Origin of the sequence: Mameliella sp. MMSF_3455 (assembly GCF_030733205.1) — a bacterium.
Taxonomy (GTDB): Bacteria; Pseudomonadota; Alphaproteobacteria; order Rhodobacterales; family Rhodobacteraceae; genus Antarctobacter.
In genome coordinates, this window is sequence record NZ_JASHJL010000033.1 from 1 (window position 1) to 56,684 (window position 56,684).

Genomic DNA, 56,684 nt, shown 5'->3' on the forward strand with positions numbered 1-56,684 from the left:
GCCCTAGTGGCGGGTCGCGCCACCGGTCGAAGGGGCGGGGGCGGGTTGTGACAGACTTTGTATCTGGTTGACGACGATCGCGCTCAGGGGGGCGGCGAGATCGGCCTGCGGGTCGTTCTCGGGCGGCTCTGTCGCGGCGCGTGTCAATGCCTCGACGAGGTTCGGCTTGATCAATTGGGCATAGGCGCAGAGTTCATGAATCCTGAAGGTCGCGAAATGCAGGCTGTTGTCATTGCCGAGATGGGTGCCGGCTTGGCGGTCGGTGCCGGGAATGGCCAAGGCATTGCTGTGAACAGCGGCGCCGAGATTGGCCAGAACGTCCTTGCGCCAGCGCCCGTACTCGGTGTCTGGCGAGTAGTCCAAACCGATCTCGTAGAGTTTCTCGGTCAGCGCGCGAAAGGCCCGACCGCCTGCGATATGGCGGCGCCAGAAACTGCTGGCCTCTTCGACGGTGCGGCAGGCGATGAAACGCGCGGCCAGCTTGCGCCGCACCAGCAGAACCAGCAGCATGTCCACGTCTTCCGAGACGGAGCGCGCGATCTGCATTGCGGGCAGTGGCAGATCGGTCAGGGCCAGCATCCTGAGCGCGGTCATCTGTTCGGTCAGGCGCGCGGTCAGGGCCGCAAGCCCGTGCCATTGCGCGGGGTCGAGGCCGGGCACCCCGTGCGCATGTCCGCGGCGGGCGGCTGCATGGGTTGCCTTTACCCAGATCAGGGCCTGATCGTACAGAAACACCAGATCGACCTGTGCGCTGGTCGCAGTGTCGTCGAGACGGGGCAGGGCGCGGAACCCAGGCATTTGCCGGATCGCGTGGCGCCAGGCGCTGTCGAAGTCCAGACCCCGCACCGACCACAGCTGGCGCGTGCGCGCCAGCAATTGCGGAGAGAGGCCGGGATAGGACATCTCGGGCGGGGCGCTGCCCAGTGCGGCGATATCGCCAAAGGGGAATTTCTGGGTCATGTCCGGGATTTCACCGTTGTGTTTGCGGCCAGTCTAGGCGCGGGCGGTGCTTTGCGGCCAGAAAAATCCACGGGCGCCCTGCAAAAGGCGCGGATGGCATGACGCCGGCGCTGGGACATGTCACGCGGCAGACGCAGACGTTTGTCCTGCATCAATCCATGGCACTGTTGCGGTTGACGGCGGCGGAAGTGACCGAACTGCTGACACAAGTGGCCGAGGTCAATCCGCATCTTCTGGTGCGCCGGCCAAGGCGGCGGTTCCTGGTCGGCCTCGGCGCCAGCGACGCGCTGGAGGCAACCCTTGCCGAAGGCGCGGGCAGCCTGATTGCCCATGTGCAAGCGGAATTGTCCGATCTCCTGTCGCGCGGCGGCCTGATGGCCCGGATCATCACCCTGTTGATGGAAGACCTTGAGCCCAGCGGATGGATCAAGGCCGATCTTGGCCGGATCGCGCGAGATCTTGGTATCCGAGAGGCCTTGGTCGAAGCGACCTTGAAGCTGGTGCAGGAGCGGGTTTCGCCCACCGGGTTGTTCGCGCGGGATCTGCGCGAGTGCCTGTACCTGCAATTGACGGAACGGGGCGAGGTTTCGCCCGAGCTAGAAGCGGTGCTTTCGCATCTGGACATGTTGCAGACCGGAGGAGCGGATGCGCTGGCCGACAAGGCGGGGCTTTCCCCCGAGACCGTAAGCGCCTGCCTGGCGCAGATCCGCACGCTGGATCCGAAACCCGGTGCGCGGTTCGATGTGGACCCGGCCCTGACCCGCGAACCCGACGCGCGCGTGACGCGCGAGGACGAGGCCTGGAAGGTCCGGTTCAACCGTGACACGGAGCCCACCGTCGAAATCGCGGCCATCCCGCGGTCCGGGGACAACCCGGACCTGGCCGAGGCGTTAAAGCAGGCGCGCGGTCTGAAATTCGCTCTGCACCTGCGCCAGTCCGCGACCCGGCAGGTGATCGAGGCCCTGATCGCCCGTCAGACCGGTTTTCTGGACCGCGGAGACGCTGCGCTTCGCCCCCTGACACAGGCCGACCTGGCGGAGGCGACGGGGTTTCACACCAGCACGGTCAGCCGTGTCATGAACGGCTACCTCATCGAGACCCCGCAGGGGGTGATCCCCGCGCGCACCCTTTGCCCCGGATCGGTTTCTCGGCTTGGCGGGGGCCATTGCAAGGCGCAGGTCCAGGCCCGCATCCGGGCGCTTGTCCAGGCAGAGAACCCGACCTCACCAATGTCGGACGCTGATCTTGCCCGGCAACTGCGCGATGAGGGCATCGCCGTCTCGCGCCGTGTCGCCGCGAAGTACCGGCAGGACTGCGGCATTGCCCGTGCTGCACTGCGGCGTGAATCGGCCTGAAAACACCCATCTTTCCATGAGCTTGCGCGTCATTGCCCAGTGGCAAGTGTAACGCCGTAGTACGGCCGTCCGTAATGTCCAGCGTTCACTGTAACGTCCTGGTGTAACGCTGCGTAACACTGTGACGTCCTGACGCAGTTTCCCAGGAAACAGACCTGGGGTGCCGAAGAAAAAATCAAAAAATAAAAACTAACAAAACCAGACGGATAATGGGGAAGTTTCTCTTTTTTCGCCCTTTCTGGCCCGGTCTGGAACGCCGCTTGCCTATTGGATTGGCACAACATGACGCCTCGCCCCGATGGCAGGCGCGCAAGAACGAAGGAGTGGAAGCCGCACCGCAGCAATTCCTCGCAGCCGGATACAGGCCGGAGGCGCTGGCGGTGGGCCGGACTTTCCAACCTTTGCCGTGATCCGTGCCGGACGCTGTGTCGTCCGGCCAATGAACCGGCGACGCCTGTCGCCTGAAACAGCGGTCGGTCTACCGGCCGCAGAGCTTGAAAGGAGGCTCATGGCATGACTTTGACGTTGAACAAAATCACGTCTCAGCGTGGCATTTCGGTCGGGGAGGCCACCAAGAAGATCTCGGATCTCGGGTGGAACCCCACGTATGTCCAGGAAGCAAGCACCTTCCCCACGGACTACAAGATCACCAAGGCCCCGCGTGACCCGATGAAACAGGTCCTGCGTTCCTACTTCCCGATGGAAGAGGAAAAGGACAACCGCGTCTATGGCGCACTTGATGCCGCCCTGCGCGGTGACATGTTCCGCAACGTGGAGCCGCGCTGGATCGAGTGGATGAAGCTCTTCCTGGCCATCATCCCCTTCCCGGAAATCTCGGCCGCGCGTTCGATGGCGATGGTCGCACGCCTGTCGCCGGGCGAGGATCTGCGCACCGGCTTTACCATGCAGATGGTCGATGAATTCCGTCACTCCACGATTCAGATGAACCTGAAGAAGTGGTACATGGAGAACTACATCGACCCGGCGGGCTTCGACATCACCGAAGAGGCCTTTGGCAAGTGCTACGCCACCACCATCGGCCGCCAGTTCGGCGAAGGGTTCATCACGGGCGACACCATGACCGCCGCCTGCATGTACCTGACGGTGGTTGCCGAGACCGCCTTCACCAACACGCTCTTCGTGGCCATGCCTTCGGAAGCGGCGCGGAATGGCGACTATGCGCTGCCGACCGTGTTCCTGTCGGTACAGTCGGACGAAAGCCGCCACATCGGCAACGGTCACTCGCTGCTGATGGCCGCGCTGAAAGAGCCGGAGAACCACCTGCTTCTGGAACGCGACCTGCGTTACGCCTTCTGGCAGAACCATGCCATCGTGGACGCCGCCATCGGGACCTTTATCGAGTACGGCACCACCAACCGCGACAAGGAAAAGGAATCCTACGCGGAGATGTGGCACCGGTGGATCTTTGAAGACTACTACCGGACCTACATGCTGCCGCTTGAAAAGTACGGCGTGAAAATCCACCACGACGACGTTCAGGAAGCCTGGAAGCGGATCACCGAAAAGAACTACGTCCACAAGGTCGCCCAGTTCTTCACCGTCGGCTGGCCCGTCAACTTCTGGCGGATCGAGGCCCAGACCGAGAAGGACTTCGAGTGGTTCGAGCACAAGTACCCGGGCTGGTACGCCGAATTCGGTGAATTCTGGAAGTGGCACGCGAAACTGAGCACGCCGGGCGAGAAGGTCATCACCTTCAACGAGGACGTGGGCTACGTCTATCCGCACCGCTGCTGGTCCTGCCTGGTGCCCTGCCTGATCCGTGAGGACATGGTCGTCGACGAGATCGACGGGCAGCTGCACACCTTCGCCCACGAACTGGACCGCTGGACCGCCGTCGAGGCCTTCGCGGACGAGTACCAGGGCCGGCCGACCCCGGCGATGGGCAAGTTCTCGGGCAAGCGCGAGTGGGAGTCGATGTACGACGGCTGGGACTTGGCCGACGCCATCAAGGACCTCAACTTCGTCCGCGAAGACGGCGAGACGCTGGTGCCGCAGCCGCACCTGCGGTTCGACGACAAGGACATGTGGAAGCTGGAGCACGTCCGCGGCAACACCCTTGCCTCGCCGCTCAACGCTCTGCGCGCCATGTCGCCGGCCGAGCGTGAGGCCCACATCGCGGAATACCGCGCGGGCTTCACCATCAATCCCTGCAACTGACGCAGAAAACCGGGAAGGCCGTGCGCGGCCTTCCCCACCAGACCCGACGCCCGGACGGGGCGTGAGAAGGATCAGGGAGAAGAAAAGATGACGGACGTCCACACAGTCCGACTGGAACCGGTTGGCGTGGAATTCGAGGTCGAGGAGAACGAGACCATCCTCGACGCCGCATTCCGCCAGGGCATTGCCCTGCCGCACGGTTGCAAGGAAGGGCAGTGCTCGGCCTGCAAATGCGTCCAGCTGGACGGCGAAACCGAGATGCTGAAATATTCGACCTTCGCGCTCAACGACATGGAAAAGGACAGCGGCCACGTCCTCATGTGCCGCACCCTGGCCTGGAGCGACGTCGAGATCGAACTGCTCAACTACGACGAGGAGGTGCTGTCGAAGTCCATCCCGGTCAAGCAGTTCAGCGGCAAGATCACCGGCTTTGAAAAGCTGACCCACGACATTCGTGGCGTCCAGATCGAACTGGATGCGCCTTTGAAATTCTGGGCGGGCCAATATGTCGACATCACGGTCAGGACGGAAGCGGGGGAGGAGATTACACGTTCGTTCTCCATGGCAAATCCGCCGAGCGAAACCCAAAAACTCTCCTTCATCATCAAGAAATACCCCGACGGACGGTTCTCGAACGAACTCGACGACGGAGGAATCAAGGCCGGAGCCGAAGTCTCCGTCGAAGGACCCTACGGGATGTGCTTCCGACGCGAAGAACGGGAAGGACCCGTAGTGCTGGTTGGTGCCGGATCCGGCATGTCGCCGGTCTGGTCGATCCTGAATGACCACCTGACCAGCGGCGAGGACCGCCCGGTCTACTTCTTCTACGGTGCCCGGTCGCAGTCCGACCTGTTCAAGCTGGACGAGATCGGTGCCCTGACGGACGCGCATCCTGGTGTCGAATTCATCCCCGTGCTCAGCCACGAGGAAGAGGGCAACGGCTGGGCCGGCGAGCGCGGCTTTGTCCACGAATGCGTCGACCGGCGGTTGAAGGAACTGGGGATCGACGGCGAAGGCGACGTCTACGCCTGTGGTCCGCCACCGATGATCGACGCGCTGACACCGGTCCTGTTCATGCACGACTTCGATACGGACCGCATCTTCTACGACAAGTTCACGCCCACTTCCGGTTCTTCGGGCCACTGATACCGGCCCGAACGCAAGTGACGCGAACGTAAAACCAGACAAGGGAGGCTACTATGGTAGCAACATCAAGCTCGGTGGGATCCGGGGCAGCAGGCGCGGCCGTCTTCGTCGGCTCGAAGAGCCGCAAGTACAACTACTTCGAGCCGCGCGGCAAGCGGGCGACCCACTACGAGGACGTCACCGTCGACGTCCAGCCCGATCCCGAACGCTACCTGATCCAGAACTGGATCATCGAGTTCGAGGGCGGCAAGGGCGGCGGCGCCTACCAGAAGGACAACACCGCCGCGCTGTCGTCGAACTGGCACGCCTTCCGCGCACCGGACCAGGAGTGGGAACGCACCCACTACCAGCGCCAGGCCAAGATCGAGACGATGGTGCAGAGCGTCATCTCGAACGCCCGCAAGGCCGGCGCGCCTGCGGCCTTCGACAAGGTCTGGACCAAGATCCTGCAAAAGCATCTGGGCGCGTGGAAACATGCGGAATTCGGCCTTGGCACCTCGCTCATGCAGGCGCAGCGCTACGGCTACACCCAGATGATCAACAACGCCACGTTGACCAACTCGTCCTACAAGATGCGCCTGTCCCAGGACATCACCCTGTACCTGGCCGAGATCGGCATGGACATCGAGGGCTGGGACGACACGCTCGGCAAGCAGGCCTGGCTGGAGGACCCGATCTGGCAGCCCTGCCGCGAGGCGATCGAGACGATCATGGGCTGCGAGGACTACCTCGAACAGTATTTCGCCATCAACATCGTCTTTGAACCGTTGGTGGGCGAACTGTTCCGCTCGGGCTTCCTGATGCAGGCAGCGGCGGCGAACAACGACTTCATCACGCCCCCGGTGATCTCGGCGGCCGAGGCCGACTACGAGCGCAACCTCGCGAACACGGTCGACCTGATCTACCTGCTGGCCAACGACGAACAGCACGGTGCCCACAACAAGGCGCTGTTCCAGTCCTGGCTGAACAAGCACGGCGATCTGGCCGACAAGGCCGCCTCCGCGCTGCAGCCGATCTGGTCGCAACCGCATTCCAAGCCCGTCTCGTTCGAGGATGTGAAGGCCGTGTCGCATGAGCGCATCAGCCAGATCCTCGGGGAACTCGGCCTCAGCCGCTAATCGCAACACAAGAAGGAAAAGACTGATGTCAAACGTAGCGCGTGACGCGACCAAGCAGAACATCTTCAAGTCGATGAAGGACATCGACCTGACCTCGCGCGAGGTCTCGCACCAGTGTGGCGTCACCATGAACGACAGTGTCGAGGCCAGGGCCATCGCCGAGTTCATGGAAGAGAACGACCCCAAGGTCACGATCACCTACAACCCGGCGACCATCCGGATCGACGGCGAAGGCAAGCTGATCTTCAAGATGAGCGAGATCACCGAGTTCCTGGGCCGCGAGATGACCGCCGAGACCTTCGAGGTCAACACCTCCACCCACTATGGCCGGATGGTCCGGGTCGATGACGACACCGTCATCCTCTTCGGCGACATGAACGAGGTCATGGAATACATCTGAGGGCTTGCCAGCCCCACGGGGGGCCGGGCGCACCGGCCCCCTCATCCCCAGCCAAACCGACAGAATTCCAGGGAGGATCTCATGTACAAGACACCGAACGGCAAGGAAATCTTCGTTCTCGACGGCCACACCCATTTCTGGGACGGCAGCCCCGAGAACCAGGCCAACGTGCATGGCAAGCAATTCATCGAGTGTTTCTACGCCTACCACACCAACCTCAGCCCGCAGGAAGAACTGTGGGAAAAGGCGCGGTTCGAGAAATACTCCGAGGACGACATCTATCGCGATCTCTTTGTCGACGGGCCGGATGACATGGCGATCATCCAGACGACCGTTCTGAGGGATTTCTACAAGAACGGGTTCGGCTGCCTCGAACGGTCGACCGAGATGGCCAAGCGGCATCCCGAACGCTTTATCGTCAATGGCAGCTTCGACCCGCGCGATGGCGAAAAGGCGCTGGAATACATCCACTGGATGAAAGAGAACTTCGATATCCAGGGCGTCAAGATGTACACGGCGGAATGGAACGGCGACAGCAAGGGCTGGGCGCTGAACGATCCGGCCGCCTACAAGTGCTTTGAGCTGTGCGAGAAGCTGGGCATCAAGAACATCCACGTCCACAAGGGCCCGACCATCATCCCGCTGTCCAAGGACGCGTTCAACGTCGATGACGTGGATTATGCGGCGACCGACTTCCAGAACCTGAACTGGATCGTGGAACATTGCGGCCTGCCGCGCCTGGACGATTTCTGCTGGATCGCCGTGCAGGAAACCAACGTCTATGCCGGTCTCGCCGTGGCGCTGCCCTTCATCCATGCCCGCCCGCGCTATTTCGCCGAGGTCATGGCAGAGCTGCTGTTCTGGGTCGGCGAGGACAAGATCCTGTTCGGCTCGGACTATGCGATCTGGACGCCGAACTGGTTGGTCGAGAAGTTCTGGAACTTCCAGATCCCCGACGACATCGCCGAGGAACGCGGCGTGCAGCTGACCGACGAGATCAAGGAAAAGATCCTGGGTCTGAACGCGGCGCGGCTTTATGGCATCGACGTCGAGGCCAAGAAGCGGCAGCTCGCCGGCGCCCCGGTCCAGATCGCTGCGGAGTAAGGCCATGTTGACGGACATCATCAAGGCGGACCTCGAGTGCGAGCTCTGGGAAAGCCTTGAGGCCGTGACCGATCCGGAGCTCGACGAACCCATCACCGACATGGGCTTCGTCGAGCGTGCCGAGGTCATCGGCTCCAAGCGCGTCGAGGTCGAGTTTCGCCTGCCCACCTACTGGTGCTCGCCCAACTTTGCCTTCCTCATGGCCTTCGGGATCCGCGCAGAGGTCTGCGCGCTGCCCTGGGTGCAGGAGGTGCAGGTCACGCTGAACGACCATTGCTTTGGCGACGAGGTCAACGAGGGCGTGAACAGCGGCAAGCCGTTCGAAGAGGTCTTTGCGCAATACTGCGACGGGGCCAATCTGGCCGAGGTGGTCGACACCTTCCGTGCCAAGGCTTTTGACCGGCGGCAGGAGGTCATGCTGCTGGCGTTGCAGGCGCAGGGGTTGACCGAGGCGGAGATCGTCTCGCTGACTCTGGCTGGCTTCGATCGCATCACCATGCATGGCGAAGAGGAAGAGCGGCAGAAGCCGCGCTATCGCGACCTGCTGCTTGACCAGGGATTGGCGGAAAACCCGGAGGATCTGGCTTTTCCGACCTGGGAAGGGCAGGCCATCGAGGCGCAGGAACTGGCGACGCATCTGGTGCGGCTGAAAGGCACGCGGATCAACATGGAATTCAACGGCGCGCTGTGCCGTGGACTGGCATCGACCCGCTACAAGGAGGTCGAGATCGGCCCCGAGGGACCGACGCTGGTGGATTTCATCGCGGGCCGCGTGCCGCCGCGAGAGGAACACGCCACCCGGCGCTGACCGACTGACAACCAAGAGAAATCAGGGAGACGCCCACGGAGCCCCGTGTGGCGAAGGAGGAAGACATGGCCAAATTGCTTGTACACGGAAACTTTGCCCGCAAGGCGCTGGCACGCGGTGTTGCGCGGCTGGCGGCGGCGGTGGAGCCGACACTGGGACCGAAGGGTCTGAACGCGATGGTGGATCGCCCCGTGGGCACCCCGCTGATCACCCGCGACGGGGTGTCGATCGCATCCGAGATCGAGCTGACCGACCGTTTCGAGAACATGGGCGCTCAGGTCGTGCGCGAGGTATCGATGCAGACCAACGAGGTCGCCGGTGACGGCACCACCACCGCCATCGTGCTGGCCAATGCGCTGATCCAGAAGGGCGTGGCGTCGACGGACAGTGGCGTCAAGCCGGTCGATCTGTGCAAGGGCATCGACATGGCGGTCAGCCGCATCGTGGCCGAGATCGACGAGACCTCGCGCGATTGCGAGGATCACCCCGAGTACCTGGAGGCTGTGGCGCGCGTCTCCGCCACCGATCCCGAACTTGGGAACCTGGTGGCCGAGGCCTGGCGCCGGGTGGGCCGCGAGGGCGTCATCTCGGCCGATTTCGGCGTCACCATCGACACCACGATGGAAGTCATGGAAGGCATGTCCTTCGAGCGCGGCTACATCTCGCACCACATGGTCACCGACCGCGAGCACATGGAGGCCGTGCTGCGCAACCCGCTGATCCTGATGACGGATCAGAAGATCCTTCAGCCGTCGATCCTGGACAAGGCGATCGAGATTGCCGAGGGCGAGGGGCGCCCGCTGGCCATCATCGCCGAGGAGATCGCGCCCGAGGTGGTCATCCGCCTGCTGGAAAATGGCGGCGCGGGCAAGTTCCTGATCGTGCACCCGCCGGAATACGGCCACTGGCGCACCGCGATGATGGATGATCTTGCCATCATCACCGGCGGCGAGGTGCTGTCGCGCGACCTGGGCAAGAAGCTGGAGAACGTGACCCTGGCGCAGTTGGGCGGGGCGGAAATGGTGCGCTCGAGCTCCTCGTCGACCAGCGTCCTGCGGGGCGAAGGCGATCACGACGCCGTCGTCGCCCGCCGCAACCAGGTGCAGCGCATGTACGAGGTGGCGCCGCCGAACATCGAGCAGGACAAGCTTCGCGAGCGGCTGGCCAAGCTCTCGGGTGGCAGCGCGATCATCTATGCGGGCGGCTTCACCCCGGTCGAGCAGAAACGCAAGATCCAGCTGATCGAGGATGCGCTCTGTGCCGTGCGCGCAGCGGCCGAGGACGGTGTTGTCGCCGGGGGTGGGACCGCGCTGGCGCAGGCGGCGCCGGTGCTCGAGAACCTCTCGGCGATCGGGGACATCGGCAAGGGGATCGAGCTGGTCCGTTGCGTCCTGACGCAGCCCGTTCGGCGCATCGCGACAAACGCCGGGGCCGATCCTGACGCCGTGGCCGAGACGGTGGCCGGGGCCGAAAAGGGACATGGCTACGACGCGGCGACCGGCGCCTTCGGTGACATGTACGAGGCGGGGATCATCGATCCGGCGCGCGTTCCGGCCTCTGCGCTGGTCAACGCCGCCTCTGTCGCGACCCTGATCCTGACCACAGAGACCCTGGTGGGCGATCTGGACGAAGGCGAGGCCGACCCGACCGAGGGCCCGGCCCTTGGCGGCGGCGCCGAGCTGCTGGGTCGTCCCTAACCCCGTCACGCGGCGCGACGGGTACGGACCCGCCGCGCCGCCACATCCCTCAGATCAGGAGACAAGACCATGAAGGCTGCAAGACTGTACGAATACGACCCCGCGATGAACGTGGAGCTGAAGATTGAAGACGTTCCTCCCCCCACAATCACAGCTCCCAACGAGGTGGTCGTCAAGGTCGGTGCGGCGGGACTCTGCCGGACCGACCTCCATATCATCGAAGGTGTCTGGAAGGACATCATGGACACCCAGGGCAGCCTGTTGCCCTATGTCATGGGCCACGAGAACGCCGGCTGGGTCGAGGATGTCGGCAGCGCCGTGACCTCGGTCAAGCCGGGCGACGCGGTGATCTGCCACCCGTTCCAGAGCTGCGGCATCTGCCTGAACTGCCGTTATGGTCATGACATGTACTGCGATCACGGCACCTTTCCGGGGCTGGGGATCGACGGTGGGTTCGCCGAGTATTTCAAGACCTCGGAAAAATCGCTCATCAAGCTGAACACCGGCATCACGCCCTTGTCCGTCGCACCGATGGCGGATGCGGGCATCACCGCCTACCGCGCGGCGAAAAAGGCGGCGCGGCTGTCCTATCCCGGGTCCTGGACCGTGCTTCTGGGCATCGGCGGGCTGGGCCATATCGCGCTGCAATGCCTCAAGCACATCAGCGGCGGGCGGGTGATCGCGGTGGACCGGGAACCGGCGGCACAGCAACTGGCCAAGGATCTTGGCGCGGACGTGGTGCTGGACGGCGGCCCGGACCTGATCGAGCAGGTCAAGGACATCACCGGCGGCGGCGCCCATGTGGTGATCGACTTCGTCGGTGAACTGGGCGTGGAAAACATCTGCTGGAAGCTGCTCCGTCAGGGCGGCGAGCTGATCATGGTCGGCTATGGCGGCCAGATCGAGATCCCGACGCTGGACCTGGTGGCCAACGAGATCAAGATCGGTGGCAGCCTCGTGGGCGACTACATCGAACTGGTCGAGCTGATGGAGCTGAACGCCGACGGCAAGGTGAAGATGCACCAGACCGAATACAAGCTGGCGAACATCAACCAGGCCATCGACGACTTCAAGAACCGGCGCTTTACCGGGCGCGGCGTGATCGTTCCCTGAAGTTACTCCCCGACCGCCTTTCCCGGCGCCGCAAGGCGCGGGGCGGGGCGGTCCCGCCCTGCGGTGTCCTCCCCACGGCACGCCGCAGGGCCCCTGATACCCAAGTACCGAGGACAGACATGGCCAAGGCAATTCATTCCATGATCCGCGTGCTGGACGCGGACCGTTCGATCGCCTTCTACCGCGAGGCATTCGGGCTGGAGGTGGCGCAGCGCGTCGATTTCGACGGGTTTTCGCTGATCTACCTGTCCAACGACGAGACCGGTTTCGAACTGGAACTGACCGTCAATTCCGGCGCGACCGCCCCCTACGACCTGGGCAATGGCTATGGCCACCTCGCCTTCAGCGTCGAGGACGTTGATGCCGAACACGCGCGCTTTACCGCTGCCGGTCTCTCGCCGCGCAAGCTGGTCAGCTTCGATCACGACGGCAAGCCCTTCGCCCGCTTCTTCTTCGTGGCCGATCCCGACGGCTACCAGATCGAGGTGCTGCAGCGCGGTGGCCGTTTCCAGTGACCCGGATCCAAGGAGGAGGAGAGACGATGTCCAAGACAATGAAAACCCTGACGCGTCGCCAGTTGCTGTCGCAAAGCGCGGCGTTGGGCGCCAGCTTTGCCATCGGCGCGGGCTTTGTCGCCGGTCGGGCCGAGGCCGAGAATTGGGCGATGGAGGTGGATCACCTGGCGCCCGGTACGATGGCGGTGCTGATTCAGATGGCGCGGGACATCTACCCGCATGACCAGGTCGCGGATCGGTTCTATGCGCTGGCCGTCAAGGGCTACGACACCGCCGAGGCCGCCCCGGCCATCGAGGCCGGTGTCGCCATGCTGAACGAGGCGGCGCGTGCCACCGGGCATTCCGGCTACCTCGACATCGGCTGGGAACGCGACCGCGTCGCGGTGCTGCGCGGCATCGAGGACAGCGCCTTCTTTCAGCAGATCCGGGGCGGTCTCGTGACCGGTCTTTATAACCAGAAGGCCGTCTGGCCGATCTTCGGCTACGAGGGCGAGAGCTACTCCGAAGGCGGTTACCTGTATCGCGGTTTCGACGACATCAACTGGCTTTGAGGGGGCAAGAGCAATGACTGCACCATTTGACCTGACCGACGACGGGGTCGTCGTCATCATCGGGACCGGCGCGGGCGGCGGCGTTCTGGCCAACGAACTGGCTCAGAAAGGCGTGTCCGTCGTGGCACTGGAGGCGGGCGGGCGTTACCTGCCGGACGACTACATCAACGACGAGTGGGACAGCTTTGGCCAGCTGGCCTGGACCGATCCGCGCACGACCTCGGGTGACTGGCGGGTGGCCAGGGATTTCGGCGGGTTGCCCGCCTGGATCGTCAAGGCTGTCGGCGGCACCACGACGCATTGGGCGGGCGCCAGCCTTCGGTTCCAGGATCACGAGTGGAAGGCCAAGACGACCTATGGTGACGTGCCGGGTGCCAACCTGCTGGACTGGCCGATCGACCCGCGCGAAATGGACGACTATTATACCCGGGCCGAAGACAAACTGGGCGTGACCCGTACCAATGGCCGTGCGGGCCTGCCGGGCAACAACAACTTCAAGGTCTTCGAGAAGGGCGCGCGCGCCCTGGGCTACGAAGAGGTCCACACCGGCCGCATGGCGATCAACTCGGCCGACAATGACGGCCGCATGGCCTGCCAGCAGACGGGCTTTTGTTTCCAGGGCTGCAAGTGGGGCGCCAAGTGGTCGGCGGCCTATACGGACATTCCGCGCGGCGAGGCGACCGGCAACCTTGAAGTGCGCGAGAACTGCCACGCGGCGCGCATCCTGCACGATGCGGACGGCAAGGTGACGGGGGTCGAGTATTTCGACGCGGATGGCAACCTGCAGCTGCAGAAGGCGCGGGTGGTCTGTGTCGCCGGGAACTCCTTCGAAAGTCCGCGACTGCTGCTGAACTCGGCCTCGTCGATGTTCCCGGACGGGCTGGCCAACAGCTCGGGGCAGGTGGGGCGCAACTACATGCGGCACACCACCGGGTCGGTCTACGCGGTCTTCGATCAGCCGGTGCGCATGTGGCGTGGCACCACGATGGCCGGCATCATCCAGGACGAGGCGCGGCACGATCCCTCGCGCGGGTTCGTCGGCGGGTACGAGCTCGAGACGCTGGCGCTGGGCCTGCCTTTCATGGCGGCCTTCCTCGATCCGGGCGCCTGGGGGCGCGAGTTCACCACCGCGCTGGATCACTACGAGAACATGGCCGGCATGTGGATCGTGGGCGAGGACATGCCGCAGGAAACCAACCGCGTGACCTTGAACGCCGATGTGACGGACGCGCACGGCCTGCCGGTGGTCAACGTGCATTTCGACGATCACCCCAACGACATCGCGATGCGCGACCACGCCTACAAGCAGGGCATGGCGATCTACGATGCGGTAGGGGCCACGCGGGTCTTTCCGACGCCGCCCTATCCGTCGACGCACAACCTGGGCACCAACCGCATGTCGGCCAATGCGCAGGACGGGGTGGTCAACGCGCATGGCCAGTCGCACGACATTGCCAACCTCTTTGTCTCGGACGGCAGTCAGTTCACCACCGGCGCGGCGGAAAACCCGACGCTGACCATCGTGGCGCTGGCCATTCGGCAGGCGGATTTCATCGCCGCAGAGATGAACCGGCAGAACATCTGATCACGCTTTCGACGGCCCGCGAGGCGCGGGCCCTCGCCACGTCCCCCGGGCATACGGGGGCAAAAATCGACAAGAGACCGTACGAGGAAGACAATGATGGACGGAAACGACATGCGTCAGGCGGGGCAATGTCCCGTGATGCACGGGGCAACCAACGTGGCGGGGACCGGCAACCGGGAATGGTGGCCCAATCAGCTCAACCTGACGATCCTGCACCAGCATCAGCCCGTGGCCGATCCCGCGCCCGAGGGCTTTGACTATGCCGAGGCGTTCAAGGCCCTGGACCTGGACGCGGTCAAGGCGGACCTGACCGCGCTGATGACCGACAGCAAGGACTGGTGGCCCGCCGACTATGGTCATTACGGTCCTTTCTTCATCCGCATGGCCTGGCACAGCGCGGGCACCTATCGCACCGCGGACGGGCGCGGCGGGGCCTCGACCGGGACCCAGCGCTTTGCGCCGCTGAATTCATGGCCCGACAACGGCAACCTGGACAAGGCGCGCCGCCTGCTCTGGCCGATCAAGGAGAAATACGGCAACGCGATTTCCTGGGCCGACCTGATGATCCTGGCCGGAAATGTTGCCATCGAGAGCATGGGGGGCCGCACCTTCGGTTTCGCCGGCGGGCGAGAGGACGTCTGGGCGCCCGAAGAGGACATCTTCTGGGGGACGGAAACCGAATGGCTGGGCGACAGCCGTTATTCCGGGGACCGCGATCTGGCCAACCCGCTGGCCGCCGTGCAGATGGGCCTGATCTACGTCAATCCCGAGGGGCCCAACGGCAACCCCGATCCGCTCGCCTCGGGGCGTGACATCCGTGAGACATTCGGCCGGATGGCGATGAACGACGAGGAAACCGTGGCGCTGGTCGCTGGCGGGCACACCTTCGGCAAGGCGCATGGGGCGGGTGACCCGGCATTGGTCGGCGCCGAACCAGAGGCCGCCGCATTGCAGGAAATGGGCTTTGGCTGGAGAAACGCGCACAAGAGCGGCAAGGGGGTGGACACCACGACCTCGGGCATCGAGGGGCCCTGGACCGCGAACCCGACGCAATGGGACATGGGTTATTTCGACGTGCTCTTCGGCTATGACTGGGAGCTGACGAAAAGCCCCGCGGGCGCGCATATCTGGCACGCCAAGGGATTGGCGGAGGAGGATCACGCGCCGCAGGTCGATGCCTCGACCGCCAAGGTGCCGGTCATGATGACCACCGCCGACATGGCCATGCGCATGGACCCGATCTATGGCCCGATCTCCAAGCGGTTCCACGAGAACCCCGAGGAATTCGCCGAGGCCTTTGCCCGGGCCTGGTTCAAGCTGACCCACCGCGACATGGGCCCCCGCGCCTGTTACCTGGGCAAGGAGGTGCCGGACGAGGATCTGATCTGGCAGGACCCGGTGCCGCCGGTCGATCATGCCCTGATCGACGAGGAGGACGCCGCACGCCTCAAGCGGGACATCCTTGGGTCTGGCCTGTCGGTGGCGGATCTGGTCTGGACGGCCTGGGCCTCGGCCTCGACCTTTCGCAAGTCGGACAAGCGCGGCGGCGCCAATGGCGCGCGCATCCGCCTCTCCCCGCAAAAGGACTGGGAGGCGAATGAACCGGCCCGCCTGTCGCCTGTGCTGGAGGTGCTCGAGGGTATTCGCAACGCCTTCAACCGGGACGCCTCCGGAGGCAAGCTGGTCTCGCTTGCCGACATGATCGTGCTGGGCGGCGCCGCCGCCATCGAAAAGGCGGCCCGCGAAGGTGGGCGCGAGGTTCGGGTGCCCTTTACCCCGGGGCGGACGGATGCCAGCGCAGACCAGACCGACGCCGCGTCCTTTGAGCCGATGGAACCGGCCACGGACGGGTTCCGCAACTACGAGAAGACCGCCTTTACCTACCCGGCAGAGGCGCTTCTGGTGGACAAGGCGCAACTGTTGGGACTGAGCGCGCCGGAAATGACGGTGCTTGTCGGCGGCTTGCGTGTCCTGGGCGCGACCTACCAATCCTCGGCCACCGGCGTCTTGACCGATCGTCCGGGCGTTCTGGGCAATGATTTCTTCCGCAACATCCTGGACATGGACATCGAGTGGCTGCCGGTGGACGCGTCCGAACGGCTGTTCGAGGGCTGCGACCGGGCAAGCGGGGCGAAGAAATGGAGCGGCTCGCGGGTGGACTTGGTCTTCGGCTCGAACTCGCAGCTGCGTGCCCTCAGCGAATACTATGCCAGCGGCAGCAACGAGGATCATTTCGTCAGTGACTTCATCGCCGCCTGGGTCAAGGTCATGAACGCGGACCGCTTCGATCTGGCCTGAGGCAATGCAACCGGGGGATCCGCCGGGCGCGGGTCCCCCATTATCCAGGGAGGAACAGGGATGGATATTTTTTCCAAGCGGGACGGGCCAAGACCCGAGGACGTGAAGGCGCGGAAGCTGATACAGGAGAATTCGGGCACGATCCGGCGGTTGGCCGATACGATCAGCAACGGCGGCTTTACCAAGATGAAGCAGGACCAGGCGCGCCGCCGAGAAGAGCCCAAGCCCGAGGGCCTGATGATCCACGATCTCAAGGCGCCTTCGAAAAGCGAGGTGCCAGAGCCCTACGTCAAGGTCAGTCTCAACAACCGTGTGGTCCTGGCGGACAAGTCCAACGGGCGTCAATTGCAGATGCTGGGTGAGATCCGGGGCAATTCATTTGCGCGCCGCTTCGTCCTGGCGACCTCGGAGAACGGATTTTTCTCACCCATCGACGATGAGACGCGCGCCGCCATCGGGGCCTTGGACAACCAGGAAATCGGCGGCGCCATGACCGAAAAGGAGCTTGCCCGACGCTTGACGGAACTTCTTGGGCTGGAAGAGAGCTAGGCCGCGTCATAGGGTGATGGACACCCGGAACCCGTGATCCACGCTGGTCTGTCGGGGCAAGAAAGGGGGCGAGCCGGTTAGCCGTCCTACACCCAAACACGCCCGAAAATGTCGTAGAGGCCGTCGCCGTTCGGCCCTTTGGCCGGAGCCGAGGCAAGATGCGATAAATCCGTCCTCGGCGTGATTTTCGTCCGGGAACAGCCGCTGCTACTGACCGCCCAGACCGGTGAAGGTGCGCATCCACGACGATCTGAGCCCCTGGGGATGCGGGGGACGGCGGCCACGGCGGGCTGTGCGCTCAAAGAAGTCGCTGTCTGTATGGGCAGGGGCCTGCGCCATAGGGCCAACTTCATCGAACGCGACGCCGCTCAGGTGCCGCAGATCGCCGACGAGGTGCATAACAAGCTGAAGAAAACCGAGGAGGCTGGGCTCACGGCGGCCCAGAGGGTCAAGAGGGCCGGAAAGGGGGGGGCAGTGATGATTGCGTCGAACGCGGCGCGGACCGATTCCACACTGGCGGCAACCTGGTGCGAGATCTTTCACCCCTAAACGCGGGCCGGCCCGCATACTGCCATGTCTTCGCGCTGCGTACCGGACGGACGCAGCTTACGGACACGGGCACGGCCGGGTTGGCCGAGGCCGAGTGAGTCAACGCTCTGGTCAAGGTCTGCCTCGAGTCCTGGGATACCCGCCGCTCGACTCCGGAGTTCGGTCACCATTCGGAGCGGGGCCTGACAGCCTGAACAGGTGCCATCGCTGAGAATAACCAAGGGCCGCGAGGAGAGATGCCGACGGCCTTTTTGCATGTCACTGATGGAATTACCCGGGTGCTGAAAAGCGCCCTGTAAGCCGTGCGATACTTGGGTCCCCTGGCGGGGCCGCAAATACCGAAAGGCTCGATAAAATAAGGTGGAGGCGAGTACCGGAATCGAACCGGTGTACACGGATTTGCAATCCGCTGCGTCACCACTCCGCCAACTCGCCAGAGTGGCCGCCTGATTAGGCGCAACCTCGATCCCCGTCAAGCAGATTTCTCAATTCACCCTTGGCGGGTTCTGCGGTCACACTCGCAAAGTTTGCTGGCTTGGGTCATTGCCGCGTCAAACCAGTTGTGGCACAACCTCTACCAAGCTTCTGAACGAAAGAGTTTAGTGCATGACAGACTTCGCCACCCGCCGCCGGATGATGGTCGACACACAGGTTCGCCCGTCGGACGTCACGGAGTTTCCGATCATAGACGCGATGCTGAGCGTTCCGCGTGAGGCCTTTGTGCCCAGTGACCGCATCGAGGCCGCCTATGCCAGCGAGCATGTTGACCTTGCAGAGGGACGCGTTCTGCTGGATCCGCGGGTCTTTGCCAAGATCCTGGATGCGCTGAACCTGACCAACGCGGACCTCGTTCTGGATATCGGCGCCGGTTATGGGTACTCCTCTGCCGTCATCGCCCGCATCGCCGAAGCCGTGGTCGCGGTCGAGGAGGATGAAAGCCTCGTCGACGAAGCCCAGGCGCTGCTGACGGAGCATCACGCCGACAACGTCGTGCTGCAGGCCGGCGCCCTGACCGAAGGCGCCGCGGAACACGGGCCCTACGATGCCATCGTGATCGAAGGCGGTGTCGAGGTTCTGCCGGAAGGGCTGGAGGCGCAACTCAAGGACGGCGGTCGTATCGCGGTCATCTTCATGGAGAACGCGCTTGGCACCGTGAAAATCGGTCACAAGCTGGACGGTCACATCAACTGGCGCTTTGCCTTCAATGGTACGGCGCCGGTCATTCAGGGTTTTGAGAAAAAGGCCGCGTTCGCTCTCTAGTCGGGGCGGATGAAAAAAGGCCGGGGCAAACGGGGCAATGGGGATAGCGGTGCTGGGCAGGATTCGCAGAACATGCATTCGGGGGGCTGCCGGCATCGCGCTTGTCGCGGCGATGGCGACGCCCTCCTGGTCTGAAACACTCGCCGAGGCTCTGACCGCGGCTTACATGAACAGCGGTTTGCTGGAACAGAACCGGGCCACGCTGCGCGCCGCGGATGAGGATGTGGCCCAGGCCCTGGCCGAGCTGCGTCCGGTGTTGCGCTGGACCGGGAGTATCCGCCGCGAATACGGCTACAGCGGCAGCACGAACAGCTTCGGTTTCTTCGTGGAAAGCGGGCGGATCAACCAGACCGCCAGCATCAACCTGATTGCCGAAATCGTGCTGTATGCCGGTGGCCGCAACAAGCTGGGCCTGGATGCAGCCAAGGAACAGGTTCTGGCCACGCGTGCGCAACTGGTCGCGATCGAGCAACAGGTGCTCTTGCGCGCGGTCTCCGCCTTCATGAACATCCGCCGCTTTGCCGAGACGACGGCGCTGCGAGAAAACAACGTGCGCGTCATCCAGCAGGAACTGCGCGCTGCCCGTGACCGGTTCGAAGTGGGAGAGGTGACGCGGACCGACGTTGCCTTGGCCGAGGCACGACTGGCCCAGGCGCGGGCCGCGCTGGCCGCCGCGCAGGGGGACCTTATCGTCGCGGGCGAGGAATATCTTGCCGCCGTAGGGGTAAAGCCGCGCAACCTGGAAAACCCGCGCTCGCTGCCCAAGCTGCCCGCCAGCGTGGCGGAGGCGAAGAAACAGGCGCTTTACCAGCATCCGGAACTGATTTCCCAGCAGCACTCGGTCACTGCGGCGGAATTGGCCATCCTGATCGCCAAGGGGGCAAAGAAACCCACGGTCAGCCTCGAAGGCAGCTACGGGTTTACCGAGAATTTCGACAATTCCTCATATTCTCGCGGTGGCTCGATCACGCTTGGCGCCAGCGGTCCGATCTATTCCGGTGGCGGGCTTGATTCTGCCGAACGGCAGGCCGTGGCGAACCGAGACGCGCAGCGCGGGCGCCTGCATGTGGTGCTTGCGGAAATCGAACAGAACGTGGGCCAGGCCTATGCCAACCTGCGCGTTGCACGCGCCAATCGGACCTCGTTCGAGGAACAGGTGCGTGCGGCCACCGTCGCCTTCCGCGGCGTGCGGGAAGAGGCCAAGCTGGGCGCGCGGACCACGCTGGACGTGTTGGACGCCGAGCAGGAACTGCTCGATGCCCGCGCCAGCCTTGTCGGGGCGCAGGTGGATGAGGCCATCGCCTCGTACCAGGTGCTGTCGTCGCTGGGCCTTCTGACTGCCGAAGCCTTGCACCTGGATGTGCCATCTTTCGATCCCTCGGCCTATTACAACCTGGTCAAGAAAGCGCCGCGCAACCGGTCGAAACAGGGGGCCGAACTGGACCGTGTCCTGAAGGCGCTGGGAAAAGAGTAGTTTTTTTCGCATCTGTTGTGCGCGATCCCGCTTTGCAGGTACACTCTGCCCCGAGGCTAGAGTGGCAGGGACAATGTCGAATTCCGTAACGAACGTCGAAATAGAGGACGTGCTGTCCTCCATCCGCCGCCTGGTGTCCGAAGAAGGTCGCCCGAGCCGGAGCGCTCCGCCGGAGATGGCAGAGCGCTTGGTTCTGTCGCCCGCGCTGCGCGTGCCGGAGGATGAAGTCGATCAACTGCCGGATGCGCCGCTGACGCTGGCGGAGGCCTCTGATCTGCCTGAATTGGCGGATGCGGCGCCGGCACCCGTGGCGACATTGGTCCTTGGACAGGACGATGCGGCCGGGGAACTGCCCGAAGTTGTCGACTGGACAGAGACCCGTATCGCGGAGCCCGGTGATCGCGAACCCGGATCAGATCCGTCGGATATGGCTGACGATGTGCTCGACGGTGCGCCGACCGATCTGCCAGAGGATCCGGTGCCAGAGGACCTGGCGGAGGCGGAGCAGATCGCCGCGCTGCGGGCCAGCCTGACCGATCTTCTGGAACGCGACGAGGCCGACGAGGCAGGGGAGACGCCGGATCTTGTCGCCGACTACGCCGACTGGACGGAAGATGGCGAGCCGCTGGATCTCGACGAAGTTCTTGCCGCCGAAGAGGCGGAGGCTGACGAGGATACGATCGAACGCAAGATCGCCACGCTGGAAGCGATGCTTCAGCGCCAGTCGCAGGACTGGACTCCGGCGTCCGGCAACGATCCGTCGGACGAGGAGGCTTCGCTCGAGGATAGCATTGCCGTCTCAAGCGGCGAAGAGGGTGAGGCGCCGGACCCCGACGGGGTGATCGAAGAACTGGTTGCCGCCGCCGCGCAGGAAACCGTTTTTGAACAGCTTGGCGAAGGTGTTGGGACCGAGACAGGACCCGCCGCCGAGGATGACCTTGCACCGGGAGAGCCTTCAGGGGCGGCAATCGACGCCCCGGATGCCCCAGGCGCCGAAGACTTGCAGGCCAAACCCGCTTTTGTCCGCCATGCCGGGACGGCAGATTCGCTGGACTGGGAAGATCACGGTTCGGATGCGCCGTCCGCGCCCCCGGCCACCCAGGCCGACGTGTCGTCCGCCGACAGGTCGCTGGCCGAGACGACGGCCAAATCCGCCGTGGCCGAGCTGAGCGAAGAAGTGCTGCAAGGCATGGTCGCCGATATCGTGCGGCGCGAATTGCAGGGCGCACTTGGAGAGCGGATTACCCGCAACGTGCGCAAACTGGTAAGGCGCGAGATCCATCGCGTCATGATGAACCAGGACTTTGACTGAACCCGGCCGGCGGGCTGCGGGACCCTCCGGAAATTGACGCAACGTCATGCGTTCGGCCATGAAAAAACGCGCCCGGTGAAGGGCGCGTCAGTTCATAGGTCTTCGAATGGTTTGCGGTCAGGCGGCTTCAGCCTGCTGCGCCGCATGGCGGCGCTCGCTTTCTTCACGCGACAGGGCAACAGAGGTGCGCACACCCTTGCCCACAAATTCCATCAGTCCCGAAACTACGCGCTCATTGGGGTCGATCCCGGCGCAGGACAGCACTTCGCGTCCATCGCGCGAGCGCGCCCAGCGGGCGATCTGTTCGGGGCCATTGCCGTACTTCTTGTCGTCGGCGATTGCATCGTCCAGTGCAGCCAGCACCACGGCGGCGAACAGCTTGCGGGCGCGGTTGCCTTGCTCAGCGTTGAACGCGGTACTGTCAACGAAATCCTTCATGTTTCGACCTTTGATTATTGCTCTTGTGTTTTCTGGCGTAACGCGGGTTATGGACCATTCGTTCCGATTCGGATACCCCGATTTGGCATAGCTGCCATGCATGTTTTGCATGGATTTCTGCAGGTGCAGCACGACATACGTTGCCTTGCCAGACGCTAACAGGCCAGATATAGGATCCGTCAACTTATCATCAACCTTTTGCCACGGTTCTGACCATGCCCAAGATCAACGGTAACGAAATCCGCCCCGGCAACGTGCTGGAACACAACGACGGTCTCTGGGTCGCGGTCAAGGTCGACCACGTCAAGCCCGGGAAGGGCGGCGCCTTTGCCCAGGTCGAGATGAAGAACCTGCGCAACGGATCCAAGCTGAACGAACGCTTCCGCAGCGCCGACAAGGTGGAACGCGTGCGCCTGGAACAGAAGGACATGCAGTTCCTGTTCGAGAACGACGGCATGCTGACCTTCATGGACACCGAGACATTCGACCAGGTCGAACTGCCCGCGGATATCCTCGGTGAGCGCCGCCCCTTCCTGCAGGACGGCATGACGATCGTCGTGGAGTTCTACGACACCGAGGCGCTGAACGCGACGCTGCCGCAAAAGGTCGTTTGCAAGATCGCCGAGACGGAGCCCGTGGTCAAAGGCCAGACCGCGGCCAACAGCTTCAAGCCCGCCGTTCTGGACAACGGTGTGCGCATCACGGTGCCGCCCTTTGTCGGACAGGACGAGGACATCGTCGTGAACACCGAAACGATGGAATATGCCGAGCGCGCCTGACCTCGGGGCTCGCGCGCGCATACCCCCGAACTTGCCGGGGGTGACATATCATTGACGAAAGGGCCTCCGGCGCAATGCCAGGAGGCCTTTTTCATGATCGACACCGCAACTGACAGCGACATTCCCGCATTGGCCGAAATGCTGTCCGCGCTCAACGCGCACCACGTCAACGATGTGCCTTGGCGTTTCCACGCCGAGGGAGCACAGAAAGATCTGCAAAGCTTTCTCGCGGACAGGATGGCCGAAGGTGCGCGCGCCTTGATCTACCGGACAGAGGGCGTGGCGCGGGCCTACCTGCTGTGGCAGGTCATCGACCAGCCGGCAACCGCCTTGGAACACGCCCGCAAGATGGCGCTCCTGGACCATGTCTACGTTGCGCCGATCTGGCGGCGCCGCGGCTTGGCCCGTCGCCTGGTCGGTCGGTTCGAGGCCGAGAGCGCGGCATTGGGCTGTGGCTCATGGGTGGCCCGCGTACATGCTTTCAACGAGGCCAGTGCGGCCATGATGCAGGGAGCCGGGGCGAGGTTGGCGGTGCAGGTTTTCGAAAAGCCGCTTCAGGCGCCAAGCTGATCCAGCAACCTGTCGACCAGGCCGCGATAGCCCGCGCCGAACAGGGACAGGTGCACCAGCGCGGGCCACAGTTGGTAGATCGGGCGGCGAGTCCCGCGGTCCGGTTCGCAGGCGCCGTACCCGGTCCAGAAAGCCGCGTCGGGCTGCCCGAATAGCTCCAGCATGGCGAGGTCGACCTCGCCATGGCCGTAGTAGCAGGCGGGGTCGATCAGGTAGGCACTGTCGCCCGAAAAGAGCGCATTTCCGGTCCACAGGTCACCGTGCAGGAGCGCCGGGGCAGGGGCCTGCGGCAGATGCTCTGGCAGGCGGGCTGCCAGTGCCTCGATACGCCGTGCCAGAGGGGCGGGCAGATCGGGAATGAAGGGGCGCAGCCGGCGGTCGGCCCAGAAGTCCGGCCAGTTGTCGCAGGGCGCGTTCGCGATCCGGACCCGGCCAAAGGCATAGTCCGTGTCCCAGCCGTAGTGGCATCCCGGCACAGCGTGCAGGCGCGCCAGCGTTTCGCCCAGGGCCTGCCACGCGTCGGGGGAGGGGCGCGTTTCGTCCAGCCATTCGAGGCACAGCAGATCGTCCCCGGCCCAGATCACCCGCGGCACCGTTGCCCCGGTGGCCCGCATGGCGGTCAGCATCCGCGCCTCGGTTCCAACCAGCGCGCCCAGCTTGACCGCCACCCGGCGCCCATCTGCCAGGTCGGCCCGGAACACCTGCGAGAGATCGCCGCCCTGCAGGGGGTGGGCATCGGAAACAGTGGCCCCCAGCGCCTTGGCGATGCGGGCCTGCCAGGTCATGGCAGCATGCGCACGACGGCATCCCCGGCGCGCATGTCTTCCTTGGCGCGATCAAACCGCAGGTAGGCGATGCCGCGGCCCTCGGCCTGGGTATATAGCGTGCCCGCCGGTTTCTCGCCGGCCATGATCTCGGTGCCGACGGGCGCGCTGCCCTCGACTTCGACCGTGACCAAACCCTTGCGCAGTTCGGTCTTGTGCTTCATCCGCGCGGTTACTTCCTGACCGACGAAACAGCCCTTGCGGAAATCGACCCCGTGCAGCCGTTCGAACCCGGCCTCGAGGATGAAGGTGTCGGGCGTCAGCTCGACACCGGTTTCCGGGACGCAGGCTGCCACGCGCAGGGCCTCCCAGTCCGCCGCGTCGCCTGCCTGCCCGGCATAGCCCCGCCAGCCAAGCGAGGGGTGGCGGGGGTCCGCAAAGGCGCCCTCTGGCGGCTCTCCCGTGCCCCGGCTGACCACCAGATCGGTTTCCTCGATCTCCAGCGGGCGGCGCAGCTTGTACATGGTCAGCCGCTGTAGCACCGATGGCGCCTGCCCGGCATCCAGGTCCAGCAGCACGTTTTCACCCTCGGGCACCATGAAGAAATCGGCAAGGTACTTGCCCTGTGGCGTCAGCAGGGCCGTATAGACAAGCCCCCGGTCCAGCCCGGAGACGTCGTTTGTCACCAATCCCTGAAGGAAGTCGCGTGCCTCGGCGCCGCGCACCCGCAGGACCTTTCGCTTTTCGTCTGCCATTCGCTTTCCCTTTTGCCTTTGGGTCGCATATAGGCGCCTAGGCAACAAGCGAACAGGCCAATGCGCGCACCGATTTCCATTGTGATCCCCACGCTCGATGCCGAAGGCGGCCTGCCGGCCTGTCTGGGCAGCCTCGGCGAAGGTCTGCAGGCCGGGCTGATCCGCGAACTGGTCATCAGCGACGGTGGCTCGCGCGATGCGACGTTGAAGATCGCGGGGCAGGCGGGCGCCCGGATCGTGACCGGACCGCCTTCGCGCGGGGGGCAGATCCGGCGCGGAATCGCTGCGGCAGAGGGCGACTGGCTGCTTGTCCTTCATGCCGATACCCACCTGGCAAAGGGCTGGATGGAGGCGGTTCTGCCTGTGCTGACGCAGCCGGGGGCCTGGCACTTCCAGCTAGGCTTCGATGCGCAGGGCGTGATGCCGCGTTGGGTGGCGGGCTGGGCCAACCTGCGGTCGCGGCTGTTTCACTTGCCCTATGGCGACCAGGGGTTGCTGATCCACCGCCAGGTCCTGGAGACCGCGGGTGGCTATCCCGACATGCCGTTGATGGAGGACGTGGCACTGGCAAGGCGCCTGAAAACTCGCCTGCGTGGCTTGCCGGCGACCGCCGTGACCTCGGCGGACAAATATCGCCGCGAGGGCTGGCTGCGGCGCGGGGCACGCAATCTTGGCACGCTGGCCCGCTACTTCGCAGGGGCCGATGTGTCTGCGCTGGCGCGCCGCTACCGGCGCTGAGCGCGGTTTCCGACCGCGCCATCTGCCGGGATCACTCGGCCTTGTCGAACTGCAAACGATACAGATCGGCATAGGTGCCGCCTTGGGCGATCAGCTCGTCATGGGTGCCGGTCTCGACAACCTGACCCGCTTCCATGACGACGATCCGGTCGGCATTGCGGACGGTCGACAGGCGGTGCGCGATCACCAGCGTCGTCCGCCCTTCGGACAGCCGTTCCAGTGCCGCCTGCACCACGGCCTCGGACTGGGCGTCCAGGGCGCTGGTCGCCTCGTCCAGCAGCAGCACGGGCGTATCGCGCAGCAGGGCCCGGGCGATGGCGACACGCTGGCGTTGGCCACCGGACAGGCGAGAGCCGCGCGTGCCCACCTGTGTCTCCAGCCCCGCCTCCAGCCGCGGCAGGAAGTCCGAGACATGAGCCGCGTCCAACGCCTGTTGCAGGTCCGCCTCGGGCACCTCGCGGTTCAGCACGATGTTGTCACGCAGGCTCTCGTCGAACAGCAGCGCCTCCTGGCTGACGACAGAGATCAAGCCCCGCAGATCGTCCAGCCGCAGGGCGGCCACCGGCACGCCTCCGATGTCGACCGTGCCCGCCTGCGGGTCGGCCATGCGGGTCAGCAGGTTGAAGACCGTCGATTTCCCCGCGCCGGAGGCCCCGACCAGCGCCGTGGTCTGTCCCGGCGCCGCCTCGAGCGTCAGGCCGCGCAGTACCTGCGTGTCGCCAAAGCTGAGGTGCACGTCCCGCAGGGTGATGCCCGGCACGCCGTCGGGCGGCGGCAGGGGACGCTCCGGGTCACGCATCGCGGGCCGGGTGTCCAGTACCTCGATGATCCGCTCGATCGAGGCGGCAGCCACCTGCCAGACCCCGGACACGGCGCCCAGTCGGCGCAGAGGCTCGAAGGCCAGGCCGATGGCCGTGAAGAAGGCCATGAAATCGCCCACGGTCTTTTCGCCGGCAAGGATCTCTCCGCCGCCGAACCACAGTACGCCGACAAAGCCGATCCCCGACATCAGGTCGATCAGACCCGGCAGCGAGGCCTGCCCGGCGGCGCTGCGTGTCTCGGCCCGTATGCGCGCCCGCGTCAGGTGACGGTATTTGCCGGCCATCCAGCCTTCCAGCCGGTTGAGCTTGACCGGAGTGATGCCGTGAAAAACCTCGTTCAGACGGGTCGAGAGGCGCGCCGCGATATCGCGAACCTGGCGCGCGTTGCCCCGCACAAAGCGCTGCAGCAGCACGGAAGGAAAGACCAGCAGGGGCGCGCCGATCAGCGCCACCAGCGTCCAGCGCCAGTCGATCGCCAGTGCCACGCCGAAAAGCGAGATCAGCGCGACGACGTCCCGCCCGGCGCCGGTGACAAGCGTGCTCCAGACCTTGGCAATCGCGTTCACGTCGCCTTCGACCCGCTGGATCAGGTAGCCGGGACCGTGTTCCTGGTGAAACCCGGGGTCCAGCCGCATCAGGTGTTCCAACAGGTCCTGCCGAATGTCGCCCATCGACATCTGCGAGACCCGCGTCAGCAGCACCTTCTGCACGATGCTGGCCACGGCCCGCACGAAAAAGATCGCCATGACCGCCAGCCCGACCCAGACCAGGGCATCCGTATTGCCGCCGACAAAGACATCGTCGAACATCGGCTTCATCATGTAGCTGAGCAGGCCGAACATGCTGCCCTCGATGGACATGAAGACCATCGCCAGCGCCATCAACCCGGCGTAGCGTTTCAGGTAGTTCCGCCAGAGCCAGAGAAACAGGCCCCGACGGGGAGGTGCGCCCGTCGGCTCAGCCAACCATCATCTCCCGGGCACAGTCGATCTCGGGGCGGCGTGCCTCCCATGCGGGCTGGATCGCCTTGGCCTGGTATTCGTTCCGGATCCATGCTTCGAATCCGATCTCGCCAAGCTCCTGGCGCGCCTCGAAAACCCGCAGGATATAGTCCTGAACCCCTGTCTTGGTGAAATCCAGGTGCATGTAGCGGATGCCCAGCTGTTTCTTGGCCGCGGCGATGGGGGCGTTTTCGAAGATCAGCAGGTACATGGCCGCCACGAATCCGGCTCGGTCTGCCCCGGACTTGCAGTGGAACATCATGGGCCGTTCCGCCGCGCGCAGGGCGTCGATCACACCGACGATCCGCTTGCGCGGTGCGGCTTCGCGGGCCCAGAGCTTGGCGTCGATCAGGGTCATGCCAAGCGCCTCGAGGCTTTCCTTTTCAAAGAGATAATGCGCGAACTTGTCCTCGCCACGCAGGTTGACGACGGTGCGGATGCCCATCGCGGCATAGCGTTCGAACCGCCGGTGTGTCGGCTGGTTCGACCGGTAGACCCCCGGTGCGATCTGAAAGAAATTGGTCCAGAACACGCGCAGAAAGGCATGGTCGAACAGGTTGTAGTGCAGGGCGGCCCAACGCCGCGCCTCGGGCGTCGAGATATCCGTGCCAAACGATCGGCGCAGCCTGCGCTCCGCCTTGTCCAGCCTGTTCCAGAGTTTTACCAGCATGCGCGATAGGATCCCCGACCTTCAGGCGCGCGGTTTACGCGGCATTCCGCGGCCTGTCCAGCAAGGGCAGATATTGACGGCAGGCCGCCGCCCGTTAACGTCGCGCCGCACAGTTACAGGAGTCGCCAATGCCCTTGTCCAACGGCCGTCCCCACATGGCCCTGCCGGGGCCGTCGATGATGCCCGATCGCGTCTTGCAGGCGATGCACCGCCCGGCGCCCGACATCTATTCGCCGGACCTGCATCAGATGGTGGCGGGCATCGTTCCCGACCTGGCCCATGTGGCACAGACGGACGGACAGGTGGCAATGTACATTTGCAATGGCCACGGCGCATGGGAGGCGGCCCTGTCCAACACCGTGGCCCCGGGCGAGGCGGTGCTGGTGCCCACCACGGGTGCCTTCGGTCACGGCTGGGCCGAGATGGCACAGGGGGTCGGCGCCGAGGTCCAGGTCATCGACCACGGGCGCACCTCGCCCATCGACCCGGATCGTGTCCGTGCGGCCCTGCTGGCGGACGAGGGGCAACGCATCAAGGCTCTGCTGGCGGTGCATGTGGATACGTCCTCGTCCGTCAGGTCGGATATCGCCGCGCTGCGCGCCGTGCTGGACGAGACAGGGCACCTGGCACTCTTGATGGTCGATTGTATTGCCTCGCTGGGCTGCGACGAGTTTCGCATGGATGCCTGGGGGGCGGACGTGATGGTGACCGGCTCGCAAAAGGGGCTGATGGTGCCGCCGGGTCTGGGGTTTGTCTTTTTCAATGCCCGCGCGGCAGAGGTGCGACGCGCGATGCCGCGCGTCTCGCGCTATTGGGACTGGGGGCCGCGCGCGGATCCGGCGATGTTCTACCAGTATTTCGGCGGCACCGCGCCCACGCATCACCTCTACGGCCTGCGCGCCGCGCTGGACATGATCCGCGAGGAAGGGATCGAGGCAGTCTGGGCGCGTCACGCCCGGCTGGCGCAAGCAATTTGGGCGGCTGGAGAGGTCTGGGCCGAGGGCGGGCCGTTCCGGTTGAACGTGCCGGATCGCGCGCATCGCTCGCACGCGGTGACGGCAGCGCAACTGGGCGCGCCCCTGGGCGACCGTTTGCGGGAGTGGTGCCGCGAAGAGGCGGGGCTGGTGCTGGGCGTGGGCCTGCGGGTGGGCGACCCGGACGATCCCAGCGGCTCGGGCTATTTCCGTTTCGGCCACATGGGGCATGTGAACGCGCATGGCATCCTTGGCCTGATCGGCACGGTCGAGGCCGGGCTGACGGCGCTGGACATCCCGCACGGCGCCGGGGCGCTGGAGGCGGCGGTCAAGGTCGTGACGGCGTAGACGCCAGGTCTGTCTTCGGGCCAGGCCCGGACAGGAGCGACGGGCAAGCCCGACGTGCAGGCGCGAGGGGCAGGCGATCACCCCGCCTGCAACCCACCGGCGTCCAGCCGCAACTGTCGGTCCATCCTGGCCGCCAGGTCCAAATTGTGGGTGGCGATCAGGCAGGACAGCCCGGTGTCCCGCACCAGCGTCATCAGCGCGCCGAACACCCGGTCCGAGGTCGAAGGATCGAGGTTGCCCGTGGGTTCGTCCGCCAGCAACAGGCGCGGCGCATTGGCCATTGCCCGACAAAAGGCCACCCGCTGCTGTTCGCCGCCCGACAGGGCAGCGGGGCGATGCGCAGCGCGCTCCTTAATGCCGACGCTGTCCAGGAGGGCCAGCGCCCGGCTTTCGGCGGCACCGCGTGCAACGCCGTTGGCCAGTTGCGGCAGTACGATGTTTTCCAGCGCGGTGAACTCGGGCAGCAGGTGATGGAACTGGTAGACGAAGCCGACATCCGCGCGGCGCACCGCCGTGCGGCGCCGGTCGCTGCGGTTCTGCATCTCTTCGCCCCCGATCTCGACCGTGCCGGAATCCGGCGTGTCCAGCAGGCCGGCGATGTGCAACAGCGTCGACTTGCCCGCACCCGAGGGGGCGACCAATGCGACGACCTCGCCACGGGCGACCTGCAGGTCGACCCCGCGCAGGACCTGCACCTCGTTCGGCAGACCCTTGTTATAGCTCTTTTCGATGCCCGTCAGGCGCAGGACCGTGTCACTCATAGCGCAGCGCCTCCACCGGGTTCATCCGGGCCGCGCGTCGGGCCGGAAAGATCGTGACGATGAAACTCAGGCCCAGCGACAGGCCCACTGCCGACAGCACGTCTTTCAGGTGCAGTTCTGCGGGCAGCGCGTATATGCCCCGGATCGAGGGATCCCAGACCCCGCCGCCCGAGAGGTAGTTCACGGCGGCAAAGATCGGGTCGATGTAGATCGCGAAGAGACACCCCAGAAGCACTCCGAGCGCCGTTCCGATCAGCCCGGTGAAGGACCCGCAGATAAAGAATACCCGCATGACCGATCCCTCGGTCAGCCCCATCGTCCGCAGGATGCCGATGTCGCGGCCCTTGTTCTTGACCAGCATGATCAGCCCGGACACGATGTTCATCGTCGCGATCAGCACCAGCACCGACAGGATCACGAACATCACGTTGTCCTCGATGTCCAGCGCCCGCAGGAACCCGCCCGAGGCGTCCTGCCATGTCCAGACCAGCGCACCGCTGCCGGCGGCCTGACCGATGGCGCGGGTGTATTGTTCGACCTGTTCGGGGTCCTCGACGGTGATTTCCAGTTCATCCGCCACGCCTTCGCGATTGAAGTAAAGCTGCGCCTCCTCGAAGGGCATGTAGACCCGCGTCCGGTCGATGTCATAGCGCCCGGCGGTGAAGATATAGGTGACCTGGTAGCTCTTGACCCTTGGGCTGACCCCGAACGGCGTCTTGACCCCGTTGGGAGAGATCAGGTCTATCGTGTCGCCCAGCCCCACGCCCAGCATCTGCGCCACGCCCGACCCGATGGCGATCCCCATGTCGAAATCCACGATATTGCCCACGCCGGTTTCCATATCGGCGATGCGCGGGATCTCGGCGAGGTCGGTCTCGGCGATGCCGAAGACCTCGACACCCGCGTTGCGGCCCTTGCCGGTAGCCATGACCTGGCCCTTGACCAGCGGGGCCACGCGGGTGACGCCCGGGACCTCGCGCACGCGTTCGGCCATTGCCTTGTACTCCGGCAGGGTGCGCGTCGGTTGCCCGTCCTCGCCGGTGCGCTGGATGTGGTAGACCGTGACATGGGCGTTGGCGCCGACGATGGTGTCCACGAACTCTGCCCGGAACCCGGACCGCACCGCCAGCGTCGCGATCAGTGCAAAGACCGCCAGCGTGATGCCGATCAGGGAAATCCAGGTCATGACGGAAACACCGCCTTCGGCGCGTTTGGCGCGCAGATAGCGCCAGGCGATCATCCATTCGAAAGGGGCGAAGGGCGGCGGCTGGCGCGTCATCGGCGATCTTTCTTGTCCTGCTCGCGCCGGAAACTGGCCTTTTGCCCCGCCGGGGTCAAGCTTTGGTGGCACGGTTCACGCGGCGCTCCGCCGGTTGTGCCTGGTGCTGCCCGTTCCCGGCGTTGGCGAAACCGCCCGTGTCGCGCGGGGCAAATTCATACGTTGACGCGAGCGACGCGCGTTTCATAAATGCGGCATGACCGGACCTCGTTACCCAGACCTGATCGCCGCCCTGCCCGAAACCGTGCCCTTTGTCGGGCCCGAGGTGCAGGAGCGCGCCCGCGGAGCCCAGTTCAAGGCCCGCCTTGGCGCCAATGAAAGCGTTTTCGGCCCGTCCCCCTTCGCCATTGCCGCGATCCAGGACGAGGCGGCGGAGGTCTGGAAATATGCCGATCCCTCGCATCTGGATCTCAAGGGCGCGCTGGCCGCGCACCTGGACTGCACCCCGGAAAATGTCCTGATCGGCGAGGGGATCGACGGGCTGCTTGGCTATCTCGTCCGGCTGCTGGTGGCGCCGGGTGACGCGGTTGTCACGTCAGACGGGGCCTATCCGACCTTCAATTATCATGTGAATGGTTACGGCGGCGTGCTGCACAAGATCCCCTATGCCGGCGATCACGAGAATCTGGGCGGACTGATCGAGAAGGCGGCAGAGGTCGACGCCAAGCTGATCTACCTTGCCAACCCGGACAATCCGATGGGCAGCTGGCATTCGGGCGCTTCGATAGAGGCGGCTCTGGAGTCGCTTCCCGAGGGCTGCGTCCTGGCCCTCGACGAGGCCTATATTGAATTTGCGCCCGAGGGCACCGCGCCCCGGATCGATCCCGAGGACGACCGCGTCGTGCGCCTGCGTACCTTTTCCAAGGCCTATGGCATGGCAGGGGCGCGCATTGGCTATGCGATCTCGGCCGCACCGGTGATCCGTGCCTTTGACAAGATCCGCAACCATTTCGGCATGAACCGGATGGCGTTGGCCGGGGCACTGGCGGCCCTGCAGGACACCCAGTGGCTCGACGAGGTCCTGCGCCTGACCGCGGAGGCGCGGGACGAGATCACCCGCATCGCCGAGGCGAACGGGCTGACCACGCTGCCGTCGGCCACGAACTTCGTCGCGGTGGATTGCGGGCGTGACGGCGACTTTGCCCGCGCGGTTCTGGCCGGACTGATCGACCGCGGGGTCTTTGTTCGCATGCCCTTTGTCGCGCCGCAGGACCGCTGTATCCGCATCAGCGCAGGGCGGGCCGAGGACCTGGCGGTTCTGGCAGAGGCCTTGCCGGCCGCACTGGCCGCTGCCCGGGAATCCGTATCCGCATAGGCGAAACGGCGCGCATTAACCGGAAATTCAGCTGATCGCGGAATCCTGACCTGACTTGCAGGCCGGATACGCTAGACTGTCACCTGCATGCAGCCGCAAGCAGGAGGCACCGCGATGGAGAACCGTCATCCGCAACCGGTCGAGGATTACACGGCCGCCAACATGGTCCTGATCTTCGTCAACCTGCTCTGGGTTTTTGTACTGATGTGGTCGTGGTGGGGCCTCGGGCCGGTCCTGATCGTTGCAGTCCTGCTCAACCACCTGATCACCCGGCTCGACTTGGCGCTGCGCCGCCATGAACAACGTTTCGAACGGTTCTGACCCCTCTCTTTTCGTTTCGGCCAACGCGGATTAGGGTCCTGCCAAACATGCAGGAGCCTTGAATGCCCGAAATCGCCGTTGCAGAAATCCAGCGCCTTTCAGAAACCGCCCTGGCCACGCATGGTGCGGGCCCGGCCATTGCCGCGGAAATGGCCCGGGCCATCGCCTGGGCCGAGGCGCGCGGGAACCGGATCTGTGGCCTCTACTACCTTGAAAGCTATTGCCAGCAGCTGAACTCGGGGCGGGTCGATGGCCGCGCGGTGCCGGGCATCAGCCGGCCGCGGGCCTCGGAAATCCGTGTCGATGCCGCGCATGGCTTTGCCCAGCCCGCCTTTGCCGCGGCCCTGCCGCTGGCGCTGGAGGCCGCGCATGAGACGGGGGTGGTCAGCCTCGCACTGCATCATGCCCATACCTGTACCGCGCTGGGCTATTTCACCGAACAGATCGCACGGGGTGGCGCGCTTGGGCTGGGGCTGACAAATGCCTCTCCCATCGTGGCCGCGCCGGGTGGCAAGACCCGGGTGATCGGCACCAATCCGATTGCCTTTGCGGTGCCCGACGGCAAGGGCGGCGTGGCGATGATGTTCGACCAGAGCACGACCACCGTGGCGCTGGGCCATATCACGATGGCCAAGGCGGCGGGCCGTCCCATCCCCGAGGGCTGGGCCGTCGACGCCGAGGGCCGGCCGACGACAGACCCCGAGGCGGCGCTGACCGGGTCGCTGACCAGTGCCGGGGGCTACAAGGGCTGGGGGTTTGGCCTGATGGCCGAGATCCTCGCCGCCTGCCTGGGCGGCGGGGTGCTGAGCTCGGGGGTTGCCCCGCTCAAGGCGCCCCAAGGCGCGCCACATGATCTTGGCCAGTACTTTCTGCTGATCGACCCGGGGCAGGGGGCGTTCTACGACCGGCTGGCAGAGCTGGGCCGGGTGGTCACGCAGGACGAGGGTGCGAGGATGCCCGGCGCGGGCCGGGCCGTGCAGGAGGCCGTGGACGTCCCCGATGCCCTCTGGCACCAGCTGCGGTCGCTCGCCGGGGCCTGAGATACGCGGTCAGGCGCGCTGGGTGATCCAGACACCCAGCGCCATGACCGCGATTCCCGTCGCCCGTGTCAGGGTCAGCGGAGAGACCCGCGCGCCGAACAGACCGAAGTGATCGATCGCCGCCGCGCTGATGAGCTGCCCGATCAGCACGAAGAAGACCGCGTTGCCGACCCCGAAATGCGGCGCGATATAGGTGACGGACAAAACGTAGAAGGCCACGAGGCAACCGCCCAAAAGCAGGTGCCTGGGCGCCGAGGCCAGACCGCCAAAGCCCTTGGCGCCCATCAGGGCCCAGACCGCCCCTGTCGAGATCAGTGCCACGCAGAACAGCACCAGGGCGGCCGCCGCCGGAGAGCCGAGCCGCTGCCCGAGCGCCGCGTTGAGCGCGGCCAGCGTCGGAATGCCGATTCCCGCCAGCAACATGACTACCGCGTATTGTGTCATCCCGGATCCCTTCATGACGGCAGGTAGAAGGTGGCGCTGGCGGCGGCCACCGTGGCGGCGTCCGGCAATCGGATCAGCAGCGCCTCGGCAAAGATCACCGCCCGCCCGGCCTTGATCACCCGCGCGGTGCAGCGCACGGCATCGCCGCGGGCCGCGCTGAGGAAACGCGTCTCGAGGTTGGTGGTGGCCACCGGCTCGAACCGGCCCAGCCGTCCGGCGCAGGCGAAGACCATCGCCGTATCCGCCAGCGTCGCCAGCGCCTGGCCGCAGACGATGCCGCCCATGCGCGCGATCTCGGGGCGCAGGGGGATTTCCAGCACCGCCTGATCGGGGCCGATCTCGGTGATCTCGGGCTGCAGGGCCTGGACCCAGGGCGCGAAATTCTCTTTCAACAGATGCTGCGCGGTGGCAGGATCGAGCATGTGGACCTCCCGTCGTTCCGGCGCGACTATGACCGGAGGCGCGGGCACTGTCACGCGCCCTTGCGGCGGGTGCGATCCGCCGGGCGGACGATCGGTTCGGGAACCGGACAGCAAGATGGAGCGGGACATGCACTTGAGGATACTGGCCGGAGCTGCACTGATGACGCTGTCCGGGTGCGCGGTTTTCTGGCCGGGGCAGGGCGAAACCAGCCGGAGCTGGTTCAGCCCGTCACAGGACAGGGTTCACCTGGCTGACGCCGGAGCGCGGATCTACGCGGCCAATTGCGCGGGCTGCCACGGCGCCAGGGGGCGCGGCGATGGCAGGCTTGGCGCCGACCTGCCCGTGGCCCCTCCGGACCTGACCGGATTGACGCTGGCCAACGGCGGCGTCTTTCCCGCCGAAATGGTCATGGAGACCATTCACGGCTACCCGGGCAAGTTCCATCGCGGGTCGATGCCCGAGTTCGGGGCCGAGCTGAGCGGTCCCCTGGTCGAGTGGCGCGCGCCTTCGGGCGAGGTGATCATGACGCCGAAGGGGCTTTTGGACGTGGTGGCCCATGTCGAGGGGCTGCAAGACGGCGGCTGAACGGGCTTGCCGAGGCGGTGGCGCTTTGGCAGGAAGCGGGGACAGCAGGCATGAAAGGGGCAGGAATGGTCAGAATGACTCTCGGGCTGGTGGCGGCACTGGCGCTGGCGGGCTGTGTCGAGGATACCGCGATGCCGGGTCCTTCGGACGGGCGGTCGCTCTTCATGGCGAATTGCGCGGTCTGTCACGGCGCGGATGGCAAGGGCGATGGACAGATGGCGCGCGCGATGAGTGTCGCCCCGAAGAACCTGACGCTGATCAAGGTGCGCCACGGCAACGATTTCCCGCGGGCCAAGGTGATGTCGATCATCGACGGCTATGCGCGGTCGGACCGTTCTGCGTCCTGGATGCCGGAGTTCGGTGCGCTGCTGGAAGGCGACCTGGTGCCCTATGACAGCGGCGACGGCAAGCCGACCCCGACGCCGCGCAAGCTGGTGGCGCTGGCGGAATACCTGGAATCGATCCAGGTGGAACGCTGAGGGCCGTCAGGGCGGGACTGTTTGCGGCTTTGCCGCAAAGACGCCCGCCCACCGACCCTTGGGACAGGCTGCGCCTGTCAGGCCGAGACGGACTTGCGCACCATGTCCCAGTAGAGGTTCTGGACCTCGGGAATGCTCAGGCGGCCGTCCGGGCGATACCAGGTCGTGACGCCCGTCAGCATGGCGATCACGGCCAGGGTCGCAAGCTTGGTATCGGGGACATCGAAACTGCCCGAGGCGACGCCGTCGCTCAGGATCCGCTCAAGCGCGTTTTCGTAGTCGCGGCGCAGGCCCTCGATCACCGCGAAGTTCTCGGGCGTGAGGTTGCGCAGTTCCATGTAGGCGATGAAGACCAGTTCCGGGCGTTCCAGGTGGAAGGCGATGTGAAACCGGACGAAGGCTTCGAGCCGGGCCAGCGGCGAGTCGTGCGACGGCAGGTGGGCGAGATCGCCCAGCAGGTCGTCCATGTGTTCCTTCATCAGCGAGAACAGCAGCGCCTGCTTGTCGGGCGTGTAATTGTAGAGCGCGCCAGCCTGCAGGCCCACCGTCGAGGCGATCTGGCGCATCGAGACGGCGGCAAATCCATGTTCGGCAAAGAGCCGCAGCGCCGCGTCGCGGATGCGTGGGCCGGTGATCCCGGCGTGGCTTCCCTGGGTGCGTGCCATGCTGCCATCAATATCTGAACAGACGTTCAGATCAACCCGCATGCTTGCCAGCCCGCGCGGGCTGGGGCATGACTGACACATGCCTGTTCGGTTCCATCATCCGCTGTTTTGCGCCGCTGCCCTGGCGGCCCTGACCGGCTGCACCCAGTTCCCGGAACTGGACGCGACGCAGACGCCGGGCGTGGCGGACGCGCCCTATCCGGATCTCTTGCCGCTGGAGGCGCTCTTGAACGGGGCCGTGCCGAGGGCGACCCCCGGCGAGGCCGCCGCGGTCGAGGGGCGTGTGGCGGCGCTGAAGGCGCGGGCCAACCGTTTGCAGCGTGTGGATGTGGCGCCGCGCGGTGTCGATCGGCGGTTGTTGCGGCTGCGACAGAAGGCAGAGGCACTTCGGTCCGAGTGAGCGCCGCAGGGTGCGGGGCGTTTGTGCATCAGGCTTGGGGATCAGGCCGCCGAAGGCTCTCATGGGGCTTGTCGCCCTTGTCCCCGGCGAGGCTTGGCGATAACTCCGACCTCGAATTGACCCCGAGGGAAAAAGGAGCCCGCCCATGTCCCAGCCACTCCGTCTAGGTATTGCCGGTCTGGGGACCGTGGGCACAGGCGTCGTCAAGATCGTGCGCCAGAAGGCGCCGCTTTTGACCGAACGGTCGGGCCGCACCATCGAGATCAGCGCCGTGTCCGCGCGCACCCGCGACAAGGATCGCGGCGTCAACCTGTCCAGCTATGCCTGGGAAGATGACCCGGTGGCGCTGGCGACACGCGACGACGTGGACGTCTTTGTCGAACTTATGGGCGGCAGCGACGGGCCGGCCAAGGCGGCTGTCGAGGCGGCGCTGAAGGCGGGCAAGGATGTTGTCACCGCCAACAAGGCGATGCTGGCCCACCACGGCCAGGCGCTGGCGGCGCTGGCCGAGGCTCATGGCGCGGTGCTGCGTTTCGAGGCGGCGGTGGCCGGGGGCATTCCCGTGATCAAGGCGCTGACCGAGGGGCTGGCCGGGAACGACATCGAGCGCGTGATGGGTGTGATGAACGGCACCTGCAACTACATCCTGACCCGGATGGAGGACGGGGGCTTGACCTACGAAGAGGCCTTTGCCGAGGCCGACGCGCTGGGGTTCCTGGAGGCCGATCCGCAGCTGGACGTGGGCGGGATCGACGCGGGTCACAAACTGTCGCTGCTGTCGTCCATCGCCTTCGGTACCCAGGTGAATTTCGACGCGGTCGAGCTGGAAGGCATCGGCAGCGTTACCGTCGAGGACATTCGCCAGGCCGCCGACATGGGCTTTCGGATCAAGCTGCTGGGTGTCGCGCGGATGACTGGCCGGGGGCTGGAGCAGAGCATGGCGCCTTGCCTGGTGCCGGCGAACTCGCCGCTGGGGCAGTTGCAGGGCGGCACCAACATGGTGGTGATCGAGGGCGACCAGGTGGGGCAGATCGTCATGCGCGGTGCCGGTGCCGGCGAAGGCCCGACGGCCAGCGCCGTGATGGGCGACGTCATGGACGTGGCGCGGGGCCTGCGGGTGTCGACCTTTGGCCGTCCCGCGGCAAGCCTGGTCGAGGCAGTCCCGGCGCGCGCCTCCACGCCCGCGCCCTACTACCTGCGCATGACCCTGGCGGACAAGCCGGGGGCGCTGGCCAAGGTGGCGACCGCGCTGGGCGAGGCGGGCGTTTCCATCAACCGGATGCGTCAGTACGGCCACAACGACGACAGCGCGCCGGTGCTGATCGTGACGCACAAGACGACGCGCAACGCGCTGGACCAGGCGCTCTCCGCGATGGAGGCCACCGGCGTCGTCATCACCGCACCCGTGGCGCTGCGGATCGAGGAAGTCTGAGACGGAACCGCCGGCGGCCTTGCCCCGGCGGAAACCGCCGGGTAGACGAATAATCAGAAGTTTTTCGAGGAAATCCCATGTCCACCCCCATCGATTTCAACGACCGCATGCTCTCTCTCGGCCTGGCCCGCGTGGCCGAGCAGGCCGCCATCGCCAGTGCCGACTGGATCGGGCGCGGCGACGAGAAGGCCGCCGACCAGGCCGCCGTCAACGCGATGCGCGAACAGCTGAACAAACTGGACATCAAGGGGGTCGTCGTCATCGGCGAGGGTGAGCGCGACGAGGCGCCGATGCTGTACATCGGCGAAGAGGTCGGCAATGGCGCGGGTCCCGGCGTGGACATCGCGCTGGACCCGCTCGAAGGCACCACGCTGACCGCCAAGGACATGCCCAACGCCCTGACCGTGATCGCGATGGGGCCGCGCGGCAGCATGCTGCACGCGCCGGATGTCTACATGGACAAGCTGGCCATCGGTCCGGGCTACCCCGAGGGGATCGTGACATTGGAGATGCCGCCCGCCACTCGCGTATCGGCGCTGGCCACGGCAAAGGGCTGTGGCCCGGGCGACATCACCGTCTGCATCCTGGAACGGCCCCGCCACGAGGAAATGATCGCCGAGGTCCGCTCGACCGGGGCCTCGATCCGTCTGATCACGGATGGTGACGTGGCCGGTGTCATGCACTGCGCCGAACCGCACATGACGGGGATCGACATGTACATGGGGTCCGGCGGCGCGCCCGAAGGCGTGCTGGCCGCGGCCGCGCTGAAATGCATGGGCGGCCAGATCTATGGCCGCCTGCTGTTCCGCAACGACGATGAGCGTGGCCGCGCGGCCAAGGCGGGGATCTCGGACCTGGACAAGATCTATGCCCGGGACGAGATGGTGACCGCCGACGTGATCTTTGCCGCCACCGGCGTGACCGGCGGCTCCCTGCTGCCGGGGATCAAGCGCGAGATCGGCTGGGTCACAACGGAAACGCTGCTGATGCGGTCCAAGACCGGCTCCGTCCGGCGCATGAGCTATCGCAACCCGGTCGACCACAACGTTTGAGCGGGGTGGGGCGGTCTGAAGGTGGGGGCGCTGCCCCCGTCTCCCTTCGGTCGACTCCCCCGGAAGTATTTTCAGAGAAAAGAAGCCGGGAGAGGGTTTGTCTTATCTTGGGGTCGAAAGCAGTCTGACCGGGCGGCGCTGGGTCGGTCCCGGCCCCGAAGAGACCCGGCAGGCCGAGGCGCTGGTACAGCGGAGCGGTTTGAACCACGCGCTTTGCGCCGTGCTGGCCCGGCTGGGCGTCGGTGCCGACGAGGCGGAGTCCTACCTGGCGCCGAAACTGCGCGACCTGATGCCCGATCCGAGATCGCTCAAGGACATGGAGCGTGCGGCGGAGCGGTTCCTGCAGGCGGTACGCGGGCGCGAACGGATAGCCGTCTTTGCCGATTACGACGTGGACGGGGGCAGTTCCGCGGCGTTGCTGCTGGACTGGTTGCGGCAGATGGGGCGGCAGGCGACGCTATACGTTCCCGATCGGATCGACGAGGGCTATGGGCCCAATGTTCCCGCCATGCAGGCTCTGGCCGCCGAGCATGACCTGATCCTCTGCGTCGATTGCGGCACGCTCTCGCATGAGCCCATTGCCGCAGCCAAGGGGGCCGCGGATGTTGTGGTGTTGGACCACCACCTGGGCGGCGAGACGCTGCCCGATTGCGTGGCCGTGGTGAACCCCAACCGCCAGGACGAGGATGGCGCCTTGGCGCATCTCTGCGCGGCGGCGGTGGTCTTTCTGATGCTGGTTGAGGCCGGGCGCCAGCTGCGCGACGCGGGGGCCAGGGGGCCCGACCTGATGGCGGCCCTGGACCTGGTTGCGCTGGCGACTGTGGCCGACGTGGCGCCCCTGAAAGGCGTCAACCGGGCCTTTGTTCACCAGGGGCTGAGGGTCATGGCGGGCCGGGCGCGTCCGGGCCTGGTGGCGCTGTCGGACGTGGCGCGGCTGGAACGGGCGCCCGCCGCCTATCACTTGGGCTATGTCATGGGGCCGCGGGTGAATGCGGGGGGGCGGATCGGCAAGGCGGACCTGGGCGCGCGCCTGCTGGCCTGTGACAGCCCGGCGGAGGCGCAGGCGATGGCCGAACGCCTGGACCAACTCAACACCGAGCGACGCGAGATCGAGGCCGCCGTCCGCGAGGCCGCGCTGGCCCAGGCCGAGGCGCGGGGGCTGGAGGCGCCGCTGGTCTGGGCGGCCGAGGACGGTTGGCATCCGGGCGTTGTGGGCATTGTTGCCTCGCGCCTCAAGGAACAGACCAACCGGCCCTCCATCGTGATCGGCTTCGAGGGGGACGAGGGCAAGGGATCGGGCCGGTCGGTACCCGGTGTCGACCTCGGTGCGGCGATCCAGAAGCTGGCCGCCGAGGGTCTGCTGGTCAAGGGTGGCGGGCACAAGATGGCCGCCGGGCTGACAGTGCTGCGTGCTCAACTGGAACCGGCGATGGCGCGCCTGTCCGAGCTGCTGGAACGCCAGGGTGCGGGGCAGGGCGGTGCGGCGGATCTGCGGGTTGACGGGCTTTTGATGCCGGGCGCGGCCAGTGTCGAACTGGTCGAACAGCTGGAACGCGCCGGTCCCTTTGGTGCCGCGGTGCCGGGGCCACGATTCGTGCTGCCCGACTTGCAGATCCGCTACGCGCGGCGGGTCGGGAAAGGGCACCTGAAACTGACGGTCTCTGACGGTATGGGCGCGTCGCTGGACGCGATTCTCTTCTCGGCCTTCGACGGACCGCTGGGGCCGGCGCTGGAGGACCACAATGGGGGGCGATTCCACCTTGCGGGCAAGCTGGACGTGAATTTCTGGCAAGGTCGATCGACGGTACAGATGCGCCTCGACGACGCCGCGCCGGCTGCTGGCGAGGGCTGAAAACGGGTGCTTTTGGACTTTGTTTCGAGGGTGCGAAAATTTCTGAATTTTGTGCTTGCAAGCACCGCGCGCTTTTCATAGAACCCGCCTCACGCCGCAGCGATGGTCACATAGACAGCGCCACGGCGGACCAGAGTGGCCCGTTCGTCTATCGGTTAGGACGCCAGGTTTTCAACCTGGAAAGAGGGGTTCGATTCCCCTACGGGCTGCCACTTCTCTCCAAGATCAGCGAAAAGTCCTTCGCCGTAACGGGGCGATGAGCATGTGCTCACGACGCGTCCAGACTGTGGTCTATTGCGCCTGCAAGGCGCAGGTCATGCCGGATGCCACAGTCGCCGGGCTGACGGTCAGGATGATCACCAGTACGTTGGGAAGGCACGTCAGGACGGCGACGATCCTTGCCATGGTCAGGAACGAGGCGATTCCTCTCGACGCCTCCTGTATCGCTGTTTCGTTTCGCGGCGCCGCATCTGGTTCGATGTCGATTTCGCGGCGGAAAGGTCCGCAATCTCGACCGGCGAAATGGAAGGATCGGCGTGCAGCAACTCGGCCCGAATGTCGGCAATTGCCGGCAACAAGTGGGGGCTTTCGAACCTATGCCGGCGATTGAGACTACAGAGGTCAGACATTCGACCATCTCGACGGTGATGCCGGCTATGTTGTCCCGGGGCAGGCAGGACGGGGCGGCAAGGTTGTCCGCCACGCAGCGCGTCCACTGGGCCACCAGCGCAGGTCGTTTCGGTACCATCAGGGCCGCCTCGACAAATGCGGTGCAGGCGGGTCGTGTCCCGCACCGGGTCTAGCCCTTGGAGGTCAGTGCCCAGTCGACACCCGATTCCGCCATGGCCATGCGCGCCGATCCCTGCGACATCCAAAGATCCAGGGCGCGGTCGCTGTCGGGGCTCAGGCCTTTCAGGCGTTCGGCAAGGACCGCGCTTTGGGCGACCCAGGCGGCGCGCAGGACTGCGTCTGCGGCATAGAGTCTGGCGTCGGGCGCGGCCTCGCGCAGGCGCGTGACCAGCGCGGCAAAGCGCCCGGTCAGGTTGGCGCTGCCCGGCGCGGCCTTGGCGCGGTCGAGGAAGGCAGCCAGCGCCGCATCGTCCTTGAGCAGGCGCCGCAGGACAAGGTCCTGCGCCTGCATGCCGGTGGTGCCCTCGTAAATCGTGGTGATCCGGACATCGCGGAAATATCGTTCGGCGGGCCATTCGCGGGTATAACCGGCCCCGCCCAGCACCTGGACCGTGTCGCTGGCGTTGTCCTGTCCCATCTCGCCGCCAAAGGTCTTGGCCAGCGGCAACAGGAAGGGGGCCAGCACCGCCGCGCTTTCATCGCCTTCCCTGGCCATGTCCAGCACCGTTGCGGTTTCCAGCACCAGCGCCGCCAGCAGCATCGCGCGGGCATCCAGCGTCAGCAGCATGCGCTGGATGTCGGGATGCGCGGTCAGCGCGACGGGCGGGGCAGAGGGGGCGCCGCCCTGACGGCGGTCCTCGGCATAGCTGCGGGCAAGGCGCGCGCAGGCGGCCGCGACACCCGCCCCCTGCGTGCCAACCTGCAGGCGCATCCGTTCGATCATGTGAAACAGCGCCGGCAGACCACGCCCCGGCGCGCCGATCATCACGCCCTCGGCCCCGTCAAAGCGCAGCACGCAGGTGGGAGAGCCGTGCAGGCCCAGCTTTTCCTCGATGCGCTCGACGTGGATTTCGTTCGCTGACCCTGCATCGGTCACGTTGGGCACAAGGAAAAGCGACAATCCCCGCGTGCCCTCTTCGGGTGCGCCGGTGCGGGCCAGCAGCAGGTGGCCGATCCGGTCGGTCATGTCGTGATCGCCGAAGCTGATCCAGCACTTGGTGCCCGTGATCCGCCAGCCGTCACCATCCGCCTCGGCCCGCGTACGGATGCGGCCCACGTCCGACCCGGCATCTGGTTCGGAAATGCAGATGGTCGCGGCCCAGGTGCCCTCGGCCAATTTCGGACACCATTCGGCAGCAAGGTCCGGTGCATTGGCGGCCAGGCAAAAGGCCGCCGCGCGGCTGGAGCCGGGCAGCATCATGAAGGGCAGGGCGGCGCCTTCCATCGGCAGCGCGGCGGCGACATGCAGCGCCAGTGGCAGGCCCATGCCGCCGAGGTCCTCGGGCAGGTCGGCGGCCAGCCAGCCACCTTCGCCCAAAGCGCGGTAGGCGGCGCCATAGCCCTCGGGCGTGCGTACGCGTCCGCCCTCGACCCTGCAGCCTGTCTCGTCCGCCTTGGCGGCCAGCGGGGCCAGGGTTTCCTCGGCCAGCTTGAATGTCTCGCCGAGGATCTGGGCAACGGCGGTATCGTCCAGCCCGGCGGGCGCGGCTTGTTCTGCCCAACCTGGGGTGCGGGCAAGGATCTGTGCTAGCAATTCTGGAGTCATCGGGTCACCTTCTCGACGGGAGGCGCGTCGACGCGGCGCGCGAAGGCGCCCTGGATGGCATCATCTGCGCCGGTAGGTTGGCGCTGATGCCTCTGGACGTTGGCCATGTCTCCTCCTGCACGGCCGGGGGAGCCCCCCTTGTCTGACGGGCGTGATCTTGACTCGAATCGAAAAAATTGTCTACTGGGAAACAATAATGATATCGCAAACAGCGAATGTTGGGGGGATCTGCATGGCCATGTGTACTGAGAGGGCAGGTGTCCGCGCCGGACGGGGCGGCGGGAAGTGTTGCCGTGGATGATCAGCGCAAGGACCGCCCGGACGGCTTGGTGCATTTTGGCCCGCTGTCCGAGGCTCTGGGCTTTCTGCTGCGCCTTGCCCAGTTGAAAAGCTTTGCAGGCTTCTTTCGCTCGTTCGAGGCAGAGGACATCCGCCCGGGTGAACTGACGGTCCTGATGGTCCTGCACGAGAACCCGGGCATCCGGCAGGGCATGCTGGCCAAGTCGCTCAGCATCAAGCGGGCGCATATGACCAAGATGGTGCGCCAGATGGAGGACGAGGGCCTGATCCTGCGCCGCGTTCCCGAGGACGACAAGCGCGCGATGGAACTGTGGCTGACAGAGGCCGGCGAAGCGCGGGTTGCGGTTCTGGCGCCGATCCTGGCCGAGCATGAAACCGGCGCCGCCGCCGGGCTGTCCCTGACCGAAACCGCTGAACTGAAGCGACTGCTGCGCAAGATGCTGAATATCCGCAACGGCGCCGGCGGCTGAGCCGTGGCACCGTCAAGGGGGCGTTCAGGTCTCCTTGCGGTCGTCCACAATATTCATCTGTGCCTGACCGCTCTGGCCCAGGTCCACCGCCGCGAAGGGCCCGCCGTGGCACATCTGTGCCTGGTCCGTCGGGTCGCCCGGCCCCTCGGCGGCGAGGATCTGAGCGGCGAATTGTTCGGCGTTGTCCCTGGGCGCATACCCAAGGTAGCGTGCTGCCGAATTGTCCACCGGGCAGCGGTCGTTGTCCGACACGCCGTAGACAATCGTGAATCCCGTCGTTGGCGTGTCGATCGCCCGGGTCACCAACTGAACCAGGTCGCCGTAGCTGAGCCAGGTTCCCAGCGCCCGCGCCCCTGTCACCTGCGCGCAGGAGAGGATGCGCAGGCAGACCGCCTCGACCCCGCGTTTTTCCCAGTACATGCGCGCCAGGTCCTCGGCGAAACACTTGGCCAGACCGTAGAAAGTGTCGGGCCGGTGCGGCACATCCGTGCCGATCCGCTCTTGCCGGGGGTACATGCCGACCGCGTGGATCGAACTGGCGTAGACCACGCGCCGCACGCCGTGCCGGTGCGCCGCCTCCCAGACGTTGTAGGCGCCGACGATGTTGGGGCCAAGGATCTGCTCGAACGGGGCCTCGTCCCCGATGGCGCCGAAATGCACCACCATGTCGGCCCCCCTGATAACTTCGCTGATGGCCTCCGGATCGGCCAGGTCGGCGCACGCATATCGTTCCCCGGGGTAGAGCGTGCCGATGCTTTCCGCGATGTCCGTCGACACCAGTTCCTCGGCCAGGAGCGACAGCGGTTCGCGCAGGTAGGACCCCAGCCGCCCCGCGGCGCCGGTCAAAACGAGTTTTTTCATGTCGTGTCCTTTCCTTCTGCCGTGTCTCAGATCACCGCGCGTTCGATCATCGGGCGGTTCTCGGCGATGCGCTCGAACCCGTAGGTCGTCAGGTCGAGGCTGCGGTATTCGCCGTAGGTCAGCCATTCCGCCAAACCGCGCCCCATGGCCGGGCTCTGCTGCAATCCGTGGCCGGAAAACCCGTTCTGGAAGAGGAAGTTCCCGATCTCCGGATGCGGTCCCAGAACGGCGTTCTGATCCAGCGTGTTGTAGGCGTAATGCCCTGCCCATTCGGTCACGACGCGGATCGCCTCGAACTGGGGAATGCGCGTGGCGAGGATCGGCCAGACATGCTCCTGCCAGCGGGCATGATCCATCGCGAAATCATCCGGATCGACGGCGTGATCCTGCTCGGGCGCGGCCCCGGCAAGGTAGGTCGTCGGCCCATCCTGCCGGACGTGCACACCCGTAGGGTCGATGGTCAGGGGCAATTCGCGGTCCAGCGGCGTTTCGGCAGAGAACACCCAGGTGAACCGCTTGCGCGGCTCCACCGGCAGGTCGATCCCGGCCATTGCCGCCGTGCGCGCCGCGCGCGGCCCGGTGGCATTCACCACATGGCCGCAAGCGATATGCTCGCCGCTGGCCAGCGTCACATGGGTGATCCGACCGCCCTCGCGGGTCAGGCCCGTGACCTCGTTTGCAACATATTCCACGCCCCGGTCGCGGGCCGAACGGCGGAACCAGTCGAACAGCGTGCCGCCATCCCAATAGCCCTCGTCGCGGGTATTGATCGACCCGGCAAGGATGTCGTCGAGCTGGTAGAAAGGATAGCGCGACGCGATTTCCGCGCGGCTCAGGATCTCGGTGCCAGCACCCTCGGCCCGCTGCACCTCGGCATTGCGGCGCAGGACATCGGCGAATTCTTCGGTGTCGGCCAGGTAGAGATAGCCATAGCTCTGCACGTCCAGCCGGGGCACGCGGCTATCGTTCATCCGCTCTGGCAGCTCCTTGATGAAGCGGGCCGTGAACTGCGAGATGCGGATGTTCAGCGGGTCGGAGAACTGCTGCCGGATGCAGGAGTTGGTGTGCGCGGTCGAGCATTGCGCGAAACTGGCATCGCGTTCCACCACCAGAACCGACCCGTTGAAATCGGGGTTGTCGGACAGGAACCAGGCGGTGGCAGAGCCCATGATCGCGCCGCCGATGATGACGACGTCGTAGGAGGATTTCGTGGGCGTGGGGGAGAAACCGGGGGCTGCCATCAAAAGACCTCTCCGTCTTGGGCACGTTTCATGATCTGCGCGGCCTCTTCGGGCGTAACGGCGTAATGCCGGGCCGCGTGGTCGGGCGTGATGTAACCCAGCGCAAGGTCACGGCGGACCTGGGCCGGATCGCGCATCGACGGCGTGCCATAGCCTCCGCCGCCGGGGAATTCCATCAAAACGCGCTGCCCTTCGGGAACGCTCTGCCGCCCCTTGCCGCGCATCGCGGTTCCGTCCGACCGGGCAATGACCGTGGCGCCGCCGCTGCCTCCGCCGCGCCGCCCGCGCGCCGGGTGGTCGACCCGGTCCAGCATGGCGGAGAAGTCAAAGACATGCCCCTCGCGCGCACCGACCTCCATGAACTGGCCCAGCCCGCCGCGAAACTGCCCCGCGCCGCCCGAGTCCGGGCGCAGTTCCTTGCGCCAGACGATCACCGGCCCTGCCTGTTCCGTGGCCTCGACCGGCATGGTCATCACGCCCGAGGGAAAGGCCGTGGCGCTCATTCCGTCCAACCCCGGTCGCGCGCCCGATCCGCCAGAGTTGAAGGTGAGCACCTCGGCCCGTCGCGCATTCGTGGCCCCCGGTGCAGGCCGCAAGGACAGCATGAAATTGCACAGGCAGCCTGCGCCCTCGGCGGGCACCGTGTCCGGCAGCAGCTTGTCCAGCGCGTCATAGACCGTGTCGGGCACCATGTGACCGATGACATGACGCAGGGCGACGGGCGCCGGGAAGGGGGCGTTGACGATGGTCCCCTCGGGTGCCGTCACCTCGAAGGGCGCCAGAGAGGCTGCGTTGTTCGGGATCTCCGGTGCGATGGCGCATTTCAGCGCGTAGCAGGCATAGGCATTGGTATAGACCATCGGCACGTTGATCCCCTTGGGATCGACACCGCTGGTCCCGGTCCAGTCGCAGAGGATGCGGTCAGCCTCGATGCTGAGCTGCACATGCAGGTCGATGGGCGTGGCATAGCCGTCGATTCGCATGTGCCCGCTGGCCTTGCCCGGTGTCAGCGCATTGATCCGCTCCAGCGTGGCCTTGCGAGAGTTGGTGAGGATGAAATCGGACACGCCTTCGAGGTCGGAGAGCGCGAATTCCTCCATCATCTCCAGCAGACGCCGCTGTCCGATCTCGTTGCAGGTGGCCAGCGCGTGGATGTCACCGACAAGCTGGTCCGGCTCGCGCACGTTGCCGCGGATGATCTGCAAGAGCGTCCGGTCCACTTCGCCGCGCTCGGCGAATTTCATGATCGGCAGGTACAGCCCTTCCTCGTGGACGTCATTGGCATCGGCGCCGAAGCCGCGCCCGCCAATGTCCGTCACATGCGCCGTGCAGGCGAAGAAACCGATCAAGAGCCCGTCGCGAAAGACCGGCGTGACCACGGTGATGTCATGCTTGTGACCCGTGCCCTCCCAGGGATCGTTGGTCAGATAAACGTCGCCGGGAAACATCTTCTGCCGACCGATACGGCGGATGAAATGACCCAAGGCATCGGCCATCGCGTTGACATGGCCCGGCGTGCCGGTGACCGCCTGTGCCAGCATCTGCCCTTCGGCGTCGTAGACCCCGGCCGACAGGTCCCCCGCCTCGCGGACCGAGGGGGAAAAGGCCGTGCGCACCAGCGCCTGCGCCTGTTCCTCGACGACAGAGATCAGGCGGGTCCACATCACCTGGTAGGCGACCTTCGACGGTTCAGACATGGGCGGCGTCCTTTTGATCTGCGGAGTGCGGCAGGCGCACGTCCAGCGTGCCATCCGGCAGGGCGATGACCTCGCGGCTGGCGGGAACAACGACGGTGGTCTCGTCCTCGGTGATCAGCGCCGGACCGGTCACAAAGGCGCCCGTTGGCAGATCGGCGCGCGGCAGGACCTGCGCGGTCAGCCGCGCGCCGCGCGCGGGGTCAAAGAGCGGGCGGGTGCCCTCGCCAGTCATCTCGTCGGCGTGCGCGGTCGGCGCAACAGGCTCAACAGCGGGCCGGGTGGTGAAGGCATTGACCGACCAGACCGTGATTTCCGCTTCCAGCCCCTCGACCGTGCGGCCGAACAGGGCGGTGTATTCCGCCTCGAACCTGCTCAGCAGCCGGTCGGCATCGGGCGCCGCCATGTCTTCTGGCGGGACAGGAACCGGAATTTCCCAACCCTGACCGGCATAGCGCATGAAGACCTTGGCCTCGGCGTCTATCGGGGCCGTGGCATCGCAGGTGCGCACGAAACTTTCCGCCTCGTCGCGCAGTTCGGCGAACAGCGCCTTGACCGTCGCGGCGTCGAACTCCCGCATCCGGGTAAAGACCGAGCGGTTCGCCTCGAAGCTGAAGGGCGCGCGCAGGAACCCGATGGCCGATCCCACGCCCGCGCCCTGTGGCACCAGGCAGCGCGCCACGCCCAGCTTTTCGCAGAGCCGCGCGGCGTGCAGTGGCGCGGCGCCACCAAAGGCAATCATCGTGTAACGGCCCAGGTCTTCGCCGTTTTCCACCGCGTGCACGCGCGCGGCATTTGCCATGTTCTCGTCCACCACCTCGGCCAGACCGTAAGCGGCTTCCAGCGCGTCCATCTCCAGCGTGTCTCCGATCTCTGCCCGTAGCGCCCCCTCGGCGCGGTCCGGGTCCAACGTGATGGAGCCGCCGGCGAAATTTGCTGGGTCCAGCTTGCCCAGGACGAGGTCCGCGTCCGTGACGGCGGGTCGCGTGCCGCCGCGCCCGTAGCAGGCCGGGCCGGGTTCCGATCCCGCGCTTTCCGGGCCGACACGGATCTGGTTCATCGCATCCACCGAAGCCAGCGAGCCGCCCCCGGCGCCGATTTCCACCATGTCGATCACCGGGATCGAGATCGGCATCCCCGAACCTTTCTTGAACCGGTAGCTGCGCGCCACCTCGAAGACCCGCGCCGTCTTGGGCGTATGCCCGCGGATCAGACAGATCTTGGCCGTCGTCCCGCCCATGTCAAAACTCAATACCCGGTCCAGCCCGTGCCGTGCCGCGATCTCGGCGGCAAAGATCGCGCCCCCGGCGGGGCCGCTTTCCACCAGCCGTACCGGGAATTTCGCGGCCATTTCCAGCGAGAGGATGCCGCCGCCCGAATGCATCAGGAAGACGGGGCAATCGGCCCCCTCGTGCGCCAGCCGTTCCTTCAGCCGGCCAAGATAGGACGCCATCAGCGGGCGGATATAGGCGTTGGCGATGGTGGTGTTGAAACGCTCGTACTCGCGCATCTGCGGCGAGACCTCGGAGGACAGCGAGATGTCCACACCGGGCAAAGCTTCGGCCAGCACCTCGGCCACCATGCGCTCATGCGCGTCATTGGCATAGGCGTGCAAAAGGCCCACGGCGACACTGTCGTATCCGCCCGCGCGCAGGGTTTCGGCCAGGGTTTCGACCTCGGCCCGGTCCAGCGGGATCAGGACACCACCGTCAGCGTCCATGCGCTCTTTCACTGTGTAGCGCCGGTTCCGGGGCAAGAGCGGCTCGGGCAGCACGAGGTTCAGGTCGTATTGCTCGAACCGGCTTTCGGTGCGCATCTCGATCACGTCGCGGAAGCCGGTGGTCGTGACCAGCGCCGTTTTTGCGCCGCGTCGCTCAATCAGCGCATTGGTGGCCAGCGTCGTGCCGTGGATCACCTGGGCGATCTGTCCCGCGGCCACGCCTGCGAGGTCGCAAACCCGGTGCAGCCCTTCGACGATGGCCTCTTCAGGGGCGGCATGGGTGGTCAGCACCTTGGTCGAGGTCAGCCCGTCCGGCCCTTCCAGTACCACGTCGGTAAAGGTCCCGCCGATGTCGACGCCAAGGCGATAAAGCGGTTCGGGCATGATGGGCTCCTGTCGGTGGTCCCGTCGAGCCTAGCGACCTGACATCATGCGATCCAATTATTTGATCGGATCAGGAGGATCGAGTTTTCTTATCCTCTGGGGGCGCCAAGTGCGCGCGCGCCACCTCCTGCGCCAGTTCGGCCGCCCGGGCGACATAGGACGGCGCCAGCCCCGCGTCGTAACGTGCCCGAAAGCGCAGCGGGTCCGGCACCCAAAGGTAGCGCAGGGGCACCAGCCGCCCGGCGGCGATCTGGTCGCGCAGCATGATCTCTGGCAGGCAGGCCAGCCCCAGGCCGTCCAGCGTCATCTGCAGGCAGGCGGCAAGGTTGGTCGAAGGCACCAGCCGCACGTCCAGGTCCGGGTGCGAGGCGACATGGTCGCGCAATTGTTCGAAGGGCAGGGTGCCACGGGCATGGGTCAACACCGGGTGCCGCGCGATGTCGCGCAGGCTCAGCGCGCGGCCCTGCAGGCCCAGGCCCGGCGCCGCGACCCAGACCTGTGGAAACGCGCCAAGGTCCACGCCACCCGAGATCTGCCGCCCGAACGGCCCGCTCTGCAACGTCAGGTCCAGCCCCCGGCTGAACAGCGCGGGCGAGAGATTGGCGGACAGATCCACCGTCAGTTCCACGTCGATGGCCGGAAACCGATCCTTGAGCGCCCGCAGGAAGGGGCCCAGCCAGCTGTGCACGATCATCTCTGTCACGCCGAGACGCAGCACGCCCTCGAACAGGTGATCTTCGCCAGCGGCGGCGACGAACCCGTCCATCGCGGTCAGAACGGCCCGGGCTCGGGGCAGCATCGTCCGGCCCGTCGGCGTCAACCGGACCGACCCGGCGTCGCGGTTGAACAGGCGCAGCCCCAACAGCGATTCCAGCGCCGAGATCCGGGTCGAGATATTGGGCTGGGTCGTGTTCAGCCGTTCCGCTGCACGACGAAAGCTGGCCAGGTCGGCCACCTGCACGAAGGCTTCGAGCTGTTTGACGGTGATCTGGCCCATGCCTGCACTCTGTCGCCTGCGTTGCATCGGCGCAAGCGGCGGACTTGAGGCGGCACTTCGGCGTTCAAGCAAGTCTTTCGGCCCGAACCGCTTGACCGGGCGAGAGCGCTGCGCCACTTTGACCACAGATGGTGACCGCGCCCGCGCGGTCTGAAAAGGGAACGCGGTGAGGGGCTTTGTCCCAAGTCCGCGACTGCCCCCGCAACTGTAAGCGGCGAGCCATCCCGAAGTGACCACTGGGCCGCAAGGCCCGGGAAGGTTCGGGACAGCGCCTTGACCCGCAAGTCAGGAGACCTGCCATCGCCGGGCGCCTTGCGCCCAAGCCACTCAACCCGGGCGGGGTGCCCCGGAGACGCGAAAGACGAATGGCAATCTGCCGCCCGTCCTGCCGCCGATCCATGATCCCCGCCCCAGCCTTGCGCGGAGGGCGCGATGACGATCGAACGGGTACTGACCACCCTATTGCAGACACGGGCCGAGACACTGGAACGGGCCCGGGAACTGGCCAGCATGGGCTACATGCAATGGCTGGGCAGCCTGCCGGGATGTGCGAGCTACAAGGAAGAGGCGCTGCATGCCTGGACCTGTGCCCAGCCGTTTGCGGGCACAGATCCGGCGGTGGCGGTGTTCTGCGACTTGCTGCATCACTCGATCCGGTGCCCGGCGGTGCCATTGGACCTGCCCTTGCCCCAGCCGCAACGACGCGGCGGCGCGCGGAAACGGCGGCTGTCGATCTGACCGGAGCTTTGCGCCGCAATCTATGCCGTGGTCGGACCTGACCCATTGTCTGCGGCCAGGTGCACGGTCTGCGTCGGGTAGGCAAAGTTGATGCCCAGCTCTTCGGCCAGGGACAGGATATCGAGGATCAGCGCCTGTTGCGCGGCGATCTGCGCCTCGTAGCTGAAAACGCGGAAGTGCCCCCATAGTTCGATGTCGATACTGTGGGGGCCAAGCGACGTGATGCCGATCGTCACATTGTCGGTCTCGGCCTTCGGTTGATCGCGGTAAATCTCCATCAGCCGCGCCACGAACTGTTCCAGTTGCGCACGCGGGGTTTCGTAGGTGAGGCCGATCTTCATCAAGACGCGACGCCTCCGCCGGCTGCCCCAGTTGGATATCACCTGGTCAGAAAGCTGGGCGTTGGGCACGATCATCAGGGTGTCGTCCAGCTTGCGCAGGCGCGTCGAACGCAGGCCCACCGTTTCTATCACGGCCAGCGAGTCGGCTGCCTCGACGAGGTCGCCCTTGCGGAAGGGACGGTCGGACAGAAGGATCGCGCCGCCGATGATGTTGGACACAGTTTCGCGTGCGGCAAAGGCCAGGGCCACGCCGCCGATCCCCAGGCCGGTCAGGACCCCTTCGTAGGGCAGGCCGGCAACATCGGCACAGCCGATCACCGCCCCGACGACGATCAACAGTTTCATCAATCCCTGGGCCAGCGACAGTACGATTTCGTCCGTGTAGGCAAGGGTCTGCGTCGCCTTGGTCATAAGTGCGTCAAAGATCAGCGAGACGATACGATAGGTCAGCGCTGCGCCGGCCAGGATCAGCAGCATCGCGGACAGGCCCGACATCACGCCGAAAGCCCGCAACGTCAGGCCCAGCCGCTCGCTGGCGTCAAGGAACAGCAAGGCGACGGCCATCAAGCCGACCGGGCTGGCCAACTGTCCCACAAGGCGTCCCTTCTGGCTATCCCGTCCCGCCAGGCGGCGCGCGACGACCGATCCTGTCATCAGCACCAGCGTCATGACCCCCAGGTAGGCTAGCACTCCCATCCATTGCCAGGTCTCCAGTCCCCAGGCCTCGGCTTGCAGCCAACCGGCACGCGCAAGGACCGCCTGCCGCGTGGCAAAGAACTGTGACAGGGGCGGTTGCGTGGTCAGGCCGGGCGCAAGAGGCATCTTTTCGAGGGCCGCGTAGATGTCTGGCAACTCTGCCATCGTCTCGCGTGAGAAACGCCAGCGCCGCTCCACGGTGCGCCCCTCGTCGTCGAGGATGTCCGTGGGCGCGATGGTGATGTCGCCGACCGGATGGCGATAATAGACATACGGCAGGGGGCGGTTGGGATCGTCGGGGATCTCCTGCCAGTAGACAAAACCGATCCGGTCGATGCTCTGGCGGAGGTAATCGGCCATCAGCGCGCCCTCGATCCGGCGCAACTGGCGCGGGACGTGATCAAGGTTCAGCGCCCGCAATGCACGGGCATCGCCCGCGCCGTCCCAGTCATTGGCACCAAGGAGAAAGTCCATCATCACCATGCGCGGACTGCCGGCTCGCGCCCGTTCGAGCGCCTCCAGCGTGTCGTGCCCCCGGGCATCAATCAGTCGTTCCAGATCTGCCTGCAGGATCACGGCAGGCGGGACGACCAGTTGCCACAGTCCATCAGTTCCCAGGCGGAACCGTAGGCTGTGGTCGGCGCTTGTGCCAGCCGGGCTGATCTCGAAGGCCAGCGTCTCGCCAGGCTCTGCCCCGGCGGGCGGGACCGGTGCATCCCAAAGCCGGAAAGTCGAGATGTCGAGGATGTGCCAGAGCGCGCGCCGCCGACGTTCCCGGTCCGACGAGTCCCCGTCCGGGCCATCGTAAGTCAGCAACGGTTCGATCCAGCGTACCTGGCCTTCGCGCCCGTGGTAGATGGCGTCATTGCCCGCGGTGAGGATGCTGCGCAGCGTCGCCTGCGGAGTGGCACCGCTGAACCAGGCGGGGCGTTGTTGCTGGGCGATCGCGGCGCGATGCCCGTTCCACCAGTCACCTGACCCGAACCGCCCGGCAAAGCTTTGCCCGTCCGCCGACAGAACAAAGATGAAATCGCCGCTTTCCCCACCCTCGGACCATGTGCCGCGCAGAACTCCGTCGCGCGTTACGCCGGCGACGGTGCCGCCGCCGGGCTGGTAGGTGCCGCTGACCGCGTCGCCGCGTTGTTGCAGAATCAGAAATGCCTCTCCGGAGGACCAGAAGGTCTGCCAGTCGCCGGGCCAGCCGGTATGACCCTCCGGTTGTGCCGCCAGCGCGCGGGGCAGCATCAGGCTACAGGCCAGCAGCATCGTAAGGGCGGCGATACGGCGAAGGGGCAGGGGCATCCGTCGGATCCGTCTTGGGGTCGCGACAGCATAGGCGCTTGCGCGGCCCTCGTTGCGATTCGGGTCGGTGGGCCGGTCCTTGTTGGCGCCTGCGTGGCAGAAGGGTCACGGCGTTGCGCGGCTTTGGGTCAAAGTTGTCACAAGTCGGCGCGAGCAGAGGGCTTTGTTTCGTCTGCGAACCCGGAACAGAGTGTTTCCCGGCGCTGGATCTCAAAACCGGGTTCGCGCAATGTTGGCATGTGTAAGGTGACGCGAGGTGAGAGTGTGGCTTTTTTATGGCCATATCCGAGCGCGCCCCGCGTCCGGACCGGATCGGCAGGCTCCCGGCACCGAAGGGCCTGCGCCAGGGCAGGGATCTTGGGAAAATGGCTTTGCCGACCTTGAACGGATTGTTCACCGGACCGCTGCGCATCGATGTGGCGGTGCAGTTCGACTTGTTGGGCGATGGCGCGTCAAAGCCGCTGATGGCGCTGGGCGTTCACGGAGAGGCGCCGCAACTGGTCTTTGGGCAGATGGGCGCCAGTGCCGATCTCTACTTCGATTTCAGCCAGGGCGACGAGAGCTATCTCTTGGTGGCCGAGGATGCGCTGGTGGCCGGGGAAACCGCGACCTTCTCGGCCCAGATCGACAGTGATGGCGTGATGTCAATCCTCAAAGACGACCATCCGCTTGCGCAGATGCAGGCCGAAGTGCCCGTCCGACTGCCCGTTGCCGATCTGACCGATGCGGCCACCGGCCTTGATCCCTCAGTGATCGATTTGACGGTCGAGCCGCTCAGCCCCGCGGACCCAGGCGGTGACATGGCCATCGTCGCGCATGCCGACGATGATCTGCTGTTCATGAACCCCACCATTGCCGAGACCATCGCCGCGGGAGACCCGATGACCACGGTCTACCTGACCGCGGGCGATGCCGGGCAGGGCGCCGACTACTGGGAGGCGCGCGAGGCCGGGGCCAAAGCCGCCTATGCGCAGATGGCGGGCTCTGGCCCGGATTCCTGGGTGGACGAGACCGTGACCCTAGACGTCGGTGGCGAGGCCTGGGAGGTGCAGAGCAGCTACCTGGCCGATGCGCCGCAGGTGCGCCTGTATTTCCTGCGCACGCCCGACGGGATCGACGGCGCGGGCACCCAGGCCTATGGATTTGGCAGTCTCGAACGGCTGGCCGAAGGGCAACTGGCCGAGGTCACGACCGTGGACGGCGCGGTGACCTACACCTCGGACGAACTGACCGAGGTCCTGGGGGCGATAATGACGCGGCATGCCCCGCAAGAGGTGATGTTGCAGGACGACACCAGCGAGATCGAGCACAGCGATCACGTCCACGCAACCGAGTTCGCCGAGGCGGCGCTGGAACTCTATGGCCAGGACGTCGGTGTGACCCTGTACACCGGCTATGAAAGCTGGGCTGGGGAAGAGAACCTGGCCCCGGATGAAACTGCGCTTGTGACCTCGGTTTTCGAGACCTACGCCTCTTTCGACCCGGCCGTGACCGACGAGAACGGGGACCTGCGCGAACCTTACACCGACTGGGTCCTGCGCGAGTACGTGTCCGAGCAATACAGGCTGGTGGATGGAGAGAGGGTGGAAGACCCTTCGCCAGAGCCAGAGCCAGAGCCAGAGCCAGAGCCAGAGCCAGAGCCAGAGCCAGAGCCAGAGCCAGAGCCA

At 65.6% G+C, this 56,684-nt stretch carries 52 protein-coding genes, 2 tRNA genes and 1 riboswitch; of the genes, 35 read left to right on the forward strand and 19 right to left on the reverse strand.

Features of this window, described 5'->3' with window-relative positions:
* Positions 1-3 precede the first annotated feature (3 nt).
* Positions 4-960, reverse strand: coding sequence for a hypothetical protein (locus tag RBB42_RS20195; RefSeq protein ID WP_305972218.1), 957 nt, complete (start codon positions 958-960; stop codon positions 4-6).
* A gap of 98 nt (positions 961-1,058) precedes the next feature.
* Here RBB42_RS20195 and RBB42_RS20200 point away from each other — a divergent pair, with 98 nt between their 5' ends.
* The 15 genes from RBB42_RS20200 to RBB42_RS20270 all read left to right on the forward strand — a co-directional run bounded on the left by RBB42_RS20200 (position 1,059) and on the right by RBB42_RS20270 (position 17,926).
* Entirely contained in the window at positions 1,059-2,315 is a 1,257-nt protein-coding gene (locus RBB42_RS20200) for an RNA polymerase factor sigma-54 (RefSeq protein ID WP_305972219.1), read from the forward strand.
* 513 nt (positions 2,316-2,828) lie between these two features.
* Positions 2,829-4,493, forward strand: a complete 1,665-nt coding sequence (locus RBB42_RS20205) for an aromatic/alkene/methane monooxygenase hydroxylase/oxygenase subunit alpha (RefSeq protein WP_305972220.1) — start codon at positions 2,829-2,831, stop codon at positions 4,491-4,493.
* 87 nt (positions 4,494-4,580) lie between these two features.
* Complete coding sequence (locus tag RBB42_RS20210) at positions 4,581-5,639, forward strand: 2Fe-2S iron-sulfur cluster-binding protein (RefSeq protein WP_305972221.1); 1,059 nt, start codon at positions 4,581-4,583, stop codon at positions 5,637-5,639.
* A 53-nt stretch (positions 5,640-5,692) separates the two neighbouring features.
* Positions 5,693-6,757 (forward strand): aromatic/alkene monooxygenase hydroxylase subunit beta, encoded by a 1,065-nt coding sequence (locus tag RBB42_RS20215; protein ID WP_305972222.1) that lies wholly within the window; start codon positions 5,693-5,695, stop codon positions 6,755-6,757.
* A gap of 25 nt (positions 6,758-6,782) precedes the next feature.
* On the forward strand, positions 6,783-7,157 hold the full coding sequence (locus RBB42_RS20220) for an MmoB/DmpM family protein (protein WP_305972223.1): 375 nt from the start codon (positions 6,783-6,785) through the stop codon (positions 7,155-7,157).
* A gap of 81 nt (positions 7,158-7,238) precedes the next feature.
* Positions 7,239-8,261, forward strand: a complete 1,023-nt coding sequence (locus RBB42_RS20225; protein WP_305972224.1) for an amidohydrolase family protein — start codon at positions 7,239-7,241, stop codon at positions 8,259-8,261.
* Between the two features lie 4 nt (positions 8,262-8,265).
* On the forward strand, positions 8,266-9,069 hold the full coding sequence (locus RBB42_RS20230) for an iron-sulfur cluster assembly protein (protein WP_306043816.1): 804 nt from the start codon (positions 8,266-8,268) through the stop codon (positions 9,067-9,069).
* Between the two features lie 65 nt (positions 9,070-9,134).
* Complete coding sequence (locus RBB42_RS20235; RefSeq protein ID WP_306043817.1) at positions 9,135-10,766, forward strand: molecular chaperone GroEL; 1,632 nt, start codon at positions 9,135-9,137, stop codon at positions 10,764-10,766.
* A 69-nt stretch (positions 10,767-10,835) separates the two neighbouring features.
* Positions 10,836-11,879 (forward strand): NAD(P)-dependent alcohol dehydrogenase, encoded by a 1,044-nt coding sequence (locus RBB42_RS20240; RefSeq protein ID WP_305972227.1) that lies wholly within the window; start codon positions 10,836-10,838, stop codon positions 11,877-11,879.
* A gap of 119 nt (positions 11,880-11,998) precedes the next feature.
* Positions 11,999-12,394, forward strand: coding sequence for a VOC family protein (locus tag RBB42_RS20245; RefSeq protein WP_305972228.1), 396 nt, complete (start codon positions 11,999-12,001; stop codon positions 12,392-12,394).
* Between the two features lie 26 nt (positions 12,395-12,420).
* Positions 12,421-12,945, forward strand: a complete 525-nt coding sequence (locus RBB42_RS20250; protein WP_305972229.1) for a twin-arginine translocation signal domain-containing protein — start codon at positions 12,421-12,423, stop codon at positions 12,943-12,945.
* 13 nt (positions 12,946-12,958) lie between these two features.
* A complete protein-coding gene (locus RBB42_RS20255) occupies positions 12,959-14,530 on the forward strand; it encodes a GMC family oxidoreductase (protein WP_305972230.1) in 1,572 nt (523 codons plus the stop codon).
* Between the two features lie 96 nt (positions 14,531-14,626).
* Entirely contained in the window at positions 14,627-16,828 is a 2,202-nt protein-coding gene (gene katG, locus RBB42_RS20260) for a catalase/peroxidase HPI (RefSeq protein ID WP_305971740.1), read from the forward strand.
* A gap of 60 nt (positions 16,829-16,888) precedes the next feature.
* A complete protein-coding gene (locus RBB42_RS20265) occupies positions 16,889-17,377 on the forward strand; it encodes a hypothetical protein (RefSeq protein WP_305971703.1) in 489 nt (162 codons plus the stop codon).
* 138 nt (positions 17,378-17,515) lie between these two features.
* A complete protein-coding gene (locus RBB42_RS20270) occupies positions 17,516-17,926 on the forward strand; it encodes a hypothetical protein (RefSeq protein WP_305971704.1) in 411 nt (136 codons plus the stop codon).
* Between the two features lie 361 nt (positions 17,927-18,287).
* Here RBB42_RS20270 and RBB42_RS20275 read toward each other — a convergent pair.
* Positions 18,288-18,361, reverse strand: a tRNA-Cys gene (locus RBB42_RS20275).
* Between the two features lie 171 nt (positions 18,362-18,532).
* Here RBB42_RS20275 and RBB42_RS20280 point away from each other — a divergent pair.
* The 3 genes from RBB42_RS20280 (at position 18,533) to RBB42_RS20290 (ending at position 21,972) form a co-directional block, all read left to right on the forward strand.
* The gene (locus RBB42_RS20280) at positions 18,533-19,186 is read left to right on the forward strand and encodes a protein-L-isoaspartate O-methyltransferase family protein (RefSeq protein WP_305971705.1); all 654 of its coding nucleotides are present in this window, start codon (positions 18,533-18,535) and stop codon (positions 19,184-19,186) included.
* A gap of 112 nt (positions 19,187-19,298) precedes the next feature.
* Positions 19,299-20,660 carry a TolC family outer membrane protein gene (locus RBB42_RS20285; RefSeq protein ID WP_305971706.1) on the forward strand — a complete coding sequence of 454 codons (1,362 nt, stop codon included), beginning with the start codon at positions 19,299-19,301 and terminating at the stop codon, positions 20,658-20,660.
* Positions 20,661-20,835: 175 nt separating this feature from the next.
* Complete coding sequence (locus tag RBB42_RS20290) at positions 20,836-21,972, forward strand: hypothetical protein (RefSeq protein WP_306043818.1); 1,137 nt, start codon at positions 20,836-20,838, stop codon at positions 21,970-21,972.
* Positions 21,973-22,089: 117 nt separating this feature from the next.
* On the opposite strand, the gene RBB42_RS20295 is transcribed toward RBB42_RS20290, so the two are convergent.
* Complete coding sequence (locus RBB42_RS20295) at positions 22,090-22,410, reverse strand: DUF6280 family protein (protein ID WP_043146277.1); 321 nt, start codon at positions 22,408-22,410, stop codon at positions 22,090-22,092.
* Between the two features lie 215 nt (positions 22,411-22,625).
* Between RBB42_RS20295 and efp the strand changes: the two genes are divergently transcribed.
* Positions 22,626-23,189 carry an elongation factor P gene (gene efp, locus RBB42_RS20300; protein ID WP_305971708.1) on the forward strand — a complete coding sequence of 188 codons (564 nt, stop codon included), beginning with the start codon at positions 22,626-22,628 and terminating at the stop codon, positions 23,187-23,189.
* 93 nt (positions 23,190-23,282) lie between these two features.
* The gene (locus tag RBB42_RS20305) at positions 23,283-23,759 is read left to right on the forward strand and encodes a GNAT family N-acetyltransferase (RefSeq protein ID WP_305971709.1); all 477 of its coding nucleotides are present in this window, start codon (positions 23,283-23,285) and stop codon (positions 23,757-23,759) included.
* Here RBB42_RS20305 and RBB42_RS20310 read toward each other — a convergent pair.
* Entirely contained in the window at positions 23,744-24,544 is an 801-nt protein-coding gene (locus RBB42_RS20310) for a fructosamine kinase family protein (protein ID WP_305971710.1), read from the reverse strand. The genes RBB42_RS20305 and RBB42_RS20310 overlap by 16 nt on opposite strands.
* Positions 24,541-25,278, reverse strand: coding sequence for a CAF17-like 4Fe-4S cluster assembly/insertion protein YgfZ (ygfZ, locus tag RBB42_RS20315; RefSeq protein WP_305971711.1), 738 nt, complete (start codon positions 25,276-25,278; stop codon positions 24,541-24,543). Before ygfZ ends, RBB42_RS20310 begins: the two co-directional genes overlap by 4 nt.
* A 60-nt stretch (positions 25,279-25,338) precedes the next feature.
* On the opposite strand from ygfZ, the gene RBB42_RS20320 reads away from it, so the two are divergent.
* Positions 25,339-26,016 (forward strand): TIGR04283 family arsenosugar biosynthesis glycosyltransferase, encoded by a 678-nt coding sequence (locus RBB42_RS20320; protein WP_305971712.1) that lies wholly within the window; start codon positions 25,339-25,341, stop codon positions 26,014-26,016.
* Positions 26,017-26,047: 31 nt separating this feature from the next.
* Here the strand turns inward: RBB42_RS20320 and RBB42_RS20325 are convergent, their stop codons facing one another.
* Positions 26,048-27,718 carry an ABC transporter ATP-binding protein gene (locus tag RBB42_RS20325; RefSeq protein ID WP_305971741.1) on the reverse strand — a complete coding sequence of 557 codons (1,671 nt, stop codon included), beginning with the start codon at positions 27,716-27,718 and terminating at the stop codon, positions 26,048-26,050.
* A gap of 76 nt (positions 27,719-27,794) precedes the next feature.
* A complete protein-coding gene (locus RBB42_RS20330) occupies positions 27,795-28,508 on the reverse strand; it encodes a phosphatase domain-containing protein (RefSeq protein ID WP_305971713.1) in 714 nt (237 codons plus the stop codon).
* Positions 28,509-28,636: 128 nt separating this feature from the next.
* Here RBB42_RS20330 and RBB42_RS20335 point away from each other — a divergent pair, with 128 nt between their 5' ends.
* Entirely contained in the window at positions 28,637-29,830 is a 1,194-nt protein-coding gene (locus tag RBB42_RS20335) for a pyridoxal-phosphate-dependent aminotransferase family protein (protein WP_305971714.1), read from the forward strand.
* A gap of 77 nt (positions 29,831-29,907) precedes the next feature.
* Here RBB42_RS20335 and RBB42_RS20340 read toward each other — a convergent pair whose 3' ends face one another.
* On the reverse strand, positions 29,908-30,591 hold the full coding sequence (locus RBB42_RS20340) for an ABC transporter ATP-binding protein (protein WP_305971715.1): 684 nt from the start codon (positions 30,589-30,591) through the stop codon (positions 29,908-29,910).
* On the reverse strand, positions 30,584-31,870 hold the full coding sequence (locus tag RBB42_RS20345; protein WP_305971716.1) for a lipoprotein-releasing ABC transporter permease subunit: 1,287 nt from the start codon (positions 31,868-31,870) through the stop codon (positions 30,584-30,586). The genes RBB42_RS20340 and RBB42_RS20345 overlap by 8 nt, the downstream gene beginning before the upstream one ends.
* 196 nt (positions 31,871-32,066) lie before the next feature.
* Between RBB42_RS20345 and RBB42_RS20350 the strand changes: the two genes are divergently transcribed.
* The 3 genes from RBB42_RS20350 (at position 32,067) to RBB42_RS20360 (ending at position 34,546) form a co-directional block, all read left to right on the forward strand.
* Positions 32,067-33,185 (forward strand): pyridoxal phosphate-dependent aminotransferase, encoded by a 1,119-nt coding sequence (locus RBB42_RS20350; protein ID WP_305971717.1) that lies wholly within the window; start codon positions 32,067-32,069, stop codon positions 33,183-33,185.
* A gap of 87 nt (positions 33,186-33,272) precedes the next feature.
* Entirely contained in the window at positions 33,273-33,506 is a 234-nt protein-coding gene (locus tag RBB42_RS20355) for a histidinol phosphate aminotransferase (RefSeq protein ID WP_306043819.1), read from the forward strand.
* 62 nt (positions 33,507-33,568) lie between these two features.
* Positions 33,569-34,546 carry an Ldh family oxidoreductase gene (locus RBB42_RS20360; protein ID WP_305971719.1) on the forward strand — a complete coding sequence of 326 codons (978 nt, stop codon included), beginning with the start codon at positions 33,569-33,571 and terminating at the stop codon, positions 34,544-34,546.
* Positions 34,547-34,555: 9 nt separating this feature from the next.
* Here the strand turns inward: RBB42_RS20360 and RBB42_RS20365 are convergent, their stop codons facing one another.
* Together RBB42_RS20365 and RBB42_RS20370 are read right to left on the reverse strand one after the other, a co-directional pair.
* Entirely contained in the window at positions 34,556-34,990 is a 435-nt protein-coding gene (locus tag RBB42_RS20365) for a DMT family transporter (RefSeq protein ID WP_305971720.1), read from the reverse strand.
* Positions 34,991-35,001: 11 nt separating this feature from the next.
* Entirely contained in the window at positions 35,002-35,412 is a 411-nt protein-coding gene (locus tag RBB42_RS20370) for a PaaI family thioesterase (protein WP_305971721.1), read from the reverse strand.
* Positions 35,413-35,539: 127 nt separating this feature from the next.
* On the opposite strand from RBB42_RS20370, the gene RBB42_RS20375 reads away from it, so the two are divergent.
* Both RBB42_RS20375 and RBB42_RS20380 read left to right on the forward strand, forming a co-directional pair.
* The gene (locus RBB42_RS20375; protein WP_305971722.1) at positions 35,540-35,998 is read left to right on the forward strand and encodes a c-type cytochrome; all 459 of its coding nucleotides are present in this window, start codon (positions 35,540-35,542) and stop codon (positions 35,996-35,998) included.
* 74 nt (positions 35,999-36,072) lie between these two features.
* A complete protein-coding gene (locus tag RBB42_RS20380; protein WP_371931777.1) occupies positions 36,073-36,477 on the forward strand; it encodes a c-type cytochrome in 405 nt (134 codons plus the stop codon).
* A gap of 77 nt (positions 36,478-36,554) precedes the next feature.
* Here the strand turns inward: RBB42_RS20380 and RBB42_RS20385 are convergent, their stop codons facing one another.
* Entirely contained in the window at positions 36,555-37,142 is a 588-nt protein-coding gene (locus RBB42_RS20385) for a TetR/AcrR family transcriptional regulator (protein ID WP_305971724.1), read from the reverse strand.
* A gap of 79 nt (positions 37,143-37,221) precedes the next feature.
* Here RBB42_RS20385 and RBB42_RS20390 point away from each other — a divergent pair, with 79 nt between their 5' ends.
* From RBB42_RS20390 to RBB42_RS20410, 5 genes are all read left to right on the forward strand, one after another.
* The gene (locus tag RBB42_RS20390) at positions 37,222-37,542 is read left to right on the forward strand and encodes a hypothetical protein (protein ID WP_305971725.1); all 321 of its coding nucleotides are present in this window, start codon (positions 37,222-37,224) and stop codon (positions 37,540-37,542) included.
* A gap of 145 nt (positions 37,543-37,687) precedes the next feature.
* Positions 37,688-38,974 (forward strand): homoserine dehydrogenase, encoded by a 1,287-nt coding sequence (locus RBB42_RS20395; RefSeq protein ID WP_305971726.1) that lies wholly within the window; start codon positions 37,688-37,690, stop codon positions 38,972-38,974.
* A gap of 77 nt (positions 38,975-39,051) precedes the next feature.
* A complete protein-coding gene (glpX, locus tag RBB42_RS20400) occupies positions 39,052-40,026 on the forward strand; it encodes a class II fructose-bisphosphatase (RefSeq protein WP_305971727.1) in 975 nt (324 codons plus the stop codon).
* A 97-nt stretch (positions 40,027-40,123) separates the two neighbouring features.
* Positions 40,124-41,878, forward strand: a complete 1,755-nt coding sequence (recJ, locus tag RBB42_RS20405) for a single-stranded-DNA-specific exonuclease RecJ (RefSeq protein WP_305971728.1) — start codon at positions 40,124-40,126, stop codon at positions 41,876-41,878.
* Between the two features lie 137 nt (positions 41,879-42,015).
* Positions 42,016-42,090: transfer RNA gene (locus RBB42_RS20410), tRNA-Glu, on the forward strand.
* Between the two features lie 587 nt (positions 42,091-42,677).
* Here RBB42_RS20410 and RBB42_RS20415 read toward each other — a convergent pair.
* Positions 42,678-44,273 carry an acyl-CoA dehydrogenase family protein gene (locus RBB42_RS20415; RefSeq protein ID WP_305971729.1) on the reverse strand — a complete coding sequence of 532 codons (1,596 nt, stop codon included), beginning with the start codon at positions 44,271-44,273 and terminating at the stop codon, positions 42,678-42,680.
* A gap of 293 nt (positions 44,274-44,566) precedes the next feature.
* Between RBB42_RS20415 and RBB42_RS20420 the strand changes: the two genes are divergently transcribed.
* Positions 44,567-45,043, forward strand: coding sequence for a MarR family winged helix-turn-helix transcriptional regulator (locus RBB42_RS20420; protein ID WP_305971730.1), 477 nt, complete (start codon positions 44,567-44,569; stop codon positions 45,041-45,043).
* A gap of 24 nt (positions 45,044-45,067) precedes the next feature.
* Here RBB42_RS20420 and RBB42_RS20425 read toward each other — a convergent pair whose 3' ends face one another.
* From RBB42_RS20425 to RBB42_RS20445, 5 genes are all read right to left on the reverse strand, one after another.
* Positions 45,068-45,904 carry an NAD-dependent epimerase/dehydratase family protein gene (locus tag RBB42_RS20425; RefSeq protein WP_305971731.1) on the reverse strand — a complete coding sequence of 279 codons (837 nt, stop codon included), beginning with the start codon at positions 45,902-45,904 and terminating at the stop codon, positions 45,068-45,070.
* A gap of 26 nt (positions 45,905-45,930) precedes the next feature.
* A complete protein-coding gene (locus RBB42_RS20430) occupies positions 45,931-47,145 on the reverse strand; it encodes an NAD(P)/FAD-dependent oxidoreductase (RefSeq protein WP_305971732.1) in 1,215 nt (404 codons plus the stop codon).
* Positions 47,145-48,842, reverse strand: coding sequence for a hydantoinase B/oxoprolinase family protein (locus RBB42_RS20435; RefSeq protein ID WP_305971733.1), 1,698 nt, complete (start codon positions 48,840-48,842; stop codon positions 47,145-47,147). Before RBB42_RS20435 ends, RBB42_RS20430 begins: the two co-directional genes overlap by 1 nt.
* Positions 48,835-50,943, reverse strand: coding sequence for a hydantoinase/oxoprolinase family protein (locus tag RBB42_RS20440; protein ID WP_305971734.1), 2,109 nt, complete (start codon positions 50,941-50,943; stop codon positions 48,835-48,837). Before RBB42_RS20440 ends, RBB42_RS20435 begins: the two co-directional genes overlap by 8 nt.
* Before the next feature lie 70 nt (positions 50,944-51,013).
* Positions 51,014-51,940 carry a LysR family transcriptional regulator gene (locus RBB42_RS20445; RefSeq protein ID WP_306043820.1) on the reverse strand — a complete coding sequence of 309 codons (927 nt, stop codon included), beginning with the start codon at positions 51,938-51,940 and terminating at the stop codon, positions 51,014-51,016.
* A 112-nt stretch (positions 51,941-52,052) separates the two neighbouring features.
* Positions 52,053-52,256: riboswitch (cobalamin riboswitch) on the forward strand.
* A 116-nt stretch (positions 52,257-52,372) separates the two neighbouring features.
* Between RBB42_RS20445 and RBB42_RS20450 the strand changes: the two genes are divergently transcribed.
* The gene (locus tag RBB42_RS20450; protein WP_305971736.1) at positions 52,373-52,678 is read left to right on the forward strand and encodes a hypothetical protein; all 306 of its coding nucleotides are present in this window, start codon (positions 52,373-52,375) and stop codon (positions 52,676-52,678) included.
* Between the two features lie 20 nt (positions 52,679-52,698).
* On the opposite strand, the gene RBB42_RS20455 is transcribed toward RBB42_RS20450, so the two are convergent.
* Positions 52,699-55,017 carry a mechanosensitive ion channel family protein gene (locus RBB42_RS20455; RefSeq protein ID WP_305971737.1) on the reverse strand — a complete coding sequence of 773 codons (2,319 nt, stop codon included), beginning with the start codon at positions 55,015-55,017 and terminating at the stop codon, positions 52,699-52,701.
* A gap of 365 nt (positions 55,018-55,382) precedes the next feature.
* On the opposite strand from RBB42_RS20455, the gene RBB42_RS20460 reads away from it, so the two are divergent.
* A partial coding sequence (locus tag RBB42_RS20460) for a PIG-L family deacetylase (RefSeq protein WP_306043821.1) occupies positions 55,383-56,684 on the forward strand: 1,302 nt, incomplete at its 3' end.

Coding starts and splice junctions, on each gene's coding strand:
- RBB42_RS20210 (WP_305972221.1), top strand. CDS start 4,581: ATGACGGACGTCCACACAGTCCGACTGGAACCGGTTGGCGTGGAATTC.
- RBB42_RS20355 (WP_306043819.1), top strand. CDS start 33,273: ATGCAGCCGCAAGCAGGAGGCACCGCGATGGAGAACCGTCATCCGCAA.
- RBB42_RS20285 (WP_305971706.1), top strand. CDS start 19,299: ATGGCGACGCCCTCCTGGTCTGAAACACTCGCCGAGGCTCTGACCGCG.
- RBB42_RS20225 (WP_305972224.1), top strand. CDS start 7,239: ATGTACAAGACACCGAACGGCAAGGAAATCTTCGTTCTCGACGGCCAC.
- RBB42_RS20335 (WP_305971714.1), top strand. CDS start 28,637: ATGCCCTTGTCCAACGGCCGTCCCCACATGGCCCTGCCGGGGCCGTCG.
- RBB42_RS20290 (WP_306043818.1), top strand. CDS start 20,836: ATGGCAGAGCGCTTGGTTCTGTCGCCCGCGCTGCGCGTGCCGGAGGAT.
- RBB42_RS20235 (WP_306043817.1), top strand. CDS start 9,135: ATGGCCAAATTGCTTGTACACGGAAACTTTGCCCGCAAGGCGCTGGCA.
- RBB42_RS20205 (WP_305972220.1), top strand. CDS start 2,829: ATGACTTTGACGTTGAACAAAATCACGTCTCAGCGTGGCATTTCGGTC.
- RBB42_RS20280 (WP_305971705.1), top strand. CDS start 18,533: ATGACAGACTTCGCCACCCGCCGCCGGATGATGGTCGACACACAGGTT.
- RBB42_RS20240 (WP_305972227.1), top strand. CDS start 10,836: ATGAAGGCTGCAAGACTGTACGAATACGACCCCGCGATGAACGTGGAG.
- RBB42_RS20450 (WP_305971736.1), top strand. CDS start 52,373: ATGACGATCGAACGGGTACTGACCACCCTATTGCAGACACGGGCCGAG.
- RBB42_RS20310 (WP_305971710.1), bottom strand. CDS start 24,544: ATGACCTGGCAGGCCCGCATCGCCAAGGCGCTGGGGGCCACTGTTTCC.
- RBB42_RS20330 (WP_305971713.1), bottom strand. CDS start 28,508: ATGCTGGTAAAACTCTGGAACAGGCTGGACAAGGCGGAGCGCAGGCTG.
- RBB42_RS20435 (WP_305971733.1), bottom strand. CDS start 48,842: ATGTCTGAACCGTCGAAGGTCGCCTACCAGGTGATGTGGACCCGCCTG.
- RBB42_RS20255 (WP_305972230.1), top strand. CDS start 12,959: ATGACTGCACCATTTGACCTGACCGACGACGGGGTCGTCGTCATCATC.
- RBB42_RS20305 (WP_305971709.1), top strand. CDS start 23,283: ATGATCGACACCGCAACTGACAGCGACATTCCCGCATTGGCCGAAATG.
- katG (WP_305971740.1), top strand. CDS start 14,627: ATGGACGGAAACGACATGCGTCAGGCGGGGCAATGTCCCGTGATGCAC.
- RBB42_RS20295 (WP_043146277.1), bottom strand. CDS start 22,410: ATGAAGGATTTCGTTGACAGTACCGCGTTCAACGCTGAGCAAGGCAAC.
- RBB42_RS20230 (WP_306043816.1), top strand. CDS start 8,266: ATGTTGACGGACATCATCAAGGCGGACCTCGAGTGCGAGCTCTGGGAA.
- RBB42_RS20365 (WP_305971720.1), bottom strand. CDS start 34,990: ATGACACAATACGCGGTAGTCATGTTGCTGGCGGGAATCGGCATTCCG.
- RBB42_RS20340 (WP_305971715.1), bottom strand. CDS start 30,591: ATGAGTGACACGGTCCTGCGCCTGACGGGCATCGAAAAGAGCTATAAC.
- RBB42_RS20380 (WP_371931777.1), top strand. CDS start 36,073: ATGACTCTCGGGCTGGTGGCGGCACTGGCGCTGGCGGGCTGTGTCGAG.
- RBB42_RS20455 (WP_305971737.1), bottom strand. CDS start 55,017: ATGCCCCTGCCCCTTCGCCGTATCGCCGCCCTTACGATGCTGCTGGCC.
- RBB42_RS20445 (WP_306043820.1), bottom strand. CDS start 51,940: ATGGGCCAGATCACCGTCAAACAGCTCGAAGCCTTCGTGCAGGTGGCC.
- RBB42_RS20430 (WP_305971732.1), bottom strand. CDS start 47,145: ATGGCAGCCCCCGGTTTCTCCCCCACGCCCACGAAATCCTCCTACGAC.
- glpX (WP_305971727.1), top strand. CDS start 39,052: ATGTCCACCCCCATCGATTTCAACGACCGCATGCTCTCTCTCGGCCTG.
- RBB42_RS20350 (WP_305971717.1), top strand. CDS start 32,067: ATGACCGGACCTCGTTACCCAGACCTGATCGCCGCCCTGCCCGAAACC.
- RBB42_RS20220 (WP_305972223.1), top strand. CDS start 6,783: ATGTCAAACGTAGCGCGTGACGCGACCAAGCAGAACATCTTCAAGTCG.
- RBB42_RS20370 (WP_305971721.1), bottom strand. CDS start 35,412: ATGCTCGATCCTGCCACCGCGCAGCATCTGTTGAAAGAGAATTTCGCG.
- RBB42_RS20375 (WP_305971722.1), top strand. CDS start 35,540: ATGCACTTGAGGATACTGGCCGGAGCTGCACTGATGACGCTGTCCGGG.
- RBB42_RS20385 (WP_305971724.1), bottom strand. CDS start 37,142: ATGGCACGCACCCAGGGAAGCCACGCCGGGATCACCGGCCCACGCATC.
- RBB42_RS20195 (WP_305972218.1), bottom strand. CDS start 960: ATGACCCAGAAATTCCCCTTTGGCGATATCGCCGCACTGGGCAGCGCC.
- RBB42_RS20395 (WP_305971726.1), top strand. CDS start 37,688: ATGTCCCAGCCACTCCGTCTAGGTATTGCCGGTCTGGGGACCGTGGGC.
- RBB42_RS20360 (WP_305971719.1), top strand. CDS start 33,569: ATGCCCGAAATCGCCGTTGCAGAAATCCAGCGCCTTTCAGAAACCGCC.
- RBB42_RS20415 (WP_305971729.1), bottom strand. CDS start 44,273: ATGACTCCAGAATTGCTAGCACAGATCCTTGCCCGCACCCCAGGTTGG.
- RBB42_RS20390 (WP_305971725.1), top strand. CDS start 37,222: ATGCCTGTTCGGTTCCATCATCCGCTGTTTTGCGCCGCTGCCCTGGCG.
- ygfZ (WP_305971711.1), bottom strand. CDS start 25,278: ATGGCAGACGAAAAGCGAAAGGTCCTGCGGGTGCGCGGCGCCGAGGCA.
- RBB42_RS20200 (WP_305972219.1), top strand. CDS start 1,059: ATGACGCCGGCGCTGGGACATGTCACGCGGCAGACGCAGACGTTTGTC.
- RBB42_RS20215 (WP_305972222.1), top strand. CDS start 5,693: ATGGTAGCAACATCAAGCTCGGTGGGATCCGGGGCAGCAGGCGCGGCC.
- RBB42_RS20250 (WP_305972229.1), top strand. CDS start 12,421: ATGTCCAAGACAATGAAAACCCTGACGCGTCGCCAGTTGCTGTCGCAA.
- RBB42_RS20425 (WP_305971731.1), bottom strand. CDS start 45,904: ATGAAAAAACTCGTTTTGACCGGCGCCGCGGGGCGGCTGGGGTCCTAC.
- RBB42_RS20345 (WP_305971716.1), bottom strand. CDS start 31,870: ATGACGCGCCAGCCGCCGCCCTTCGCCCCTTTCGAATGGATGATCGCC.
- efp (WP_305971708.1), top strand. CDS start 22,626: ATGCCCAAGATCAACGGTAACGAAATCCGCCCCGGCAACGTGCTGGAA.
- RBB42_RS20265 (WP_305971703.1), top strand. CDS start 16,889: ATGGATATTTTTTCCAAGCGGGACGGGCCAAGACCCGAGGACGTGAAG.
- RBB42_RS20320 (WP_305971712.1), top strand. CDS start 25,339: ATGCGCGCACCGATTTCCATTGTGATCCCCACGCTCGATGCCGAAGGC.
- RBB42_RS20325 (WP_305971741.1), bottom strand. CDS start 27,718: ATGGCGCTGGCGATGGTCTTCATGTCCATCGAGGGCAGCATGTTCGGC.
- RBB42_RS20440 (WP_305971734.1), bottom strand. CDS start 50,943: ATGCCCGAACCGCTTTATCGCCTTGGCGTCGACATCGGCGGGACCTTT.
- RBB42_RS20245 (WP_305972228.1), top strand. CDS start 11,999: ATGGCCAAGGCAATTCATTCCATGATCCGCGTGCTGGACGCGGACCGT.